This window comes from Serratia sp. GW822-FHT06D09, assembly GCF_058799515.1.
Genome location: NZ_JBXALO010000009.1, coordinates 1 through 57186, shown reverse-complemented (window position 1 = coordinate 57186; position 57186 = coordinate 1). Strand labels below are relative to the sequence as shown.

Sequence of the window (57186 nt, the reverse complement as noted above, 5' to 3'; positions counted from 1 at the left end):
TTTTCAAACGCCTATTCACTATTTAGCTGGCAGCTTCAGGAAAGCCGGTAATTTCGCGGCGCGAGGCGCTGCCCAAGAAAACGGTAAGTCGAATACTATTGATAATTATTTGCGTTTGCAATAGTGTGTGTAGGCTCGTAAACAGGGCAGGTATTCTTCAACAGGGACGGATGCCGAATTTAAGCGCTGAATCCAATGTCGTGGCCGCTGCGTCTTGGCCGATTGGGTTTCTCTTTCCGAAAACAAAAAACTACAACCGCCCTTCTCATAGCCGGAGAGCTACTGCTTCGGTGCCCGGAGAAAGGCAGCAAGGTAGGAACTCTCAGATGAACAGCAAATTATCACGTTATTCCTTAGCCACACTCATCGGGTTAGGGTTAGGCGCGTCCGCTTTTGCACACGCCGCACAGCAAACCGACACCAGCCCAGAAACAGACAAGGTCGCCAAAAGTAAAAAAGAAGCCGCCGAGGACACTATTGTTGTCACTGCCGCCAAGCAAAACCTGCAGGCACCTGGGGTTTCTACCATTACCGCCGACGAAATCAAAAAGCGCCCACCTGCCCGTGATATCAGCGAGCTGATCCGCACCATGCCCGGCGTTAACCTGACCGGTAACTCCACCAGCGGCCAGCGCGGCAACAACCGCCAGATCGATATCCGCGGCATGGGCCCGGAAAATACCCTGATCCTGATTGACGGCAAACCGGCCAGCAGCCGCAACTCGGTGCGTCAGGGCTGGCGCGGTGAGCGTGATACCCGCGGCGATACCGCCTGGGTCCCGCCGGAAATGATTGAACGTATCGAAGTGCTGCGCGGCCCCGCGGCAGCCCGTTACGGTAACGGCGCCGCCGGCGGCGTGGTCAACATCATCACCAAGAAGAACACCAAAGAGCTGCACGGCTCGCTGAACACCTATTTCGACGTGCCGGAGCACAAGCAGGAAGGCTCCACCAAGCGTACCGACTTCAGCCTGTCCGGCCCGCTGACCGACCAGTTGAGCTTCCGCCTGTTCGGGGGTTACAGCAAAACTCAGGCCGATGCCTGGGACATTAACGAATCGCATAAATCCGAGCGAGTGGGTGCCTACGCCAGCAGCATTCCTTCCGGCCGTGAAGGGGTGGTAGATAAAAATATCGACGCCTTGCTGCACTGGGACTTCGCGCACCTGCAGTCGCTGGAGTTTGAATATTCCTATGGCCGTCAGGGCAACCTGTACGCCGGTGACACTCAGAACACCAACACCAATGCGCTGGTACAGAGCAACTACGGCAAAGAAACCAACCGTATCTACCGCGAGACCTTCGGCCTTAACCACCGCGGTGCCTGGGATAATGGCGTCAGCACCAATAACTACGTTCAGTTCGAGCGCACCCGCAATACCCGCCTGAACGAAGGGTTGGCCGGCGGTACCGAAGGTATCTTCGACGCTAAAAACGAAGGCTTCGGCACCACCAAGCTGGACGATTTCCTGGCGCACAGCGAAGTCAGCGTGCCATTTGAACTGGGCGTGACGCAAACCGCCACCCTGGGTACCGAATGGAACCAGCAACGCATGAAGGACGGTTCATCCACCAGCCAAACGATGTTGGGGGGCACCATTCCCGGTCAAGGTAGCGGTACTCGTAGCCCTTACGCATCCGCCCATATCTTCTCGCTGTTTGCCGAAGACAACATGGAGCTGACCGACAGCACCATGCTGACGCCGGGCCTGCGTTACGATCTGCACTCCGAAGCCGGTAACAACTGGAGCCCGTCGCTGAACCTGTCACAGGAACTGGGCGACAACTTCACCCTGAAAATGGGCATCGCCCGCGCCTACAAAGCGCCTAACCTGTACCAGACCAACCAGAACTATTTGCTGTACAGCAAAGGTCAGGGGTGTTCGTCCAGCGATGTCAAAAATGGCTGCTATCTGCTGGGTAACGACGACCTGAAGGCGGAAACCAGCGTCAATAAAGAAGTCGGGGTGGAATTCCACAATGAAGGCTGGCTGGCCGGCGTGACTTATTTCCGCAACGATTACCACAATAAAATCGAAGCGGGCAATAGCCGTATCGGCACCAGCAGCACCGGCACAGCCGTGTACCAATGGGAAAACGTGCCGAAAGCGGTAGTCCAGGGCCTGGAAGGCACGTTGAACGTGCCGGTCAGCGAGACCGTCTCATGGAGCAACAACGCCACCTATATGATCGAGAACAAGAACAAGAGCACCGGCGACTACCTGTCGGTGATCCCCAAGTTCACCATCAACTCGACGCTGAGCTGGCAGGCGACCCAGGATCTGTCGATGCAATCGACCCTGACCTGGTACGGCCGTCAGAAACCGAAGAAGTACAACTACCAGGGTAAACCGGTCAGCGGTACTGAAACCAAGGAAGTCAGCCCTTACGCCGTGGTAGGTGCCAGCGCGACCTATGATGTGACCAAAAACATCAGCCTGACGGCGGGTATCGACAACCTGTTCGACAAACGTCAGTTCCGCGAAGGTAACTCGCAGAACGTGGGTGACCCAACCACCGGTGCCATTAACATTGCCGGTGCAGGTGCCGCCACCTACAACGAACCGGGCCGTACTTACTATATGAGCGTGAATACCCATTTCTAAACGGCCAGCTTAATCAAGACTGCTAACCCCCACTAAGGGGCTAAACCGGTAGGGGTCGAACATGTTCGACCCGATTAAATCCAGTGTTTATGCAACTGGGCGCTGCATGCAGCGCCCCTACCATAAAAAAGCAGAGCCGATTGCCAACGACCTAAGGGGCTGCCATGCAGCCCCTTTTTTATTATTTCTCCAGCGAAACCTGTTTGAAGATGTGTTTGCCGAAGGGATCGATCTCGTAGCCTTTCACCTCTTTGCGCACCGGTTCAAAAATGGTCGAATGGGCAATCATCAACGCCGGCATCTGATCATGCATCATCACCTGTGCCTGTTCATACATTGCCACCCGCTTGGTGTGATCGTTTTCCTCACGCGCTTGCGAAATCAACTTGTCGAACGACGGATAGCACCACTTGGCCGAGTTCGAACCGCCGTTGGCCGACACGCAGGTAAACAACGGGCCAAAGAAGTTATCCGGATCGCCATTGGCCGTAGTCCAGCCCATCAATGCCGTTTGATGCTCGCCATTTTTTATCCGCTGCAGATACTCGCCCCACTCGAAGGTGACAATCTTGGCCTTCACGCCAATCTTCGCCCAGTCGGACTGGATCATCTCCGCCATGCGTTTGGCATTCGGGTTGTAGGGCCGCTGTACCGGCATCGCCCACAGATCTATCGCAAAGCCCTGCTCCAGCCCTGCCTCTTGCAGTAACTTTTTGGCTTTCTCCGGGGAATACGGGTAATCCTCAATCTTGTCATTGCTGCCCCACTGGGTCGGCGGCAACAGGTTCTTCGCCGGCTGGCCCGCGCCGTGGAACACCGCTTCGAGGATCGCTGGTTTGTTCACCGCCAGCGCCAGCGCCTGCCGCACCTTGACGTTATCCAGCGGTTTTTTCTGGGTATTGAACGCCAGGAAACCGATATTCAGACCGGACTTCTCCATGACCTGGATATTGGGATCCTGACGCATGCGTGTCAGATCCGCCGGGTTAGGAAACGGCATGACCTGGCACTCATTTTTTTGCAGCTTGGCATAACGCACCGCCGCATCCGGGGTAATTGAGAACACCAGACGGTCAACCTTGGGTTTGCCTTCCCAATAGTGGTCGAACGCCTTATAGAGGATCTTCGCATCCTTCTGGTACTGCACCAACTGGAAGGGACCGGTGCCGATCGGGTCGTTGTCCACCCGCTGCGGGGTACCGGCCTTTAGCATCGCATCGGCATATTCGGCGGAGAGAATGGTGGCGAAATACATGCCGAGATCGGCCACGAATGGCGCTTCGGCACGTGAAAGTTCAAAGCGCACGGTGTTATCGTCCACTTTGACAATGTTGTTGATCAACGTGCCGAACTCCATCGACTCAAAGTTGGTGTAAGCGCCGTTGGAAACCTTGTGATAAGGGTTATTGGCGTCTTTTTGCCGCATGAAGGAGAAGATGACGTCGTCGGCGTTGAAATCGCGGGTGGGGGTAAAGTATTTATTGCTCTGGAATTTCACCCCCTTGCGCAGGTGAAAAGTGTAATTTTTGCCGTCTTCGCTCACCTGCCAGCTTTCGGCCAGGCTGGGCTGCAGCTCAACGGTGCCGGTTTTGAAGTCCACCAATCGGTTATAGATCGTCGCCGAACTGGCGTCCACCGTCGGGCCCGAGGTAAACAACTGCGGGTTAAACCCTTCCGGTGAGCTTTCAGAACAATAAACCAGCGTACTGGCGCGCGCACCGCCCATCACTGCCAAAGCCAATAATCCCAGCGTCATTGTGAGTGTTTTTGTTTTCATCCTGCCATCCCCGGTATAGAAAATAGACTCGATGGATACCAATAAATCATGAAGTTAGGGATGTAAAGAACAAATTTTAGGCATAAAAAACGGGGAGCGCCGCGTACGGCATTCCCCGTGGTTTTTACGCTTGATGAAATTAAATCATCTGGCTGAAGTTCATCTGCGCCATCAACTTGTAGTTGTCGGCGTAATCGACCGGAATGGCCACCACGACCGGCCCCTGGATTTCCATCGCCTTGCGCAACATGGGCCGCAGGTCATCCACCGACTGCACCGCAAACCCGACCGCCCCGCACGCCTCGGCATAGGCTTTAAAATCGATAGGGCCGAATTCCACCCCGGATTTGCGGCGGTATTTGTTCACCTCCTGCATTTCCACCATGTTGTAGGCGTTATCCACCCAAATCACGTGCACGATGTTATTTTTCAGCCGCACGGCGGTTTCCAGTTCCATGCTCGACTGCATAAAACCGCCGTCGCCGGAAATCGACACCACTTTGTCGCCCGGCCGCACCAGCGCCGCGCCGATAGCCCACGGCAGCGCCACCCCCATGGTCTGCTGGCCGTTGGAAATCAGCAGTTGGCGCGCACGGAAGCTGTAAAGGTAACGCGCAATCCAAATGTGGAAACTGCCCATGTCCACACACAACGTCACGTCGTCGCTGACAATATCCTGCAGCTCTTTGACGATGCGCAGCGGGTGGATTGGCATACCGCCGCGCCGTGCGGCACGTTCCGCCAGTTCGGTACGCTGGCGACCAAGATCGCTGAGGATCGATTCCACTTCGGCCGGCACGCTCACCACGCTGTTAAAGGCTTCGGTCATCATGTCGAGCGTGGCGCTGATATTGCCCACCAGCTCGACGTCCGGACGATAGCAGGTATCGATGTCCGCCGGCAGCACGTCGATATGCACCAGTTTCAATCGCCCCTGGCTGTTCCACATGCAGGGATCGTATTCGATCGGGCCATAGCCGACGCTGACCACCAAATCGGCTTTCTGCAGCAGCTGGTCGGCCGGTTGGTTGTTGAACAAGCCGACGCGGCCGGCAAAGCGTGCAAAGTGATTAACGTCGATCACCCCTGCCGCCTGGTAGGTCCCCACTACCGGCATATGGGTGCGATGCAGCAGTTGGCGCACCGCCTCGCTATTTTCCGGGCGGCTGGCCTGCAGCCCCAGCAACAACACCGGGCACTTCGCCTGTTGGATCAGCTTAACCGCGGCGCGAATATCCTCGGCAGCGGCGGCCCCCATTCGCGGCAACCGACATCCCGCCAGCACCGGGGCGCTGACTGGCTCATTGACGATGTCCATCGGCAGGCTGACAAAAGACGCCCCCGGACGGCCGAATTCGGCGTGGCGGAAAGCGTTGGCAATCACTTCAGAAATCGCCGAACCGGCATGCACTTCGGCACAATACTTGGTCACCGGCCGAAACATACTGACGGTATCCATGCTCTGGTGGGTCTGTTTGAGGTTGTCGGCACGCTTCACCGCCCCGCCGAATGCCACGACCGCATCCCCTTCCGAGGTGGCGGTCGCCAGCCCGGTGATCAAATTGGAACTGCCCGGCCCGGAGGTCACCAACGCCACCCCGGCCTTACCGGTCAAACGCCCCACCGCCGCCGCCATAAACGCCGCGTTGGCCTCGTGGCGCACCACCACCGTTTCTATCGACGGCGCGTCTTCCAGCGAATCGAATACCCGGTCAATCTTGGCGCCCGGAATACCGAATACGTGTTTAACCCCCTGCGCCTCCAGATTTTTCACCACCAAATCTGCGCCACATGCCCAGTTATTGTCTGTTTTTGCCTTGTTCATGGAATACCTCCTGAAAATACACCCAGGACTGTCGCGGAATTAACCCTCGGCAGAACGAATTGCGCTATCCAAATCCTCGGGACAGAGGTCGGCGCGCAGAAAATCCGCATCATGCGGCAATTGAAGATTGAGGCGGGTGATCACGCCAAATTGCAGGCGACCGTGGTCAAGTTGGTAATCCAGCACGTGACCGCCACCGTTGCGATCGTCGGTGACAAAGTGCTCGTGATAACCGGCCACGCCAACGCCCTGCATGTAATCAGGCGAACGGAAGCCAACCAGGGTGCCCTGACGTCGATGGAAGGCAAAGGTCGGCTGCTCTTCTATCGCCTCCAGCATCGGACGATAAGGCCGCTCCTGACGCGGCACGGTGCGGGTTTCCACATGGCTGAATTCACCGTCGACGCGCAGCGCGCAGAACAGGTTCGGCGAAGCCACCTGCTCATCGATACACTGGTGCAACTGCGCCTTGGTGATCGGACTGTCGAAGTATTGGGTGACGCTAGGTTGGAAAAAGGTGACAACGGCAAACGGGGTTTTCTGCTGCAAACTGGCCGGTCGTGCGCTGCCGTCGGCGCGCAACTGGTGAATTTCCTGGTCGAAAGCGATCAGTTCGCCGTCGAGGTGATTGAACGTTCCCAGGCCAAAGTTGCCGTGCTTGAGCAATTCGGCAATGGTGACCTCCCCTTCGTAAACGCCGCTGATCAGTGCGCTCATCAGCGAGATTTGATAGATCTCGCCCTCCCCAACGCTCAGCGACTGCCTGGCAAACCCTTGCGCCAAATGCTGCGCGCAGGAACACCCATGGTCTTCGTTCATAACTACTCCTCCACCAGCGCGGAGTGAAATGCTCCGCGCGTTCAAAAATGCCCACCCGTAGGTGAACAAAGATGTCGCCGGCAACGCGTTCAGTTGGAACGATTCAGCCAACGGCGACAAAAAAACCGGCACGGCAGGCCGGCGATGCCCAATGTCAACAACGGTTTAGATTCACTAATCATTGTTGGTAAACAGGGCATCAATTTGAACGGTTAATCTGGTGTTGAAGTCATCATCAATACCGCAGGCACACGCTGGAACCTGAGGGAAGTTCTGTATTTAAAGTTCTAAAAACCGCGAGTTTTATGCATTTTCTCTCTGTGCGGTGGGGTTCACGGCATGTCATCGCTTTCCGTAAGCCCGAAAAAAGAGTAGCCGCATTGCGACGGACGGAGAACCTGGTATTCATAAGAAACGCTTTTGCATATAATGCAAAGATGAATGACGCCCGCTATGTTGAACATCTGCCGATATTTCTCGAGGTCGCCCTGTTGGGCAGCTTCTCCGCCGCCGCTCGCAAGCTGGGAATGGTGCCTTCTTCGCTGGTACGCCACATTGATGCGCTGGAAAACGCGCTGGACGCCACGCTGTTTATCCGCTCTACGCGGGGTTTGATGCTGACGGATGCGGGCGAAAGGCTGCAGGCGCGAGCAAGCACGCTGCTGACGGATATCACCGACATCCGTGCCGAACTGGCTTCGTGGAACGATATGCCGCAAGGCACGCTGCGTATCAGCTGTCTGCCCACCTTCGGCAAAACCTATATCCTGCCGCTGTTGCCGACGCTGGCCGAACGCTATCCGCAACTGTTTGTCGACCTGGATTTGACCGAACGCCAAACCGATCCGACCCAGGAACTGTTGGATGCCGCCATTCGTATCGGCGAGCAAAAAGACAGCGGGCTGTACGCCAGCCGCATCGCGACCCAGCGCTGGGTGATGTGCGCCAGCCCTGATTATATCGCCCGTTACGGGCAGCCGGCCGACCTCAATGCATTGCCACAGCATCGATTGATTGCCCGTTACCATAAGCAACAACCGGCCTGCTGGGCGCAGATCCTCAGCGTTCCTCTGATGAGCCGCTGCAGCATGGTGCTGCGCTGTGACGACTTTACCGCTCAACGCCAGGCAGCGCTGCTGGGGTTGGGGCTCACCTTTTTGCCCAACTGGGTGGTCGGGCCGGATATTCAGGCCGGCCGCTTGCTGCAGATGTTGGAAGACCCGCGCCAGGAGCAACAGGGCATTTACCTGTTACGGCCGGTGGCGAAGGTATCCGCGCGGCTGAACCTGTTTATTACCCTGCTAAAACAAAGCATCGGTCAGCCACCTAGCTGGGAGTAACGCGGGGAAACCTGTCCCTGCAGCGCCGGGTTGTCGCTTTCATCTTTCAGTTCCACCCCGGTCAGCCGACGCTGGAAAGCCTGCTCCAGCAGCCAGGCCAGTTTGAATGCCGCCTGCGGATAATCCAGCCCTTCCGGACGCACGTTGGAGATGCAGTTGCGCTCCGACTCGCGCCGCCGGGTGTTCGGCCCCCAGGTAAGGTAAATACCGAGGCTGTCCGGCGACGATAAGCCCGGCCGCTCGCCGATCAACATCGCCACCGCTCTGGCCTGCAAACACTCGCCGATATCATCCCCCAGCGCGACCCGCGATTGGTGTGCCAATACCACAGGGGCAACCGAAAGCCCCATCCCATCGAGATAGGGTCGCAGCGCCTGCAACAACGGTAGCGCCTGACGGTGCACCGCCTTGGAGGATAAACCGTCCGCCACCACCAGCAGCAGATCGGCCGGTTTTTCCGGCTGGCCCAGCAGCAGGCTGCGGCTGTCAGGAGCCAAACGCCGCCCGAGATCCGGCCGACGGAGATAGGCGGTGCGATCGGCGGCCTGACTGTGCACCGTCAGGGTTTGCCAACCTTGCTCCTGCAATGTCCCGGCCAGCGTATCGCTATCAAACGGCTGATGTACCGCATCACGCGCCTGCGCGTGCGCCAGACCGAATTTAAGCAACTCCTCCGTAGGCAGGCTGGAGCCGGTACGCCCCAATGCAATGCGCGCATCGGTAAAGGCGCGCAGCGCGTCCCAACGGTTAACGTGCACCGGTTTGCTCATCGTCTCTCTCCCTGCAGGGCCAGTAGCAAAGGGTGATTGGCGGCGGTATCGCGCAGTTGACCCCGTTCATCGGTAATCTGCATTTTAGTCAGCCAGTCGGCAAACTCCGGTGCGTGCTTCAACCCCAGCAGCTCGCGGATATAGAGCGCGTCGTGGAATGAGGTGCTTTGATAATTGAGCATGATGTCGTCGGCACCCGGCACGCCAATCAGGAAAGTCAGCCCGGCGGTGGCCAACAGCGTCAGCAGCGTGTCCATGTCGTCCTGATCCGCCTCCGCGTGATTGGTGTAGCACACGTCGCACCCTAGCGGCAGACCAAGTAGCTTGCCGCAAAAATGATCCTCCAAGCCGGCGCGGATAATTTGTTTACCATCGTACAGATATTCCGGGCCGATAAAGCCGACCACGGTGTTGATCAACAACGGGGAGAAATGACGCGCCACCGCATAGGCCCGCGCTTCGCAGGTTTGCTGATCGACGCCATGATGTGCGTTGGACGACAAACAGCTGCCCTGCCCGGTTTCGAAATACATCACGTTATTGCCCAAGGTGCCGCGGTTAAGGCTCAGTGCCGCCTGCTGCGCTTCCGCCAGCAGCGCCAGATTGATGCCGAACCCCTGATTGGCCGCTTCGGTACCCGCGATCGACTGGAACACCAAATCCACAGGGACGCCACGCTCCATCAACCGCAGCGTATTGGTCACATGGGTCAGCACGCAGGATTGCGTCGGAATGGCGAAGCGCTGGATCACGTCGTCCAGCATGTAGTTGAGCTTTTCCAGCAGCGGCAGGCTGTCGCTGGCCGGGTTGATGCCGACGACCGCATCCCCGCAACCATACAGCAGGCCGTCGAGCATGCTGGCGGCAATGCCCTGCAGACTGTCGGTAGGATGATTCGGTTGCAACCGCACGCTGAGCCGCCCCGGCAGGCCGAGGGTATTGCGAAAACGCGTGATGACCCGGCACTTCTTCGCCACCAGGATCAGATCCTGATTGCGCATCAATTTACTCACTGCAGCCGCCATTTCCGGCGTAATGCCTGCTGCTACCCGTGCCAACATCGCGCTGTCCGCCTGCTCGCTCAAGAGCCAATCGCGGAAGTCCCCCACCGTCAGGTGCGATATCGGCGCAAAGGCCAACGCATCGTGGCTATCGACAATCAGCCGTGTGACCTCGTCATGTTCATAAGGCACCAGCAGTTGCTGAAGAAAGGTTTTTAGCGGCACATCCGCCAACGCGATGCGCGCCGCCATGCGTTCTTCTGCACTGTCCGCCGCCACCTCCGCCAGATAATCGCCGGAACGTGCCGGTGATGCCTTGGCCAGCAACTGGCGTAAATCGTTGAAGCGGTAGCTGCGCCGGCTAAGCGTGGCCTGATACATAGCGCCCCCTGTTCTGCCCTGAATGGTCGGTGGAAGTTGCAAACCCTGTACCAAGTGTAGTCAGTGGGCGTGTGAAATTATTTTTTGCCGGAAATCAGCCTATTGTCCCCATATCTCGGGCTATCCACGCTGCAGTGGCGTGCACTAAAATCATGCACGGCATTCCGCCTGCGGTCGCTTCGGGTTACAGTAGCCGCAACTAAGGAGCGGTAATGAGTCTGCAGCAGAAAATTATCCAATGGTTACAGCAAGATAACGAAAGAATGATGGCATTGCGCACCGCGCGACGACTCGGGCTGAATGACTGGTGCCTGGGGGCCGGCTTTGTGCGCAATCTGGTGTGGGATCAGCGCCACGGTTACGCTACGCCAACGCCGCTCAACGACATCGACGTGATCCATTTCGACCCACAGCGCCCGGAGGCGGAACGTGACCACATGCTGGAAACGCGGCTGCAAGAGTGGCTGCCACAGCCCTGGTCGGTGAAAAACCAGGCGCGTATGCATTTGCGTAGCGGTCGAGCCCCTTATCGCAATAGCGAAGACGCCATCAGCTTTTGGACAGAGGTAGAAACGGCCGTGGGTGCACGCCTGAATGCAGATGACAGCATTACGCTGGTCGCGCCGTTCGGTCTCGAGGGGCTGTTTGCCGACACTATTACCTTCAATGCCAAAAACGGCGACCTCGATGCCTATGAACAGCGGGTTGTCGGCAAGGGCTGGTTACAACGCTGGCCGCGCCTGCGGCAAATTCGCGGGTAAAGTTTTTCCCCAGGCTGCCGATACCCTGAGTAGCCATATCAAGACTCAGGGAGAGCATTATGTCGACCAGCATCACCATGATTGTTCCGGTGAAAAATACCGTACCCGGCGTCAGCAACGTTTTTAGCGCCCCCGGTAATACAGGCCAGGTGCTGATGGCCAAGCCGGTACATCAGCAACCTGAAGGCGACAAGTCTAATGAAACCAAAGCGGCGGGCGGTAGCGACCGGGTTAGCGTTTCCGACAGCAGCGCTTCAGCGCGCATCAAAGTGCTGAACAAACAGATTCAGGCTCTGCAGCAAAAACTGGTAGACCTGAAAGATTCAGACAGCGATCCCAAAGAGATCGAAAAACAGAAACAGCTGATCCAGGCGCAGATCAAGATGCTGCAGGCCGAGATCGCGCGGATTCAAAAAGAAGAGATGGAAAAACAGCAGGCCGAGCAGATGGCCAAGGCCAATGAGAGCATTGTCCCTGCCAAGGGCGATGGCATCAACCGCCCGACGGCGGCCAACGCCGTGGACGTGTATATCTGACTCAGTAGTCCGCCTGTTGTCGGCGTTGCTGCTGCAACAATGCCGCCTGCTGGCCAACCACTTGCCAGATGGCTTCCGCCGCGGGTGTCAGCGAACGGTTTTTACGCCGCACCAGCATCAGTGCGCGGTTGATTTCCGGCATCAGCCGACGCACCTTTAATTGCCCCCCTTCCGGCAGCGGTAACGCCAGCGCAGGAAAAATACTGATACCGATACCTGCCGCCACCATCGGGAACAACGTTGCCGGGTGGCCTATCTCTTGTACCACCTGCGCTTCCACGCCTTGCTGGCGCAACGCGCTGTCAATCAGCGGCCGGCTACCGGACGCATAGTCCTGCAATACCAGACGACTGCCGTTCAGCGCCGACCAGTGCACCTCGGCCAGCCCGGCGAAGGGGTGATCGTTACGGCACAGCAGCAGGAAGGGCTCGTGCAGGATGGGTTCGCAGTCCAGATCCACCGCCTGGACCGGATCCACCACGATGCCAAAATCCACTTCGGCGTTGCGAATGCTGTGCAGGACCTGTTGCTGTGCCTGATCGCGCAGCATAATGCGAATATCCGGATACTGCTTTTCCCCTGCCGCAATGCACTGCGGCATCAGGTGTGCGGAGATGGTTTGGCTGGACGCCACCCGTACCGTACCGCTGCGCTGCACGCCGAAGCTGCGCGCATCCAGCAATGACGACTGCAGCTCATCCAGCAAGCGCTCAACGCGGTTGGCCAACCGCTGCCCGGCGTCGGTCAGCACCACTTCGCGAGTGGTGCGATCGAGCAGGCGAACGCCGACCTCCGCTTCCAGCTCTTTCACGCTGTGGCTGACCGCCGACTGCGTCAGACCAATGGCCTCACCGGCCCGGCTGAAACTGCGGTGGCGGGCAATGGCGACAAACACCTTGAGCTGCTTAATCGAGTAATTCATGTTTTTTATTCATAAATGAATTAAATAAATCAATTTAATTATTATATCCCGCCGCGCGACAATGGGCGCATTGATTTTTCATCCGAGTACGCCGCCATGAGATTCTTACCCGATCGCTTTACCCTGACGTTGATCGCCACCGTGCTGCTGGCTTCGTTCCTGCCTGCGCGCGGCGAGTTCGTCGGCTGGCTGAACGCACTGACCATCGCCGCCATTGCCCTGCTGTTCTTTATGCACGGCGCCAAGCTGTCGCGCGAAGCCATTCTGGCCGGCAGCAACAACTGGCGGCTGCATCTGTGGGTGATGTTCAGCACCTTCATTATTTTCCCGGCGCTGGGCGTGCTGTTTAAATGGTGGTCGCCGGTCAACGTCAGCCCGGAACTGTATTCCGGCTTTATTTATCTGTGCATTCTGCCCGCCACCGTGCAATCGGCCATCGCCTTTACTTCGCTGGCAGGCGGCAACGTGGCGGCGGCGGTATGCAGCGCTTCAGCGTCAAGCCTGCTGGGGATTTTCGTTTCGCCGCTGCTGGTGGGGCTGCTGATGAACGTTCACGGTGAAACCGGCAGCCTGCAGCAGGTGGGTTCCATCGTCCTGCAGCTGTTAGTGCCCTTTGTGGCCGGTCACCTGTCGCGCCCGCTGATTGGTAAATGGATTGAACGCAACCGTAAGCTGATTGGCAAGACCGATCAGACTTCGATCCTGTTGGTGGTTTACGCGGCCTTCAGCGAAGCCGTCACCCACGGTATCTGGCATCAGGTCGGGTTGGGTTCGCTGGTGTTTATCATCGTTGGCAGCCTGGTGCTGCTGACGATCGTGCTGGTGGTGAACACTTACATGGCGCGCTGGCTGGGCTTTAGTAAAGCCGATGAGATCACCATCGTGTTCTGCGGCTCGAAGAAAAGCCTGGCGAACGGTATCCCGATGGCCAATATCCTGTTCCCGGCCGCTACCGTGGGGATTATGGTGCTGCCGCTGATGGTGTTCCACCAGGTACAGCTGATGACCTGCGCCGTGCTGGCGCGGCGCTATCAAAAGAAACAGCAGGAAAAACAGGCGGTGCCAAACGCCGAAACGGCGCGGGGATAATCAAACGGGCGCGACGATTGCCGCGCCGGCTACTCAACTTTTCTTCAGCGGCTTGACCAGGTGGTCGAGCCCTTCGATTTTAATCGCCAGCGTCATTTCCATCAGCATGCCGAGTTTGCCGTTCGGGAACTCCCCCTTGCGAGCAAACCACAGCAGGTACTCCTCGGGCAGGTCAATCAGCACCCGCCCCTGGTATTTGCCGAACGGCATCACGGTGTTGGCGATTTCCAGCAGGTTTTCTTTTTCCATCAGGCACCCAACAGGCGGATCATTTCCGCTTCGTCGATCACCGCAATGCCCAGTTCTTGCGCCTTCACCAGCTTGGAACCGGCGGCTTCCCCGGCAATCACCAAATCGGTTTTCTTCGAGACGCTGCCGCTGACCTTGGCGCCCAATGCCGTCAGGCGATCTTTGGCCTCATCGCGTGAAAGCTGGCTCAATGAGCCTGTCAACACCACGGTTTTACCGGCAAACGGGCTGTCGATTTCGTCCGCCACTATCACCACCGGCGCCGGCCAGTTGATGCCTATTTCGTCGCTGATCAGTTCATTGATAACCTTCTGGTTAAGCTCCTCGTCCAGGAAATGCCGCGTGTGTTTCGCTACCACTTCACCGACGTCAGGCACTTCTTTCAAAGCCTCGATGTCAGCCGCAAACAGCTTCTCCAGCGTGCCAAAATGCGCGGCCAGATTGGCGGCCGTGGCTTCACCGACCTCACGGATGCCCAACGCATACAGGAAACGGGCGAAGGTGGTTTGCTTGGACTTCTCCAGCGCGTTGACCAGATTCTGCGCTGATTTCGGCCCCATGCGATCCAACCCGGTGAGAATGCCGGCGGACAGGCGGAACAGATCGGCCGGGTTCTTGACGTACTCTTTTTCCACCAGCTGTTCGATGATTTTGTCGCCCATGCCGTCGACGTCCAACGCTCTGCGGGAAACGAAATGCTTCAGTGCTTCTTTACGCTGCGCGGCGCAAATCAGCCCGCCGGTGCAGCGTGCCACCGCTTCGCCTTCAACTCTTTCGACATCGGAACCGCATACCGGACAGTGTTGCGGGAATACAACTTCACGCGCGTCTGCAGGGCGGCGATCGGTCATCACCCCAACCACCTGCGGGATCACGTCACCCGCGCGGCGCACGATCACCGTGTCGCCAATGCGCAGGCCCAAACGCTCAATTTCGTCGGCGTTATGCAGCGTGGCGTTGCTGACAATCACCCCGGCAACCAGCACCGGCTCCAGGCGCGCCACGGGGGTAATAGCCCCGGTACGACCAACCTGGAACTCCACCTCGCGCACCAGGGTAATCTGTTCCTGCGCCGGGAATTTGAACGCCGTTGCCCAACGTGGCGCACGCGCCACAAAGCCGAGCGTTTCTTGCAGATCGATATCGTCGATCTTCACCACCACGCCGTCGATATCAAAGCCGAGCTGCGCACGGTCTTGCTCAACCTGACGATAGAATGCCAATACCTCGTCACTGCCGGTACAACATTTGGCGCGATCGCTAACCGGCAAGCCCCACGCTTTGAACTGCATCAGCCGCTGCCAGTGGCTGCGCGGCAACTCGCCCCCTTCCAGCAGGCCAACGCCATAGCAGAAGAAGGTCAGTGGACGCTTGGCGGTGATGCGCGGATCAAGCTGACGGATCGACCCGGCGGCGGCGTTACGCGGATTGGCAAAGATTTTGCCGTCTTTGCGACGCGCCTCTTCGTTCATCTGCTCGAAACCGGCCTGCGGCATAAAGACTTCGCCACGCACTTCCAGCCGACGCGGGATGTTGTCACCGGTCAGACGCAGCGGAATGGCGCGGATGGTACGCACGTTGGAGGTAATGTTTTCACCGGTGGTGCCGTCGCCGCGCGTGGCAGCGCGCACCAGCTCGCCGTCTTCGTACAGCAAACTGACCGCCAGGCCGTCCAGTTTCAGTTCACAGCAGAAGGTCAGCGGCTCGCTGCTCTTCAGGCGATCCTGCACCCGCTTGTAGAACGCCAGGAAGCTCTCTTCGTCAAAAACGTTGTCCAGCGACAGCATCGGCACTTCATGGCGTACCTGATCGAACGCCGCCAAAGGGGCCGCGCCCACGCGCTGGGTGGGCGAGTCGGCGGTGATCAACTCAGGATGTGCGCTTTCCAGCTCGCGCAGTTCACGCATCAGGCGATCGTATTCCGCATCCGGCACTTCCGGTGCGTCGAGCACATGATATTGATATTCGTGATGGCGCAGTGAGGCTCGTAGTTGATTGATTTGTTGGATTATCGATTCCATGGCTCACCATCAAAGATAAAAAACCCCCGGCAGGCGGGGGCTTTGTTGTTACGGATGTTCAGTGCGCGTAGCAGCCGTTTAGTCGTTGTTATCCAACACTTCACGAATGCGCGCTTTGTAGGTTTCCAGCTTCTGCGGGGTCATCATGCGGCGCTCGTCGTCCAGCACCACACCACCCACGTCGTCGGCGATCCGCTGTGCCGACTGCAGCATCAGCTTGAAGTTCTGATTAGCGTCGCCATACGACGGCACCATCATGAACATCGATACGCCCGGCGTCGAGAAATCGGACATCATCTCAGGATCAAAGGACCCTGGTTTAACCATATTCGCCAGGCTAAACAGCACAGGACCGCTGCCCGCAGGGCTGATATGGCGATGGAAGATGCCCATTTCGCCAAACTGGAAGCCCGCCTGCAGCACGCTCTGCAGCAGAACTTCGCCGCCGATCACGCCCCCCTGATGTGCGGTAACGTGCAGCACCAGTACGGTTTCTTTCAGTTTTGCCGGTTTGACGGCAGCAGGTGCAGGCTGAGGCTCGTGCACCACCGCTGGCTTCTCTTCCGGCTGTGGCTGATGAGCAGGTTCGGCGTGGAACGCCGGCTCCGCTGCATGCGCCACTGGCGGCAGATCGTCAACGCGCGGTTCACGGCGCGGCGCAGGCTGCTGCGGCTCGTCGTCTTCATCCTGCGCGTAGTTGTCCAGCAGGATGTCATCATAATCCGGTCGCTGAGACAGCGGTGGCGGAGACTGATGAGCAGCCGGTTGAACGGCACGCGGTGCTGGCTCAGCCGCCGGAGCGGGCTTGGGCGCAACCACGGGTTCTTCGCGAGCGGCATCAAAATGACCAAAGGACGGCTCATCTTGCGGGTGAGCGGAGCGTACACGCACCTCTCCCACGCCTTCATCGAGATCGTCGATCGGGGATTGTTCACGTTCCTTTTTGGAACGTTTGGCTGGGCGATCGCGAAAAAGCGATGAGCGTTCCTTACGACTGGTCCAAAGACCGTGCAATAACAACGCTATTATGGCGATCGCGCCAACAACGATTAATATCAGACGCAAATCCTGCATCATTGCTATCTCTGTTGTTCCAATACATTGCCACCGCGGCAAACATTCACTCTTTAACTCTATTTGCCCAAGCACACAAGTGCAAGTCCGTGCTGAACTTTATGCCAATAAAGATGATTATTCTGCCTTTTTTTGCTGTTTTTTCAGCCAATGTCACCCTAGCCAGTAGAAAATCATCCCGATATGATAGCGATGCCTGTTCAGACAAAGAGATAACTTAAGATATGTCCTATTCGCAGTCACCTTCTCACTCCACCAGCGGCCTTCATTATTTTGCCGAAGGCTGGCGCCTGATTTCGCGCCCGGGGATTAAACGCTATGTCGTCTTGCCGTTACTGGTCAACGTGCTGTTGATGGGATCCGCCTTCTGGTGGCTGTTCAGTCAGCTTGGTGACTGGATCCCCAGCATGATGAGCCATGTGCCGACCTGGCTGCAGTGGCTAAGCTACGTTTTGTGGCCGCTGGCGGTGATCTCCGTCCTGTTGGTGTTCAGCTATCTGTTCAGCACCATTACCAACCTGATTGCCGCCCCGTTCTGTGGCTTGCTGGCCGAACAGTTGGAAGGCAGCCTGACCGGCAAACCGCTGCCGGATACCGGCATTTTTGGCATTGTGAAAGATCTGCCGCGCATTATGGCGCGCGAATGGCGCAAGCTGGCCTACTACCTGCCGCGCGCGCTGGTGCTGTTGATACTCTATTTCATCCCGGGCATCGGCCAAACGGTGGCGCCGGTGCTGTGGTTCCTGTTCAGCGCCTGGATGTTGGCCATCCAGTATTGCGACTACCCGTTCGATAACCATAAGGTAAGCTTTGCCGATATGCGTCGCGCGCTGCGCCAGCATAAAACCGACAACCTGCAGTTTGGCGCCATGGTCAGCCTGTTCACCATGATCCCCATCCTTAACCTGGTGATCCTGCCGGTCGCGGTGTGCGGTGCCACCGCCATGTGGGTCGATCGTTATCGCCCACAATTCGTCCGTTCCTGAGCCGTTTTATTGGCCGCATTACGATTAATTCTTCGACAGGGCGCGCAATTTGCGCCCTTATCCTTGTGCTTAAAACTTATTTCCTAATAACATATAGATATACCAATTCTTTACTTCCCTGCCGGTACTGTTAGCGTATGCTTTCGACGTTCCCCACATTTTTCATAGAGTTAAAGGACGGGCTATGAGCAAGATATATGAAGACAACTCATTAACAATCGGCCATACGCCGCTGGTTCGTCTGAACCGTATCGGCAACGGACGCATTCTGGCCAAGGTTGAATCACGCAACCCCAGCTTTAGCGTTAAATGCCGCATCGGTGCCAATATGATTTGGGACGCAGAAAAACGTGGCATTTTGGTCGCCGGTAAAGAACTGGTGGAGCCGACCAGCGGCAACACCGGCATTGCGCTGGCATTCGTCGCCGCGGCGCGTGGCTACAAGCTGACGCTGACCATGCCGGAAACCATGAGCATCGAACGCCGCAAGCTGCTTAAAGCGCTGGGCGCCAACCTGGTGCTGACCGAAGGCGCAAAAGGCATGAAGGGCGCGATCGCCAAGGCGGAAGAAATCGTCGCCACCGATCCGAACCGCTACATCATCCTGCAGCAGTTCAGCAACCCGGCTAACCCGGCGATCCACGAACAAACTACCGGCCCGGAAATCTGGGACGACACCGATGGCGAAGTTGACGTATTCATCTCCGGCGTCGGTACCGGCGGCACGCTGACCGGTGTCAGCCGCTACATCAAAAACACCAAGGGCAAGGCGATCACAACCGTGGCGGTGGAGCCAACCGATTCACCGGTCATCAGCCAGGCGCTGGCGGGTGAAGAAATCAAACCGGGCCCGCACAAAATTCAGGGCATCGGCGCAGGCTTTATCCCCGGCAACCTGGATCTCGATCTGGTGGACCGCGTGGAACAAATCACCAACGACGAGGCCATCAGCATGGCGCGCCGCCTGATGGACGAAGAAGGCATCCTGGCGGGCATTTCCTCCGGTGCCGCGGTAGCCGCAGCGGTGAAATTGGCCGAAGAACCGGCGTTCGCCGACAAAACTATCGTGGTGATTTTGCCGTCTTCCGGCGAACGTTATTTGAGCACCGCCCTGTTCGCCGATTTGTTCACCGAGCAAGAATTGCAACAGTAGTGCCAGCCGCGCATAAATCGCTAAAAAAGCACCTTTCGGGGTGCTTTTTTGTGGGCTGGATCAAAGTTTATAGCAGTCAAAGATTGATTTTACCCGTCAGCTTTAGTATTTAACGGTGCATTATTTCGATGCGCAAAATTAATCGCCCTTCATTTCTTGTTTAGGCTGAATCGATTTACTCATTTGTCGCTGATGCGTTAAACACGGCATAATGAAGCGCGGATTGAAACGACGGCGGAAGCCAAATTTTTTGATCTGAAGTGCCAAACTCGTCGTTTTCTGTTGCATCAATGCTCGCCCCTGTACCATAGTCAGGCGCTAACCAGACAAGCTAAAGTCATACCCTTGGGCTAAACTTTAGCTCCACGACACACCAATAAGTTGGGGAAACATCAATGTTCCAGCAAGAAGTTACTATTACCGCTCCGAATGGTCTGCACACTCGCCCTGCCGCTCAGTTCGTTAAAGAAGCCAAAGGCTTCACTTCTGACATCACCGTGACCTCTAACGGGAAAAGCGCCAGCGCCAAAAGCCTGTTCAAACTGCAAACTCTGGGGCTGACTCAAGGGACCGTAGTGACCATCTCCGCTGAAGGTGAAGACGAGCAGAAAGCCGTTGAGCACTTGGTAAAACTGATGGCAGAGCTTGAGTAATCGGCCCGTCTTCTTAGTTAACACCAGTCAAGAGTAAGGTAGGGTTATGATTTCAGGCATTTTAGTATCACCGGGTATCGCTTTTGGTAAGGCTCTCCTACTGAAAGAAGATGAAATTGTCATCAACCGGAAGAAAATCTCTGCAGATGATGTAGAGCAGGAAGTCTCACGTTTTCTTGCCGGCCGCGCCAAAGCGTCCGAGCAGTTGGAAGCGATCAAGACCAAAGCTGGCGAAACCTTCGGCGAAGAGAAAGAAGCTATCTTCGAAGGCCACATCATGCTGTTGGAAGACGAAGAGCTTGAGCAGGAAATCATAGCCCTAATCAAAGATGAGTTGGCTTCTGCAGACGCTGCGGCCTACACCATCATCGAAGGCCAGGCGAAAGCACTGGAAGAACTTGACGATGAATACCTGAAAGAGCGTGCGGCCGACGTACGCGACATCGGTAAACGCCTGCTGCAGAACATTCTGGGCCTGGCTATCGTCGATCTGAGCGCCATCCAGGACGAAGTTATCCTGGTCGCTACCGATTTGACCCCGTCTGAGACCGCACAGTTGAACCTGGACAAGGTGCTGGGCTTCATTACCGATCTCGGCGGCCGGACCTCCCACACCTCCATCATGGCTCGCTCCCTGGAATTGCCGGCAATCGTAGGCACCAGCGACGTGACCAAGCAGGTGAAGAACGACGACTATCTGATTCTGGATGCGGTTAACAACAAAATTTACGTTAACCCGACCGCTGACGTTATCGATCAGCTGAAAGCCGAACAGAACCAGTACGTCACCGAGAAAAACGATCTGGCCAAGCTGAAAGATCTGCCGGCGATTACGCTGGACGGTCATCAGGTTGAAGTCTGTGCCAACATCGGTACCGTGCGCGACGTCGCCGGTGCAGAGCGCAACGGCGCAGAAGGTGTTGGCCTGTATCGTACCGAATTCCTGTTCATGGACCGCGATTCACTGCCGACTGAAGACGAGCAGTTCCAGGCTTACAAAGCCGTTGCGGAAGCCATGGGCTCACAGGCCGTGATCGTCCGTACCATGGACATCGGCGGCGACAAAGACCTGCCGTACATGAACCTGCCGAAAGAAGAGAACCCGTTCCTCGGCTGGCGCGCGATTCGTATCGCCATGGACCGCAGAGAAATCCTGCACGCGCAACTGCGCGCCATCCTGCGCGCTTCCGCGTTCGGCAAACTGCGCATCATGTTCCCGATGATCATTTCCGTGGAAGAAGTCCGCGATCTGAAAGGTGAAATCGAGACGCTGAAGGCGCAGCTGCGTGAAGAATCCAAGGCCTTTGACGAGACCATTGAAGTGGGCGTAATGGTGGAAACACCGGCCGCGGCAGTGATTGCTCATCACCTGGCGAAAGAAGTCGACTTCTTTAGTATTGGGACAAACGATCTAACCCAGTATACTCTGGCGGTAGATCGCGGCAATGAGCTGATTTCTCATCTCTATAACCCGATGTCCCCATCAGTGCTTGGCCTGATCAAACAGGTTATTGATGCATCTCATGCAGAAGGCAAGTGGACCGGTATGTGCGGTGAACTGGCTGGCGATGAGCGTGCTACACTGTTGTTATTGGGCATGGGGCTGGATGAGTTCAGCATGAGTGCGATTTCAATCCCGCGCATCAAGAAAATTATTCGTAATACTAATTTCGAAGATGTGAAGGCGTTGGCAGCGCAAGCCTTGGCACAGCCAACGGCGCAAGATCTGATGAATTGCGTGAATAAATTCATCGAAGAAAAGACGCTCTGCTAAACTTCCACGACACTGGAACGCCGCCCAATTTAATGCTTAGGAGAAGATCATGGGTTTGTTCGATAAACTGAAATCTCTGGTTTCTGATGACAAGAAAGACACGGGCACTATCGAGATCGTAGCTCCACTTTCTGGCGAAATCGTTAATATCGAAGATGTGCCTGACGTAGTATTTGCTGAAAAAATCGTTGGCGACGGTATTGCCATCAAACCTACCGGCAACAAAATGGTTGCCCCGGTTGACGGTACTATCGGTAAAATTTTCGAAACCAACCATGCTTTCTCTATCGAATCCGACAGCGGCATCGAGCTGTTTGTCCACTTCGGTATCGACACCGTTGAACTGAAAGGCGAAGGCTTCAAACGCATCGCTGAAGAAGGCCAGCGCGTCAAGAAAGGTGACGTCGTTATCGAGTTCAACCTGGCCCTGCTGGAAGAGAAAGCCAAGTCTATCCTGACGCCGGTGGTTATCTCCAACATGGACGAGATCAAAGAGCTGATCAAACTGACCGGTAACGTAACCGTTGGTGAGACCCCAATCATCCGCATCAAGAAGTAATTGCGAATGAAATAAGAACGGCGCCCTTGGCGCCGTTTTTTTATGTCACCAGGCTGAATCAGTATGTACTGCACGTACACTCCGAGGCATTTTCAAGCTGCCTGCACCGATAACGCCTATTGTACAACTGAGAATACCCAACGAATTTCGAATTGCAGCCAGGCGGCAAGCGGGTGAATCCCCAGGAGCTTACTCAAGTAAGTGACTGGTGTGCGCACGAGCAGCCAACCAACAACGCGGCGGTCCGAAAGGCGAAGGGTGTTATTACTGCCAACGCGGAATGCGCAGAGTAATCACCAACCCTTCCTGTTCGCCGTTGCGCGCCTCAACCTGTCCGCCATGTGCCAGCACCACCTTGCGGGTGATCGCCAGTCCCAGTCCGTAACCCTTGCCCGACATCGACGATTTTACCCTGACGAACGGATCAAAGATGCTGGAAAGCTTCGACTCTTCTACCCCAGGCCCCTGATCGCTGACCTCTATTTGGAACAGTTGGTCGATTCGCGTCAACACCACCGTCACCCGCTGACCATGGCAGGAGAAACGTAACGCGTTGCGCACGATATTATCCACCGCGCGCCGCATCAGCTCGGCATTGCCCTTAACGGTATATTCCACGTCCGAACTGGCCTGTAGCACAATCTCGACGCCAGGGATTTGCGCTTCGTAACGCGCGTCGCTCACTACCGCATCCACCAGCCCGTACAGATCGAAATACTCTTCGTCCGGCAGACTGTTGCTCTCGGCACGTGACAGCGCCAATAGTTCGCCAATCATTTTATCCAGCCGCCCCGCTTCATGCTCAATGCGTTGCAGCGAGTTCTCGACGTTGCCTGCATTTTGCCGCGCCAGGCCAATGGCCAACTGCAACCGGGCCAACGGTGAACGAAGCTCGTGCGAAACGTCATGCAACAACTGTTCGCGGGCGCTAACCAACAGCTCCAGCCGTTCGGCCATGCTGTCAAAATCGCGCGCTACCTCGGACAGTTCATCATGTCGCCGGCGCATCGCCGGGAACAAACGCACCGATAAGTCGCCCTGGGCTACGCGGTCAAAACCATCGCGCAGCTTACGCATCGGCCGGGTCAGGTTCCAGGCCAGCACCGTACTGAACAGCAGCCCCGCCAGCCCCCCCACCCAAAGCATCGGCATAGGGATATTGAACACGTGCGGACGCCGGTTCGGGCTATATTCTTCCCGCAGGGCCCGCATGTCGTAACTCAACAGATAGCCCGTGCCACCCGAATCTTTCACCCACGCAGTCACCTCCTTTAACCTGCGGCGCCCCTCAAATACCGGTTCCTCCGCTGCAGGCGGCTGCGCCATCGGCGTTACGGACAACAAGCGCCGGTCATCATCCGACCAGTCTTTCAGCATGGCATTCAATGCCGGCAGTCCGCCCTCGCGCAATTGGGTGGCGGCCGAAGTCAGTTGCAGCGTAACCGCACGCCGGGCCATCGCGTTTTCCGGCGGCTCATAGCGATCGCCATACAAAGAAAAAGCGACCCACAGCGCCTGGGTCATGATGATAAAGGTCAGCCAGAAGCCGAGCAGGATTTTCCAGAATAGTCTTCCGCGCATGGCCATTACCGAATGCGGTAGCCGATGCTGCGCACCGTTTCAATGCTGAGTGCGTTATCCGTCAACGCCCCCAACTTCTGGCGAATATTGCTGATGTGAACGTCAACGCTGCGGTCATAGGCTTCGCGCGGGCGCCCCAACCCTTTTTCCGATAGTTCGTCTTTTGATACCACGCGTTCAGGCGCACGCAGCAACAGCTCCAGCAAGTTGAATTCGGAAGCGGTCAGATCGAAAGGTTTACCGCGCCATTCGCTGCTGCGGGTCGATGGGTTGAGGGTCAGCTCACCGAAGTTAATGGCAATTTCGTCGTCCACTTCTTCCGGGCGCTCGTCGAAACGACGCAGTACCGCGCGCAGGCGCGCCACCAGTTCGCGGGGATAGCATGGCTTGGGCATGTAGTCGTCGGCCCCCATCTCCAACCCGATGACCCGGTCGATATTGTCGCCTTTGGCCGTCAGCATAATGATTGGCATGCGGCTCTTTTTACGCACGTCGCGCAGCACGTCGATGCCGCTCATGTCCGGCAGCATGATGTCGAGGATCATTGCGGTGTAATCGCCAGACAGCGCGCCTTCCACGCCCGCTTTGCCGGTCAGCACCAGCGTGGCATTGAAACCTTCGCCAGTCAGATATTCACTCAGCATGGTGCCGAGCTCGAGGTCATCATCGACCAATAAAATTTTCATGCCTTGCTCCTTCGCGGATTTTCGTCATTTTCACGCCTATTTGCCTGCTTCGCAGCCGGTTTTACTCAATCCTTACATATTCCTGAATGCCACTTAACCGCAGCCCGGCCGACGGCGCGTTAAATTAGTGCCAACAGATTTTCGCCACGCTTTATGCCAGGGAAGCTTCTCCTCATGCCATCGTTTCAACGCTTAAAACGCTATCTGCCGCCCACTGTATTGTGGCCGCTATCGCCCTATTTCTCTACTTCCGATCCCACGACGCTACAGAAACGCCCCGGTATATCACTGCGGTAGCACAAACCCGTGACCTGGAACAAACGGTGCTGGCCGACGGTACGATAGAAGCGCAAAAACAGGTTAGCGTCGGCGCTCAGGTATCGGGCCAGATTAAGGCCCTGTACGTGGCGCTGGGCGACAAAGTGCATAAAGGCCAGCGAGTGGCTGAGATTGATGACTTAACCCAGCAGAACGCCCTGAGGGACGCGGAAGCGGCATTGAAGAACGTTCAGGCACAGCGCGCGTCCAAAATGGCGGCGCTGCACAACAATCAGCTGGTTTATCAGCGCCAGCAGGCCATAGTGGCGCGTGGTGTCGGGGTCCGCGCAGATTTGGACAGCGCTCAGGCCACGTTGATTGCCACCCGCGCCGATATCAACGCGCTGGATGCGCAGATCATTCAGGCGCAAATCGCGGTCAACACCGCGCAGGTTAACCTCGGTTACACCAAAATCACCTCGCCGATCGACGGCACCATCGTCGCCTTACCGGTAGAAGAAGGCCAAACGGTGAACGCAGTCCAAAGCGCCCCCACCATCGTCAAAGTCGCTCAGTTGGCGACCATGACTGTCGAAGCGCAAATATCCGAAGCCGATGTGGTCAAGGTGAAAACCGGCATGCCGGTCTATTTCACCATCCTCGGCGAACCGGGCAAGCGTTATAGCACCCAGCTGCGGGCCATAGAGCCGGCACCAGACTCGATCAACGACGAAACTACTTCGACCAGCACCAGCACGTCCAGCAGTACTTCCAGCTCCAGCACCGCAATTTACTACAACGGCCTGTTTGATGTGGCAAACCCGGACGGCGCGCTGCGCATTTCAATGACTGCGCAGGTGTATATCGTGTTGGCCAAAGCGGAAAATGCGGTGGTGATCCCCGCAACCGCGCTGGAAGGCGACTGGGTACAGGTGGTGGATAAGCAGGGCAATATCGCCCGCCGTCCGGTCAAGGTCGGTATCAATAACAACGTCGACGCACAGATTATCAGCGGCGTGTTGGCCGGTGAGAAAGTGATCGTCAGCCAGGCCAATGCCACGAGCCAAAGCCCCGCCCGTCGTATGGGCCCGCCACCGATGGGGATGTGATGATGGCCTCACAACCCCTACTGCAACTGCAGGGTATCAGCCGCCGTTTTCAGGCCGGTGACCAAAACGTCACCGTGCTCAAGGAGATCAATCTCAGCATTGCCCAAGGCGAGATGGTGGCCATCGTGGGCGCCTCCGGCTCGGGTAAATCAACCTTGATGAACATTCTCGGCTGCCTCGATCGCCCAAGCGAAGGGGATTATCAGGTGGCCGGCCGCAGTACCGCACGGCTGGATCGCGACAGCCTGGCCGAACTGCGCCGCGAACATTTCGGTTTTATCTTCCAACGCTATCATTTACTGGGGGATCTTAGCGCCCAAGGCAACGTGGAAGTCCCTGCGGTGTATGCCGGCCATGCCCGCAGCGCACGCCAACAACGCGCCGCCGATCTGCTGCAAAGGCTCGGCCTGGCGCAACGGTTGAATTATCGTCCCAGCCAGCTCTCCGGTGGCCAGCAGCAACGCGTCAGTATCGCTCGCGCATTGATGAACGGTGGCGAGGTAATCTTGGCAGACGAACCCACCGGCGCGCTGGACAGCCACAGCGGGCAAGAAGTGATGAGCATCCTGAAAGACTTGCACGCTCGCGGCCATACGGTGGTGATTGTCACTCACGATATGCAAGTTGCCGAACATGCTCAGCGCATCATTGAGCTTAGTGACGGCGAGATTGTCGCCGACCGACGGAAAACAACGGCCCACACCGTGGCACGCCTACCGATAGCGCTGGATAACGCCGTCAGCCGCTGGCAATCGCAACGCGATCGCCTGTACGAAGCATTCAAAATGGCGCTGCTGGCGATGGCCTCCCAACGCCTGCGCACCTTACTGACCATGCTCGGCATTATCATCGGCATTGCCTCGGTAGTATCGGTGGTGGCGCTGGGCAAAGGCTCTCAGCAGCAGGTGCTGGCCAACATCAACGCCATGGGCACCAGCACGCTGGAGGTCTATCCGGGCAAAGATTTCGGCGATATGCGTTCTGCTGCAGTACAGACGCTGCGGGCCACCGACGCCGATGCGCTGGCGCAGCAGGGCTACGTGCACAGCGTCACGCCGACCGTTTCAAGCAGCACCACCTTCCGCTATGGCAATCAGTCGGTCAGCGGCACGGTCAATGGCGTCGGTGAGCAGTATTTTCTGGTGCGCGGTTACAGCATCGACAGCGGCATGGCGTTTAACCGCCATAGCGTCGACCAGTTGATGCAGGAAGCGGTGATTGACGAAAATACCCGCAACAAACTGTTTCCTCACGGCGCCAACCCGCTTGGCGAAGTGATCCTGCTCGGCTCGCTGCCGTGTCGCATTATCGGCGTCGCCGCCAAAAAACAGAGCGGTTTCGGCAGCGACGAGAATCTGAACGTCTGGATCCCCTACACCACCGCCATGAAACGCATGCTGGGCCAGAGCTACCTGAAAAGCATCACCGTGCGGGTGAACGACGATATCGATCTCACCAGCGCCGAAGACGGCGTCACCCGTCTGCTGAGCCAGCGCCATGGCGGCAAGGACTTCTTTGTGATGAATACCGACAGCATTCGCCAAACCATTGAGAAAACCACCGCCACCCTGACGCTGCTGGTGTCGATGATCGCATTGATTTCTCTGGTGGTGGGTGGCATTGGGGTAATGAATATCATGCTAGTGTCGGTGACCGAACGCACCCGAGAAATCGGCGTGCGTATGGCGGTCGGTGCCCGCGCCAGCGACATCATGCAACAATTTTTAATTGAGGCGGTACTGGTGTGCCTGCTGGGCGGCACATTGGGGGTTCTGCTGTCGCTGGGGATTGGCGTGGTGTTCAGTCAATTCAGCGACAATTTCACGATGGTGTATTCCACCGAGTCCATTGTCGCCGCGTTTATCTGTTCGACGCTGATCGGGGTGATTTTTGGCTTCTTCCCGGCAAGACGCGCTGCCGGGATGGATCCGATACATGCGTTGGAAAGGGAGTAACCCTCAACCGAAAACGCCGGTGGAGAGGTAGCGATCGCCGCGATCGCAGATGATCGCCACAATCACGCTGCCCGGGTTCGCCGCTGCGATCCGCAACGCACCGGCTACCGCACCGCCGGAGCTGACGCCGCAGAAAATGCCTTCGCGCTGCGCCAACTGACGCATGGTCTGCTCGGCGTCGGTTTGCTCGATATCCAACACCTGATCCACCAGATCCGGGCGGAAAATACCCGGCAGATAAGCCGGTGCCCAGCGGCGAATACCGGGAATATTGCTGCCTTCCGCCGGCTGCAGGCCAATGATCTGCACCTGCGGATTTTGGCTCTTCAGGTAGCCGCCCACGCCGGTAATGGTGCCGGTGGTGCCCATGCTGGAGACGAAATGGGTGACCCGCTGCTGGCTCTGCTGCCAGATTTCCGGGCCGGTGGTGGTGAAGTGGGCGTAGGGATTGTCCAGATTGTTGAACTGATCCAGCACCTTGCCCTGCCCCTGATTCTGCATGTCCAACGCCAGGTCTCGCGCCCCCTCCATGCCCACTTCCCGGCTGACCAGGATCAGCTCGGCCCCGTAGGCGCGCATCGCCGCCTGGCGTTCCAGACTCATGTTTTCCGGCATCAGCAGCGTCAAAGCGTAGCCTTTCAACGCCGCGATCATCGCCAGCGCAATGCCGGTATTGCCGCTGGTGGCCTCAATCAGCCGGTCACCGGGTTTTATCTCACCGCGCAATTCCGCCTGCTGGATCATCGCCAGCGCGGCGCGGTCCTTCACCGAGCCCGCCGGATTATTGCCTTCCAGCTTGACCCAAACCTCGCTGCCCAGTCCTGCGGCCAGACGTTGTAATTTTACCAGCGGGGTATTGCCGATGCATTGTTCGAGCGTTGTCACGTGCTTTGCCTGTGTGTTGAAGTGCGTAATGTAAAAAGGCAACCCCAGGGTTGCCTTTAAAATGATGTTGGGAGGTAAAAACTATCAGGCGCTTTTAGCTAACGCAACAGGTTGTAGCAGCCGATCGCCAGCGTACAGGCGCGCATTCAGGCTGCCGACGTAATAACGGCCACCGCGAACCGGCGGCTCGTTGCCGTCAGGCAACACCACGCTGATAGGTTCCTGGTGCCAACCGATCGGCTGAACGGTCATCTGCCAGAAGTGGCCACGCGGGCTAACCTCCAGCACCTGCACCGGCAACGGGCAGCGCTCGCTGCTCTCGGTGCCCACTTCCATCTCCCAAGGCCGCAGGAACAGATCCACGCTGCCCTGATGCATCGGCTGGAACGACAGCGGCCACTGGTGCGCGCCGACGAACAGTTGCGAGCCGCGGATTTCGCCACTCAGGCGGTTCACTTCGCCCATGAACTCCAGCACAAAGCGGCTGGCCGGTTCGCGGACAATTTCTTCCGGCGAACCTACCTGCTCAATATTGCCCTGGCTCATCACCACGATGCGGTCGGCCACTTCCATCGCCTCTTCCTGATCGTGGGTGACGAACACGCTGGTAAACTTCAGCTCTTCATGCAACTGACGCAACCAACGGCGCAGCTCTTTACGCACCTGGGCATCCAGCGCACCAAAAGGTTCGTCCAGCAGCAGAATCTGCGGCTCTACCGCCAGTGCACGAGCCAAAGCTACGCGTTGCTTCTGGCCGCCGGAAAGCTGTGAGGGATAGCGGTTGGCCAAATGACCCAGCTGCACCATCTCCAGCAGTTGGGTCACTTTTTGTTTGATTGCCGCGGCATTCGGACGCTCACGACGCGGCAGCACGCTCAGGCCAAAGGCAATGTTGTCGAACACCGTCATATGGCGGAACAGCGCGTAATGCTGGAACACGAAACCCACCCGGCGATCGCGGGCATGCACATGGCTGACGTCGGTGCCGTGGAAGCCCAGCTTGCCGCCGCTCTGGTTTTCCAGCCCGGCAATAATGCGCAGCAGCGTGGTTTTGCCGGAGCCCGACGGCCCCAACAACGCCACCATCTCACCGGAGGCAATATCGAGCGAGATATCGTTCAATACCTTGGTACGACCGAAGAACTTGTTGATACCGTTAATCTCAATGCTCATGATTTTCCTCCCGCTCGAGACGTGCATTCTGACGTTCCAGACGCCATTGCAGGCCACTCTTCAAAAATAGGGTCACTATCGCCATCAGGGTCAGTAACCCGGCGGCGGTAAAGGAGCCAACAGTGTTGTAATCCTGTTGCAATAACTCGACCTGCAGCGGCAGGCTAAAGGTCTCGCCGCGAATAGAACCGGACACCACCGACACCGCGCCGAATTCGCCAATGGCGCGCGCGTTGGTCAGCACCACGCCGTACAGCAGCGCCCAGCGAATGTTCGGCAACGTCACCCGGCGGAACATCTGCCAGCCGGAAGCGCCCAGTAAAATGGCGGCCTCGTCTTCCTGGCTACCCTGGCTCAGCATCATCGGCACCAGCTCACGCACCACGAACGGACAGGTCACGAAAATGGTCACCAACACCATGCCCGGCCAGGAGAACATGATCTGGATATTGTGCGCATCCAGCCAACCGCCCAGCAGGCCATTGCTGCCGTAAAACAGCAGGTAAATCAGCCCCGCTACTACCGGTGACACGGCAAACGGGATGTCGATCAGCGTCAGCAGCAGCTGGCGGCCCGGGAAAGTGAACCGCGTCACCAGCCAGGCCAGCAAGGTGCCGAACACCAGGTTGAACGGCACGGTAATCAGGGCAATCAGCACCGTCAGCCAGATAGCGTGCAACATGTCGCGATCGACCAGGTTGCTCCACATCGCGCCAGCGCCCTTGGAAAAGGCTTCGGCGAAAATCGAAACGATCGGCACCACCAGCAGCAATACCGAAAACAGCACGCCGATACCGATCAGCGTCCACTTGCCCCAATTGACGCGCGGGCGTTCGACGCCGTTGAACTCAGAGATATCCGCCATCAGTGCCCCCCGATGCGTCGGCCAAAGCGGCTTTGCAGAACGTTAATGCTGAACAGCAACAGCAGCGAAGCCGCCAGGATCACTGAGGCAATCGCACTGGCCGCCGGATAATCGAACTCCTGCAGACGAACGAAAATCATCAGCGAGGTCACTTCCGTCTTCCAGGCGATGTTGCCGGCGATGAAAATCACCGCGCCAAACTCGCCCAGGCTGCGGGTAAAGGAAATGGCCGTACCGGCCAGCAGCGCCGGTGCCAGCTCCGGCATCACCACGCGGCGAAAACTCTGCCAGCGGGTTGCGCCCAGGGTCTCTGCGGCCTCTTCATATTCGGGTCCCAGCTCTTCCAGCACCGGTTGAACGGTACGCACCACGAAGGGCAAGCTGGTGAAGGCCATCGCCACCGCGATGCCAAGCCAGGTGAACGTCACCTTGATGTCAAAATGCGCCAACCATTGGCCATACCACCCGGTGGTGGAGAACAACCCCGCCAGCGTCAAACCGGCCACCGCCGTCGGCAGCGCAAACGGCAGGTCGATCAGACCGTCCAGCAGCGTGCGCCCGGGGAAACGATAGCGAGTCAGGATCCAGGCCATCAGCATGCCGAACACCGCGTTGAACAAGCTGGCGACGCCCGCCGCCAGCAACGTGACCTTATAGGCTGCAACCACCTGCGGGTTGGAAACCACTTCCCAATATTGCGCCAGGCTCATCTGCGCCAGCTGCATCACCAGTGCGCTGAGCGGCAGCAGCAGGATCAGGCAAGTGTAAAACAGGCTGCTTCCCAGACTGAGACCAAACCCAGGCAGAACCCGTTTGCTGGACAACAACATTACTTATGCCCTGCCGCTAACAGTTGATCCAACTCGCCACCGGTAGAGAAATGCGTCTTCATCACCTGTGGCCAGCCACCAAACTGATCTTCTACACGGAACAGTTTGGTCTGCGGGAACTGGCCCTTCGCGGCCGCCATCGCCTGTTTGTCATACACGCGATAGTAGAAGCTGGTGATCACCTGCTGCGCAGCCGGGCTGTAGAGGTAATTCAAATAATCTTTGGCGGCCTGTTCAGTGCCGTTTCTTTCCACGTTTTTGTCGACCCAGGCGACCGGGAACTCCGCCAGAATATCGACCGGCGGCACGATCACCTGATACTTGTCTTCGCCATACTGCTTGCGGATATTGTTCACTTCCGACTCAAAACTGATCAGCACGTCACCCAGGCCGCGTTCCACAAAGGTAGTAGTCGCACCGCGACCGCCGGTGTCAAACACCAGCACGTTTTTCAGGAAACGGGTCATAAAGGCACGGGTTTTGGCCTGATCGTTGCCGTCAGCCTGGCTGGCGGCTCCCCAGGCAGCCAGATAGGTATAACGGCCGTTGCCGGAGGTTTTCGGGTTCGGGAACACCAGCTTCACATCGTCGCGCACCAAATCGTTCCAGCTATGGATGCCTTTTGGGTTGTCCTTGCGCACCAGGAAAGCCATGGTGGAATAGAAAGGTGAGCTGTTGTTCGGTAAGCGAGCCTGCCAGTCAGCCGGAATAAGTTGGCCGCGATCGTGCAGGATCTGCACGTCGGTCACCTGGTTGTAGGTCACGACGTCGGCACGTAACCCCTGCAATATGGCCAGCGCCTGCTTGGAAGAGCCAGCGTGAGATTGTTTGATGGTCAGCTTGTCGCCCGGATGCTGCTGGTTCCACTGCTGTTCAAAACCCGGGTTCAGTGCGGTAAACAATTCACGGGAAACGTCATAGGAGCTGTTCAGCAGCTCAGCGGCCGAAACGGTACCGCTGGCTAACAGCGCCGCCGCCAACCATCCTTTCAGCATGAAATTTTTAACCCGTGTTTGTTTCATTGTGCACCTTATAGCTGAATCAATCCGCCGGGCTTTCGCCCTGATGTTGACCAGTGTATTTATAACTAGGTGCGGAGCTGTAACGCTTTTATATACCGTTTAGTGATTTTCAAGCATCAAACGCTATAAGGCAGGGGCAGAGCGGTGTGGCAGAGGAGGAAGTTAATCCGGAGCCGGCATGGCCGACCCCGGAGGAAAGGTTAAAGCGACAGCAGGCGCGTCAGCGAAGGCGCAAAGTAATAGCTGCCGGTCACCGCACGGCTGAAACGCAGCATCGCATCACGTTTGCCGTCCAAATCGCCAAACATGCTCAGCAGCTGTTTTTCGATATTATGCAGGCGGGCGCAATAGGCGATGAAATACAGCCCGTGTTTACCGCTGGCAGTACCGTAAGGCAGGCTCTGACGCAAAATCTTCAGGCCTTTGCCGTCTTCTTTCAGATCGACACGGCTGACATGCGAGGTGTCAGGACGCTGCTCCGGCGGCAATTCTTCGCTGTCGTGCTTGGTGCGGCCGATAATCTGCTCCTGCTGCTCGGTGGTAAAGCGCTGCCACTGACGCAGGTTATGTTCATAACGCTGCACCAGCACGTAGCTGCCACCTGCGTCTTCTTCACCTTCGGCGATAACCGCCACTTCAGGACGTTTATCGCCCTGCGGGTTTTCAGTGCCGTCGATAAAACCGCTCAGATCGCGCTCTTCCACCCAGCGGAATCCGTGGGTTTCTTCTTCAATCTTGATGGCGTTGCCGAACGCTGCCAGCGCCGCCTGCGCCAGCGTAAAGTTAACGTCATGACGCAAGGATTGGATGTGGATCAACAGATCGCGCTGGGTGGCCGGGGCCAACCCTTTGCCCAGCGGGGTGAATGGCTTCAGCTCTTTTGCGCCCTGACCGCTGGAAAGGTCATGCCAGACGTCATAGCCAAAGGCGATCACCGCGCCCAAATGCGCATCGGGAAACTGCTGTTGCAGCTCGGTCAACGTCTGGCAAAACTGCTTGCAGCCCTGGCGCAAATCGGCGAATTCGCCCTGCACGGTGGCTTCCATAAAAATGGCGAAGCGGCAGTGTTCCAGTAAAATACCGCTCTGAACCTGGGTCATTATCGTTATCCTCAAAATCGAAATCGAGTAACAGGCTGCTGTATACCCGTCGTCTTTAAAGTCGCAGCGTTGTTACCTGCTTACAAGACCCCTCCGTAGGTCTTGCCCCTTCGGGGCCGCTACAAGCAGCGTTCAAATCTGTTCCCGACAGATTTGTCGCTCACCCCCGTTACTTACTCAATTAAGCGCCCGGGGTGAGCGAGCTGGCCGCCTGGCTGCAACTTTAAAGCCATAGGGTATATGTCTAGATTTCCTGTTACGAATGCGCAGTATCATACCCGATGAAAACGGGATTGCCTTGCATCAGCGCAAAGAAAATAGGGTTACCCATAACCGGGCAATCTCGCCCAAAGGTAGCGGTGATTTAACGTTCAGCGGGGATGGAAACCAGATAAATCAGGGGCGCCGCGGATCGGGCGCCCAGGGGGAAGCTTTATTGCGGTTTGGCGTGCCAGATGATCTTGCTGACCGTCCAGCTTTTCAGCGTGTCATCCGGTGGGATGATATCTTGCGGGCCGGCCCACTTGCCGTCGAAGATATAGGTGACGTACTTGCTCTGCTGTGCGACGCACTCGACCTTGCCGGCATCGTCGCCGTCGGCCGGTTTACAGGCACCGAACGCCTTGCTGTACAGGTCACTGAACGGCGTGCCCAGCTTGCTGCCCCACTCGGTCGCGACTTTGCTGTCCATCACGTCCACGCGCTGCACGTGACCCTTGGGTTCCCCGGTGATCACCAGCTTCACGTCGTTGCCGTCCATCGCCTGGTAGTAGGAAACTATTTTGCCCTGGCTGGTAGCCATGCCACCGCGCAGGCGGTAATCGCCATTCAGCCCGTCGTTAATGGCGCTTTCCGACATCGGGGTACCGGCGTTGAGGTCACCAACGCCCTTGGCGCTGACTTCGAGGCTGCTGCCAAACCAGTTAAATGGCGACAGGCTGGACCAAGAGAAATTGGACATCGTCGAACAGCCGGTCAGTAACAGCGGAAGCCCTAACAACAGTGGGCGAACATTCATTTTTAGCTCCTTAACATCAATGACGGGGCACAGCCTGCTCTGCCCTGCCGCACTTGGCGTTTTGTTGCGTGTCAGCCTCTCACAACTGTCCACGCATCGCCATCGGTTGCGAGCTTGGAGTGCGGAAAATGAGAAAAGTGCCGCACTGTGCGGCAATTAACCCGCCTCATCCTGTACCACGAAACAGGCCTTAAGACGCGCACTCAGCAGCAAGTAAGCCAGCGCCAACGCATCGAGCAGCGCCAGCACGATGTCCAACGCCGAAGGATTGTCGTCTTGCTGCCACAGGCTAAACAGGGAACCGCCCAGCGCTGCCAGCAGCGAAGCAATCAATACCCAGCGCCAGGCACGCCATAGCCGTGGCCACTGGTGACGACGCGGAGCAATCAAAAATGCCAACGCCGCCGGCAGCCCCAGCACGATGCCATACCAGAACCATTGGGTGTCCGGGTAAAACAGCGATAGCAGGCCTTCCCCCTGCTGGCGCGAAACCCCGGCCATCACAAACAGGATCCAGGTGCGGGCCTGTAAAATCAGTAAGCCCCAAAACCACAGCGGCAAACGCAACGCACCGTGCTGATCGTAATCGTCGGGGGAAAAACGGGGTGGAAGTGGCTTCAACATCGATTCCTTGCCAATATCATGATGATTTTTCAAATGGGTGCCGTGTTTATTGTTTTCAATGCGCGCGCTTAAGAACCCCTTAAGATTTTCATGCTTTACTTAACCCCATCAAACCAGCAGTCCTGATTGGCAGGGCTTTGATTCTAGATTGAGATAAGGAAGCTTAAGATGAAAAAATATACCCTGGCAGCATTAATTGCTCTGTGTAGCGCACCGGTTCTGGCTCAGCAAGGCGGGTTCCTCGATCCTGCGGCACCGCAAACGCACACCCAAAACACGCAGCAAGGCGGATTTTCCGGCCCTAGCGCCGCGTTGACCACCGTCGACAAGGTCAAATCAATGAGTGATGACACCTGGGTGATGCTGCAAGGCAACATTGAGCAACGCGTCGGCGACGAGACCTATACCTTCCGCGACGCCAGCGGCACGCTGACGGTCGAGATCGACAAAAAACGCTGGAACGGTCAGACCATCACCCCGAAAGATAAAGTGCAGTTGGAAGGGAAAGTGGATAAAGACTGGAGCAACGTGGAAGTCGACGTGAAAACCATCAAAAAACTGCCCTAACGCGCAGTTTGGGCGGTGAAGCCTCACCGCCCAAAATATCGCTCAATATTCCTGATCTTCGATCAACCGCTTGCCCAGGCTGGTAATGCTCTGGATCTCGTAACCGAGTTTCTCGTACATCTCGATCACCGTGTCGTTATCTTCCCGCACCATCAGTTGGATCTTCGGGCAACCGCGCGCGATCAATTTTTTCTCTAACCGGCTGATCAACGCATTGGCGATACCGCGTCCGCGATAATCCGGATGCACCCCGAGATAATACGCCGAGCCACGATGACCGTCGTATCCCCCCATCACCGACCCCACGACTTCCCCGCCCACTTCCGCGACCAGAAACAGATCCGGATCGTGATTCAGTTTGCGCTCAATATCCATCTCAGGATCGTTCCACGGCCGCAGCAGATCGCAGCGCTCCCACAGGGTAATGACTTCTTCAAAGTCGTCTTGTCGAAATACGCGAATTTCCATCGATGTTCGCCGCTGTTAATTAAGATGTTTATCTGATTATCGCGGGATTATTCACTTACGCAATATCAAACTGCGATTTCCCCGGGCAATAATGCAGAAATCCCCGGTAACTCGCGTAATAAATGGACATAGTTATCCGGTCGATTAATGATTATCAATACGATATAACGTCGCAAAATAGAATTTGTCGATGGAGCGTAGCGTTATGAAAAAGCAGATTAAACCCTTCCTCAATTTTAAACCGCTCCCCGTTTCCCCCACGCGACGTCAATTACTGCTTTCTGGTCTGGCGCTGGTGCTGCTCGGCAGCAAGAGCCAAACGGCCCAAGCCGAAACCGGCGGCATGCTGCGCAAGCAACACGCTAAAACTGCGCCCAAACCCAGCGGCAGTAAAAGGCTGGTGATGATCGACCCCGGTCACGGCGGCATCGATTCGGGCGCCGTCGGCAGAGAAGGTTCGCAGGAAAAACACGTGGTGCTGGAGATTGCCAACCACGTGCGTCGCATTCTGCACGAACAGGAACACGTTGAAGTGCGCCTGACGCGGGAAGAAGACGAGTTTATCCCCCTGTTTCAGCGGGTGGAGATTGCCCACCAGCATCAGGCCGACCTGTTTATCTCTATCCATGCCGACGGTTTTACCAGCCCGGAAGCCTCCGGCGCCTCGGTGTTTGCCCTATCCAATCGCGGTGCCAGCAGCGCCATGGCGCGTTATCTGTCCAACCGCGAAAATGCCGCCGATGACGTGGCCGGCGGCAAATACAAAAATCAGGACAACTATCTGCAGCAGGTGCTGTTCGACCTGGTGCAAACCGATACCATCAACAACAGTCTGACGCTCGGCCGCCACGTGCTCGGCCAGATCCGTCCGGTACATCATCTGCACAGCAACAGCACCGAACAAGCGGCGTTCGCGGTGCTGAAATCCCCGTCGATTCCGTCGGTACTGGTCGAAACCTCGTTTATCACCAATCCGGCGGAAGAACGCCTGCTTGGCACCACCGCATTCCGCGAGAAAATCGCCCGCGCCATCGCCGACGGTGTGATCAGTTTCTTCAGCTATTACGATTCACACCAACGAAAACCCGGCTGATACTGCCAGCCACGGTGAATAAAGGTATACTCTGCGGCTTGTTCAGTCAGACGCTGTGAATTAATCCGTATGAGTTTATCGACCATCGCAGAAGTAAAATCCTTCCTGCTGGCACTGCAGGACCGCATCTGCACGCAGCTGGCTCAGGCCGACGGCGGCGCCGTTTTCAACGAGGACCGCTGGACGCGGGAAGAAGGCGGCGGTGGCCGCAGCCGGGTATTGACCGACGGCGCGGTGTTCGAACAAGCGGGCGTCAACTTCTCACACGTCTCCGGTGCCACCCTGCCCGCCTCCGCTACCGCGCACCGCCCCGAGTTGGCCGGCCGCAGCTTCCAGGCGATGGGCGTGTCGTTGGTGATCCACCCGCGCAGCCCTTATATCCCGACCAGCCACGCCAACGTGCGGTTTTTCATTGCGGAAAAGCCGGGCGAAGAACCGGTGTGGTGGTTTGGCGGCGGCTTTGATCTGACCCCCTTCTACGGCTTTGAAGAAGATGCCATTCATTGGCACCGCACCGCCGAACAGCTGTGCGCCCCCTTCGGCGAGCAGGTGTATCCCAAATACAAAAAGTGGTGCGATGACTATTTCTTTATCAAGCACCGCAACGAAGCGCGCGGCATCGGCGGCCTGTTCTTTGACGATCTCAACACGCCCGACTTCACTACCTGCTTCGCGTTTACCCAAGCGGTGGGCGAAGGCTTCCTCGATGCCTATTTGCCGATCGTGGAAAAACGCAAGGCGCTGAGTTGGGGCGATAACCAACGTCAGTTCCAGCTGTATCGCCGTGGCCGCTACGTCGAGTTCAATTTAGTCTGGGATCGCGGCACGTTGTTTGGCTTGCAAACCGGCGGACGTACCGAATCCATCCTGATGTCGATGCCGCCGCTGGTACGCTGGGAATACAACTATCAACCGGCGGAAGACAGCCCGGAAGCGGCCCTTTACCGTGATTTCCTGCCGGTGCGCGATTGGTTGAAGGAGCCGGAATAATGCAGATTTGGGTCGATGCGGACGCCTGTCCCAACGTGATCAAAGAAGTGCTGTTTCGCGCGGCGGATCGTACCGCCATGTCGGTAACGCTGGTTGCCAACCAACCGCTGAGAACGCCGCCTTCCAGGCATATCCACACTCTGCAGGTGGCGGCCGGTTTTGACGTGGCGGATAACGAAATCGTGCGCCGCTGCGAGAAAGGCGATCTGGTGATCACCGCCGATATCCCGCTGGCTGCCGAGGTGATCGAAAAAGGCGCGGTGGCGCTGAATCCGCGCGGGGAACGCTATACGCCGGACACCATTCGTGAGCGCCTGAACATGCGCGACTTTATGGACACCCTGCGCTCCAGCGGTATCCAGACCGGCGGCCCGAATACGCTGAACCAGCGCGACCGTCAGCAGTTCGCCAACGAGCTGGACAAGTGGTTGCAGCAGGCAAAACGGGCGCAGTGATTGCGCCCGTACTCCGCTTAGAATCGCACCTCCCCGCCGAAGATATAGGTTCGGCCGCGGGCGGTGTTAGTCGGTGTGAAGTCCTGTCCCTGGGACGGCATCGAGTTCATCTTGTTCAACGCATCGGAATAGTCTCTGTCCATCAGGTTCTGTACGCTGAATTTCAACAGCAGGTTACGGTTGAACTGATAGGTGCTGTACAGATCGATAATCGTCGGGATGTGCGGCGCAGGCTCTTTCAGCAATTGCTCATTTTCGTCCCGATCCGAATTTGGCGACAGGCGAACCGCTTTACCCGTGTATTTGACCAATCCGCCCAGCGTCAGTTTCTCGTCCAGCAAACGAACCCCAGAATCTAAAGTGAAATAAAATTCCGGCAGTTCGCTGATGTCACCGGCACCGAATTCGTTGCTGGCCTGATTGGTCGGTTGGCTGGTGTGCTCTTTGCTCAGGGAAAGTTTGGTGTAGGCGAAACCGGCATCATACATTGCCTCTACTTCCACCCCACGCATTCTGACCGGCTCATAAGCATTGCTGTACATGGTCATCACGACATTCTCATCGGCGTTATCCCACTCTTCCTGCGTCGCCTGAGAGCGGTTGCACTTCTCGCGATTGCTGCACACCATGTAGTTTTGGCTGGAAATGTAATTTTTGATCTTTGATTCAAAATACACCGCCTTCAGCTGGAAGCTGTCCTGCTTGAACAACAGGTCATGAGCATTGGCGTTGAAGCCGGCCTGGTAGGTTTCGGCGGTTTCGCCCTTCAGGAACGGGTTCATCGACTGCCCGCCGCTGTTGGCGAAGAATACCTCCTGAATATTCGGCCCGCGCATCGACTTGCTGTAGCTGACAAACGGCTGCAACCATGGCGTCACCTGCGCCGATAACAGCACCGACGGATTAAAACCGTGCTCTTTCAAATTGATATTGCTGGCCCCCTGCGGGAAGCAGGCCACGCGCTCATCACAGGCAGGTTTATAACCGGAAATATCATAGGAACTGTAGTTCAGATCAAAGTTGCTCTGCCAGATGCCGTAGTTAAGCTGCAGCCCGCTGTAAAGGCTGGCGATATTTTGTTTACCCGCGATCCCCACCGGCGAACTTTCCGCCTGGTTATCGTCGGTTACCAGCCCGGATGCGTGCTTCTTGTATTCGTTACGGATCAGCTTGCCACCATAGCTGAAGGCAAAATCGACTTCCTGCAGGCTGAAACGGCTGGTGTTATTGACGTCCAGCGCGTCCGAGATATTTTTCGCCTTGCTGTCGCTAAACCCTGCCATATTGTCAGACATGAATTTCTGCTCACCGCGGCTGGTGCTGGCTGTCAGATTAAAATCAATCAGCTCGGAGAAAGGCGCATAGTGATATTTAATATAGAAGTCATTACTGTCGATATGACGGCGGGTTATTTTATTCTGGTAGGTCCTGGCCGACAGTTCGATACTATTAAAAGCGTCTGGCTTAATATCGACTTTGAATAACTGGGATTTAGGGTTCTGTCGATAAGTTTTATCAACGTTAAACTCTTCACTGTCAAAACCGGAGCCGTTTTTGTAATTAGACGTGATGGAACTGCCGCTGATGGCTGCCATCGCGCCCAGGCTGCCGCCTTCGCCAAAGGCGCCGGTTTTCCCGCCCACGGCAATCATGCCGCTGCGGCCAATGCCGTTATTGCCCACGGAAAATTTGGTGCGCACGCCAAAGGGATTATCGGAAAACACCACGTCATCCACACCCAGGGTGCGGAAGTTGGCGCTGCCTGCCAACGCATTCACTCCGGCGGAGCCCGTCGCATTGCCGCGCGCTACATCAACGCCGACGATAAAATTGGGGTCGATCAGCGCACCGAACTGGCTGGTGGGTAACCCGCCATGGGCTGCATCGCTCGGCGAACTGCCATAGTAGTTCTGGGTAATACCGTCCACCATGGTATTAACGCGGCCAAAGCCGCTCATGCCGCGGATATTGACGCTAACCGATCCCTGGCCCGGATCGATTTGGGTATAGGTGCCCGGCATGCTGCGCAAAATGCTGTCTACCGATTCGAGATTCTTATTTTCCCCTCGTGAGCTGAAGGCACCCGGTTTTTCTAACGCCTCCTTTTCGCTACGGTCGCTTTCTGTCGCAGCCGAAACGTTCAACGGGCTAAACACCACGTTGCCCTTGCCATTGTCTGCCCCGTCTTGCGCAGCCGTCGCCGTCCCGCTCAGCGCTATTCCCGCACCGATCAGGCTTACCAGTAATTTAATTTTCATAGATCCCCAGAAATGACCAAAAAGATGTTATGGCCGACAATGCCCAGCACAAAGCCCGCCGAAATCGACGGTAAAATTAACGCTTTATCGTTTTAATAAGCCGCCAGGTTATTTCCTGGCGGCCAGAAGGGTTATTTCCGCGTTTTCTGATCCACCGCCAAAATAAAGCTGTATTCCAAGGCGCTATTTTCCAGCCGCGTCAGTCGGCCCGATTTTCCGCCGTGCCCGGCCGTCATATCGGTGGCCAGCAGCAGCAGCGAATCGCCCTGTTTAAAGCGACGCAGTTTGGCCACCCATTTTGCCGGTTCCCAATATTGCACCTGCGAATCATACAGGCCGCTGGTCACCAACAGGTTCGGGTACGTCTGCTTGCGTACGTTGTCGTAGGGGCTATAAGACTTCATCAGCGCATAGGCTTCTGGTTGATTTGGGTTGCCCCACTCTTCATATTCGCCGACGGTCAGTGGAATGCTGTCGTCGAGCATGGTGGTCAAAACATCCACGAAAGGCACCTGCGCCACCACCGCGTTATACAGCTGCGGCGCCTGATTGATCACCGCGCCCATCAGCAAGCCGCCGGCGCTGCCCCCCATGGCATAGATACGCCCCGGCTGGCCGTAACCCTGTTTGATTAACGCCTGGGTTGCATCGATAAAGTCGCTGAAGGTGTTGGGTTTATGGCTCAGTTTGCCCTGCTGATACCAGTTCTGCCCCAATTCACCGCCGCCACGCACGTGGATCAGCGCATAAACAAAACCGCGATCCAGTAAACTGATGCGGTTGGCGCTGAAGGCCGGATCCATACTCATGCCATAGGCGCCATAGCCGTACACCAGCAGCGGGCTGAGCCCCGGTTTGAACATCGCACGGTTGTAGACCAGCGAGACGGGTACCTTCACACCGTCACGCGCGCTGATCCACACCCGTTCGCTGTGGTACTGGCTGGGATCAACCCCTTTCACTTCCTGCTGTTTCAACAGAGTACGAGTGCCTTTATCAAGATCCCATTCGTAGGTGCTGGTCGGCGTGGTCATCGCCGAATAGCCGTAGCGCAGGTGCTGATTGTCCGGATCGGGGTTATAGCCCAGCCAGGCCATGTAGCTGGCGTCATCGAACGGAATGCTGCGCTGGGTTTTGCCGTCCCAACTGATTTGCCGTAGCTGTACCAGGCCATCGCCACGCTCTTTCACCACCAGCCAGTCGCGGAATAAGGTGAAACCTTCGACCTCGCGCTTTTCCTGCGGCGCAATCAGCGTCTGCCACGGTTTATCGAGCGCCGCGGTGTGATAGAGACCAAAATGCGGGCTTTGGTGATTGGAGCGTAAATAGAACTCGCCGCGATAATGGTCGAGGTAATATTCATGGCCGTTCCGACGGGCGGCAAACAGCACCGGCGCTTTCAGCGGTTGGTTGGCATCGATCAGCCGCGCCTCAGAGGTAGTGTTGCCGCTGATGGTAATAATGAGGTAGTCGCGGGAGGAGGAATGAGCCAGGCTCAGATAAAACGCCGCGTCATCTTCCTGATACACCAGTTTATCGTCCGCGACCGGCGTACCGAACTGATGGCGATAAACCTGATACGGCAACAGGGTTTGCGGATGGTTGCGAATATAAAACAGCGTCTTGCCATCGTTGGCCCACACCATGTCGCCAGAGGTGTTTTCAATCACTTCCGCGGCCCATTTCTCGCTGTCGACATTACGCAACGAAATACGGTACTGCCTGCGCCCCTGATAATCTTCGGCGATCGCCATCCGCTGATTGTCCTGGCTGATCTCCAGACCGCCAACACGGTAATAAGCCTGCCCTGTCGCGCGCTGGTTGGCATCCAGCAAGGTTTGCCATGGCGCATCGGCGGTAAGGGCCTGACGCTGGTACAGGGCAAAATCCTTGCCCGCCGCATAGCTTTCCTGATAGCGGTAGCCGTTCAGTTGATAAGGTACCGAGCGATCTTCCGGGCTCATGCGGCCGAGCATTTCCTGGTACAGCGTATCGCGCAGTTTTTTGTACGGCTGCATCATCTGTTCGGTATAACGGTTTTCCGCCGTCAAATAATCCAGCATCTTTTTATTCTGGCGGCTGTCGTCGCGCAACCAATAGTAATCATCTACCCGGGTTTCACCCTGGGCGGTCAACTTTTTCGGGATGATTTCCGCGCTGGGAGCCTGCGGTGCCGCCTGAACGGCCTGGCCCATTAAGCTTAATGAGATCACGACAGAGGTTGCCGCACGCCAACAACGACCCGGCAAAAGTGGATATTTCATAGTCCCTCACGATGGTTTGACATCGGCAACGCCTGCTTTTGTTTCAGCAAACAAAAGGCCGCTGCCGTCGGCATAAACTATTGGACGGCGTGCAACGCCGCCAGATTAAAATCGATGGGCATCGTCACCCGAACCTTGTCCTGCTGAAGCATCTCCACCGGCGGTTGCGGCAAAGGCTGCGCCCGAGTCACCACCGCCAGTGCCTCTCGATCCAGCGAGGCGGTACCTGACGACGCCTGCAATCTCAAATCAGACACCCGGCCCTGCGCATCCACCGTAAAGACCACCTGCGGCATGCCTGTACGGCGGCGGCGCTGTGCATCCGACGGATAGCGTTTGATGCGGTTCAGCAGCCCCTTAACCTGGCTTTCCCACGACAGCTTGGCCTGCAGTTGACTGGCGGAATCACTGTTCAGCGGTGCCGCCGCCTGCCGGGCAACATTCAACGCTTTCGGTGCCGCGGCGCTGGAGGCCGCAGCGTGTTTGGTCTCTTTTGCCTGCTCCTCGGGCTTCGGCTGAGTTTTCTGCGGCGGCCGCTGTTCAGTTCGCTTCTTTTCGGCCACGGCAATCTTGGTTTTTTCAGCCCTTGCCAGCTTTGGTAAGTCGGGTTGTTCTTGCTGTTCAGCCGGTTGTGCAGCAGACGACTGCGCCTGCTGTACGCCTAGCGGTAAGGGTTTGGGACTTTCCGGCGCTTCAATCTGCGCGGCCCAGCTCATCATTACCGCCGGAGGCGGCAATTGCATCGGCGGCAGCGAGCGTGGCGGCCAGTAAAACAACAGTACCAGCGCCACATGTGCCGCGATAGCGCACACAAAACCGCGCGCCCAGCGCGGTTGCGGCATCGCAGGGGCCGAAAAAGAGAAAGACTGACTTAGCATAGGGACATTAGATTACTTAATTGCGAATGATTGCAGATCACATTTGCTAATGATAATCATTTGTAATTATTATTAACAGTCCTTTTCACTGCCTTAACAGATTCATTTTACGGCCGGGGTTATCCACAGGTAATCGGCCACCTGTTTGTCGACCTGCACCCCGGGTTCCGCCAGCATCAGTACCGTTGGCAACGCAGCCGGTTGCAAATCCTGCACGTGCAGTGGCACTCCTACGGATTTGGCGGCATGGTAGCCACCGGCAATCAACAGCGCGGGAGTGGGCGCGGCCAGCAGGCGTTCGGCCATGCGGCGGTCACGCTGCTGTTGGATCGCCAGCATCGCATGCAATTGTTGAGGTTCAATCTTGCCGCCGTGCGAAGTGCGAATAGTTTCCTCCAGCGCTTTCTGCACCACCGGACGCACCGACAGTTGGCCCTGCGGGAAACTTGGCTGCTGATAAAAAGCCATGATTTCATCGCGATCCAGGTTAGCCGACCACAGCGGATAGGGTGCACGCATCGCCGCCATTACCACATCGCCGTACAGCGACCATTTCCACCCCGACTGCCAGCCGATCAACTCCGCTACGCGTCCGTCGCGAACGCTGGGGTCCCCCTGCAGCCACTGTTTCACCTGGTTAACCTTGTCTTGCTGATTCGGGTTAATCATTTCCATCAGCACGCTACCCTGAGGACGCTGCTGCGGCAGGTTTTGCACCAGCCACAGCTCAATCTGATGGTGATAGGGGTTATCGTGTTTTTCGCCGACAATGACCCGCGGTTGAGCGGCCAAACGGGCCAGAAGCTGGTCAGGTGACAGGCTTTCTCCACTGCGCAAATCCGTAATTTTGCCCAAACTATCAAGGGTAGTTTTTGGCGAGGAAACCGGGGTTTGGCTACAGGCGGCGAGCGCCAGCGCGGCCAATAAAATCAAAAGTCTCATGATGCTGCCCTGTCATAAAAAGTGGCGACATTATAGATAATAATTATCATTTGCATATAGACAACCCCCTTTCCTGCGACATCGATAACTATTTTTTTACTTTAGGATCTCTGACCACGCATTGATTTCATGAAGTATTGCGGGTATAACCAATAGCCATTTAGCAGCTTAGACGTCTATACGGGTAAAATACCATGCATTCACCTGTCCCCGCCGAAGGGCAATTCAAACGCACCATGAAGGCTCGGCACCTGGTGATGCTGTCGCTGGGTGGCGTGATCGGTACCGGGCTGTTTTTCAACACCGGCTATATCATTTCCACCACCGGCGCCCTGGGTACCCTGCTGGCCTATCTGATTGGCGCACTGGTGGTCTATCTGGTCATGCTGTGCCTGGGCGAGCTTTCGGTGGCGATGCCGGAAACCGGCGCCTTCCACGTTTACGCCTCCCGCTATCTTGGTCCGGCGACCGGTTATACCGTGGCCTGGCTCTATTGGCTCACCTGGACCGTCGCACTCGGTTCCAGCCTGACCGCCGCCGGTTTCTGCATGCAGTATTGGTTCCCACAGTCGCCGGTTTGGCTGTGGTGTTTAATTTTCTGCGCGGCCATTTTCCTGCTCAACGTAGTCACCACTCGCTTCTTCGCGGAGAGCGAATTCTGGTTCTCGTTGATCAAGGTGATCACTATTTTGGCGTTTATCATCCTCGGCGGAGCAGCCATGTTTGGCCTGCTGCCGATGAAAGACGGCACCCCGGCTCCCTTTCTGCATAACCTGACCGCCTCCGGCTGGCTGCCCAACGGCACCCTGCCGATCCTGATGACGATGGTGGCGGTCAACTTCGCTTTCTCCGGCACGGAGCTTATCGGCATTGCCGCAGGCGAAACCGAAAATCCGGAAAAGGTGGTGCCCTGGGCGATACGCACCACGGTGATCCGCCTGATGCTGTTCTTTGTCGGCACGGTGTTTATTCTGGCTGCGCTGATCCCGATGGATCAGGCCGGGATTGTCAAAAGCCCGTTTGTGTTGGTGTTTGAACGCATCGGCGTGCCCTATGCCGCCGATATCTTTAATTTCGTCATCCTGACCGCCATCCTGTCGGCCGCCAACTCAGGCCTGTACGCTTCGGGCCGCATGCTGTGGTCGCTGGCCAACCAGCGCACCCTGCCGGCCTATTTTTCTCGCGTCAATAAACGCGGCATTCCGATCAATGCGCTGACCTTCAGCATGCTTGGCGGCGTACTGGCGCTGTTAACCAGCGTGATTGCGCCGGACACGGTGTTTGTTGCCCTGTCGGCCATTTCCGGCTTTGCCGTGGTGGCAGTTTGGTTGAGCATCTGCGCCTCACACTACGCTTTCCGCCGCCACTATCTGCGCAGCGGCCAGCCGATCGCCGGCCTGAAGTACCGCGCGCCGGGCTATCCGTTAACGCCGATCGTCGGTTTTTCCCTGTGCCTGCTGGCCTGTATCGGACTGGCGTTCGATCCGGAGCAGCGCATCGCGCTTTACTGCGGGCTGCCGTTCGTCGCACTGTGCTACGCCGCCTATTATCTGACCCGCCGCAGCGGGCAAAAAACATCTTTGGGAGAAAATCATGTCGGTTAACAACCCCGTCGCCACGCTGTTGGCTACCCACAACACGCTGATCCTTGACGGCGCACTGGCGACCGAACTGGAGGCTCGCGGCTGTGACCTCAGTGATCCCCTGTGGTCGGCCAAGGTGCTGATCGAAAACCCCGAGCTGATTTATCAGGTTCATCTCGACTATTTCAACGCGGGGGCGCAGTGCGCCATCACCGCCAGCTATCAGGCCACGCCGCAGGGCTTTTTGCGCCGGGGGCTGGATCACGAGCAGTCACTGGCGCTGATCGCCAAAAGCGTGCACCTGGCGCAACAGGCGCGCAGCGACTTTCTGGCTCAGCACCCGCAGGCAACCCCCTTGCCGATCGCCGGCTCGGTCGGCCCCTATGGCGCTTATCTGGCCGACGGCTCTGAATATCGCGGCGATTACGCATTACCGCAGGAAGAAATGATCGCCTTCCACCGCCCACGCATCCGTGCGTTGGCCGAGGCCGGCGTAGATCTGTTGGCCTGTGAAACCCTGCCCTCGTTCACCGAGCTGCAGGCGTTGCTCACGCTGTTGCAAGAATTCCCGACGCTCGGCGCCTGGTTCGCCTTCACCCTGCGCGACAGCCAACACCTCAGCGACGGCACGCCGCTGACGCAGGTGCTGGCAGCGCTGCACGGCAATCCGCAGGCGTTGGCGATTGGCATCAACTGCATTGCGCTGGAAAATGTAGCTCCGGCGCTGCGCCAATTTGCCGTGCTGACCGATAAACCGCTGTTGGTCTATCCAAACTCCGGCGAACATTACGACGCGGTGAGCAAAACCTGGCACGCCTGCGGCGGCGAGCACGGCAGCCTGATTGATCAGGTAGGAGAATGGCAACGCATCGGCGCACGGCTGATTGGCGGCTGCTGCCGGACTACGCCAAAGGATATTCGCCAGATCGCGGCACTCTGCAAGGCATAAAAAAGCCCCCTGCGCCAAGGCGTCAGGGGGCGGTTTAATGCCGAAGGCTTATAACGGTGCGGTCTGCGCTTCCACAACCGCCAGCGCCACCATGTTGACGATGCGGCGCACCGAGGCGATTGGCGTCAGGATGTGTACCGGTTTCGCTACTCCCATCAGCACCGGCCCCACGGTAACCCCTTCCGAAGACGACACACGCAGCAGGTTGTAGCTGATACGCGCCGCTTCCATGTTCGGCATAATCAGCACGTTGGCCGAGCCTTTCAGCGGGCTGTCCGGCATCAGATCATTACGAATGCTCTCAACCAACGCGGCATCGCCGTGCATCTCGCCGTCGATTTCCAGCTCCGGTGCCATCTGATTCACCAACTCGAGCGTTTTACGCATCTTGCAGGCTGCCGGGTTATCGGAAGAACCAAAGCTGGAATGGGACAGCAACGCGACCTTCGGCTCAATGCCGAAACGACGCACGGTTTCCGCCGCCATCAGGGTGATTTCCGCCAGTTGCTCCGGCGTCGGATCGTCATTGACATAGGTGTCGGCGATAAAGGTGTTGCCGCTTGGCAGCAGCAGCGCATTCATCGCCCCGGCGACATGGGCGCCCTCACGGAAGCCAAATACTTTTTCAACCACGTCGTAATGCTCGTGATAGCTGCCGATGGTGCCGCAGATCATCGCATCCGCCTCGCCACGATGCAGCATGATGGCGGCAATCAGCGTCGGGTTGCCGATCACCGCACGGCGCGCCTGTTCCTGCGAAACGCCGCGGCGTTTCATGATCTGGTAGTACTCGCCCCAGTATTCATTGAAACGCGGATCGGACTCGTTGTTCACCACTTCAAAGTCTTTACCCGGCGTCAGCTGCAGACCGAGTTTTTTCAGCCGCATTTCGATCACGCTCGGGCGCCCCACCAGAATCGGATAGGCCAAGCCTTGCGACACCAGTTCCTGAGTGGCGTGCAGTACCCTTTCTTCTTCGCCTTCCGCCATCACCACCCGCTTCATTTCCTTCTTCGCCTGAGCAAAGATCGGTTTCATGAACAGGTTGGTTTTGTAAACGAATTCAGACAGCTTTTCGACATAGGCATCAAAGTCTTCGATCGGCCGCGTCGCCACGCCAGACTCCATCGCCGCCTTGGCCACTGCCGGAGCGATTTTAACAATCAGGCGCGGATCGAAAGGTTTGGGAATGATGTATTCAGGGCCAAATGACAGATCCTGATCACCATAGGCCGACGCCACCACGTCGCTTTGCTCTGCCAGCGCCAGATCGGCAATCGCATGCACGCAGGCCAGCTTCATCTCTTCGTTAATGGTGGTCGCCCCCACGTCCAGCGCACCGCGGAAGATGAACGGGAAGCACAGCACGTTGTTTACCTGATTCGGGTAGTCGGAGCGGCCGGTACAGATAATGGCGTCCGGGCGCACGGCTTTCGCCAGCGGCGGCAGGATTTCCGGTTCTGGGTTGGCCAGCGCCATGATCAACGGATCCCTGGCCATGGTTTTCACCATATCCTGAGTCAAGACACCCGGGCCGGAACAACCGAGGAAGATGTCGGCGTTAGGGATAGCGTCACCCAGCGTACGCTGGCCGTTATCTTCAATCGCATAAGCCGCCTTGGTCTGCTCCATATTGGCGTCACGGCCTTTGTAGATAACCCCTTTGGAGTCGCAGACGGTAATGTTCTGCTGGCGCAGCCCCAGAGCCACCAGCAGGTTCAGACAGGCGATCGACGCGGCGCCGGCTCCGGAAACCACCAGCCGCACGTCGGAAATATTCTTTTTCACTACACGCAGGCCGTTCAACACTGCGGCGGTCGTGATGATCGCGGTACCGTGCTGATCGTCGTGGAACACCGGGATCTTCATGCGCTCGCGCAGTTTCTGCTCGATGTAGAAACACTCCGGCGCTTTGATGTCTTCCAGGTTAATGCCGCCGAAGGTCGGCTCCAGCGCGGCGATGATGTCGATCAGCTTGTCAGGGTTTAGCTCATCGACTTCGATATCAAACACGTCGATACCGGAAAACTTCTTGAACAGGACGCCCTTCCCTTCCATCACTGGTTTACCGGCCAGCGCACCGATATTGCCCAGGCCCAGCACGGCCGTGCCGTTGGAAATGACCGCCACCAGGTTGCCACGCGCGGTATATTTGTAGGCCGCCAGCGGATCGGCAGCAATTTCCAGACAAGGTGCCGCGACGCCCGGCGAATAGGCCAGCGCCAGATCGCGTTGCGTTGCCAGCGGCTTGGTGGGGGATACCTGGATCTTCCCTGGGACCGGATATTGGTGGAAATCAAGCGCACTCTGTTTGAGCTGTTCGTCCATTGTAGGTTCCTATGCTTTTTGCTTTTATGTTGAGGTAAGGCTATTAAGCTGTGTCCTGCCATTGTTCGTGCCAGCGTCGCAGACCCAAAAGCCCGTAATCAAGGCGGAGGATGCTGGACATAGCGTGCCTATGTTCAAACCCGACAACGCTAAGTACGGTTTTTTGGGGCGCGGCCCGAAGGGCTGGCGCTCACCTACAATGGCAGGACGCAGCCTTGTAGTATAGTGAGAGAAACGTCACAAACTTTGAAGCGGGCCAAAACCTTGATCGAAATAGTTTTATAAAAGTAAAAAAAGAAGTACCACAGGACGAAGAAGAAAAACACTGCCATCAGTGCGCTGGCAGTTGGGCGCGCCAGGCATTCAGCGTGGCCACCCGGCCTGCGCAAATTTGTAACGAGGTTTGTAGTGCCAGGGTATAACTCAGCGCATCACCCCAGGTATTGCCCAGCAGCTGCGGCTGCTCGCACGGAATAAACACCGTTTCAGGGGGCAACAGTACCACCGGCACTGCCGGCTGTGGCGGTTGGGCGCAGGAGCTCAATAACAGCGCCAGGCATAGGCTGCCCAGCGCAGGCGTCATTTTTAATCGCTTCACGGTATTTCCTCTGATAAACATCGCTTTGCTGCCGCAGCTGCTGCTCCTGTTGCTGCTGAGCCGCCATCAGCGCACGATTCTGTGCATCCTGAGTTTGCAGCGTGGCAATCAACCCCGCCTGCTGCGCCAGGGTCTTTTGCTGCTCTAACGCCTGCTGCCGCGCCTGCTCCAGCCGGTGCGACAACAGCGAGCTGTAGCCGCCAAGGCAGATGGCTACCAACAACAACAGCAGCAATCCGCCCTGCGCCAGCCTGCTCAGCCAACCGCTCATGCCGGGTAATCCTTAAAGGAAAGCTGGAAGTGGGGCCCGTCCTTCAGCGTCTTCCATTCCCCGCCCCACTCAACGGCAACCGCACACTCTCGCGCGGCACGACGGACCGCCACCGCGATTTGCGCATAATAGTCCCACTCCCAGGACACCACGCCTGCCGGCATAGCCACCACGTCCACCGCGTGGCCGGTCAAATGGCGGCTTTTCAGCGTCTGGCTTTGCCCACCCCGCACCAGGTCACGCTGACGCGCCATGCTGCGGCGCCCTTCGGTGATGGAAAAAGGCACCAGCGAATAATGCAGCGCCAGCCGCATCACCCGCACCAGATCCGGATGCACGTCCATTAAATTGGTCTCGCTGCGTGCGGTAAAACGAATGTCTTCAATTTCATTTATCATCTTTAAACCCCGTTTTTTTGCCAATAAATCTTTTAATTAATGCGCTGATATAATCAGCCCCAAGAAAACCAATCAGCACGCTGGCAAGGTTCGCCCACTTTAATTCCAGCCCGGTCAGCGCCAAAGCGTCGCGCACCGTCCAGGCCAATAACGCGCACATGCCTGCATTTAATAAACGGCGCCGCATACCGACATTGCGATAAGCCCCGTGCAATAGCGCCATGAGCCCTGCCAAAATGGCATTCATCACCGGCTGAAGATATTCACATGCTCGCTGAATAATTAAGCCAACAGCGTCTGGCTCTAAGCTGGACATAGCTACACTCCTATTTTATTTTAATTAAACGCCAATCACGGCCGGTGGAATATCGGTACCATCAGAATCTAGTTAAGGATGCTATAACAAAGCAAATGAATAAATACAGCCTCTAAAGTCAAATTCATTCATGCTCACCCATGGCACAACACCGCCCTGCCAAATAACTTGGCAAGCCGATAAAAAATTCATCTTTATTGTGATTTATTTCGACTTCTCTTTATCCGATAAATAAACATTAATAGCGGCGGGAGATTCACTCTCAATGACAAAAACCTTAACTCTGGAGAAATACCATGTCAGAACGTAAAGCCGTTATTGGTTATTATTTCATTCCTACTAACCAAATTAATCACTATACCGAGTCCGATACTTCAATCGTACCTTTCCCGGTGTCCAATATTACACCGGCCAAGGCCAGGCAACTGACCCACATTAATTTCTCGTTCCTCGACATTAACAGCAATCTGGAGTGTGCCTGGGATCCGGAAACCAATGACGCCAAGGCGCGTGATGTGGTTAGCCGTTTGACTGCGCTGAAGGCGCATAACCCGAATCTGCGCATCATGTTCTCCATCGGCGGCTGGTATTACTCCAACGATCTGGGGGTGTCCCATGCCAACTATGTCAACGCGGTCAAAACCCCGGCGGCACGCACCAAATTTGCGCAATCCTGCGTCCGCATCATGAAAGACTATGGCTTTGACGGCGTAGACATTGACTGGGAATACCCGCAGAGCAGCGAGGTCGACGGTTTTGTCGCCGCGCTGCAGGAAATCCGCACCCTGCTCAATCAGCAAACCCAGGCCGACGGCCGTCAGGCGCTGCCTTACCAACTGACCATCGCCGGTGCAGGTGGCGCGTTCTTCCTGTCGCGCTACTACAGCAAGCTGCCGCAGATCGTCGCCTCACTCGATTACATCAACCTGATGACCTACGATCTGGCCGGCCCATGGGAAAAAATCACCAACCACCAGGCAGGCTTGTTTGGCGACAGCGCCGGGCCAACCTTCTATAACGCGCTGCGTGAAGCCAATCTCGGCTGGAGCTGGGAAGAGCTGACTCGCGCCTTCCCCAGCCCGTTCAGCCTGACGGTAGACGCCGCCGTACAGCAACATCTGATGCTGGAAGGCGTGCCGAGCAGCAAAATCGTCATGGGCGTGCCGTTCTACGGCCGGGCGTTCAAAGGCGTCAGCGCCACTAACGGCGGCCAGTACAGCAGCCACAGCACGCCGGGGGAAGATCCCTTCCCTGGCACCGATTACTGGTTGGTCGGCTGTGAAGAGTGCGTCCGCGACAAGGATCCGCGCATCGCCTCTTACCGCCAGCTGGAGCAAATGCTGTTGGGCAACTACGGCTATCAGCGCCTGTGGAACGATAAAACCAAAACGCCGTATCTGTACCACGCGGCCAATGGCCTGTTCGTCACCTATGACGATGCCGAAAGCTTCAAGTACAAGGCGAAGTACATCAAACAGCAGCAACTGGGCGGCGTGATGTTCTGGCACCTGGGCCAGGACAACCGCAATGGCGATCTGTTGGCCTCACTCGACCGTTACTTCAACGCACCGGACTATGACGACAGCCAGTTGGATATGGGCACCGGCTTGCGCTATACCGGCGTTGGCCCAGGTAATCTGCCAATCATGAGCGCCCCGGCCTACGTTGCCGGTACCACCTATAACCAGGGAGCATTGGTGTCGTATCAGGGCTATGTCTGGCAGGCCAAGTGGGGCTATATCACTGCCGTGCCGGGTTCCGATACCGCCTGGCTGAAAGTGGGTCGCGTGGCGTAACGGTCAGCGACAACATAAAAAAACCCCGGGGCTGATGGCGACGGGGTTATAGGCTGCGTCCCACCATTGCACATGACGCCGTCGCAGACCCAAAAGCCCGTAATCAAGGCGGAGGGTGCTGGGCATAGCGGGCCTACGTTCAAGCCCGACAACGCAGAGTACGGGCTTTTGGGGCGCGACCCGAAGGGCTGGGGCCATTTGAACGCGCACCTGTGTTACGAGCCGCTTATTTGGCCTGCCAAACCTCACGACTCGCGCCTTGCTGCGCGTCCAAATGACCGCCAGCGGCGCTCACGTGCAATGGTGGGACGCAGCCTGCAAATTAAACGTTTAATTTTCGCATCCCTTCGTGGTCACTCCCTCAGTTGTTACACCAAGGATAACCCCCATCACGTATTACTTCCCGCCCCAGCAGACTGAAGACGTCGCTTTTGCGCGTCAGCCGCTCATGCCACCAGCTAAAACCGGCCCCTTTGCTGGCCGGATGCCAGGCCAGCCAAATCATTTCATCGCCTTTTTGCATATCGACCGGTACCGTCACCAACTCGCCGCTGGCCAGCTCTTTTTCTATCAGCGCCGGCGGCAAGAAGCCGTGCCCAATACCCCGCTTCAACAGCGCCAATTTGCTCTCGACGTCGCATACCATCAGTTGGCGCTGCAACGGCATGGCGCCATGGTTACGCTTGGGCAGCTCGTGGCTGCTGTCGGCAATGCCCACCACGATATCGTTCAGCCGCTGGTTTTTATCCACCGGCTTTTTCTGCGCCGCAAAGGGATGAGAAGGAGAAACGCACAGGACAAAATTCAGCTTGCCGAGCATCAGCGTCTTGGCCTGCACGCTGTCCGGGATCTGGCCGATGGCAATAATCAAATCCGCCCGGTTGTTCTTCAACGCATCCCAGGTGCCATTCAGCGCTTCACGCTGCACGGATATGTTGGCGTTTGGGCTGTGCTGGATATAGTCGCGGATATCCTGGGTGAGCGTTTCCAGCGGAAAGAAATTATCAACCACGATGCGGATATTATTATCGAACTTTGGGATGTTTCTTACCCTACTTTCCAGATCCTGTACCGCATTTAAAATCCAGCCACCTTCCTGCAGCAGGAATTCCCCTTCATCCGTCAGGGTAATCATCGGGCCATTACGATGAAAAAGTTTCACGCAGAGTTTACTTTCTATATTGGAAACCCGGTAAGATATTGCCGAAGGGGTTTTATGCAACGCCTCCGCCGCCATTGAGAAAGAGCCGGTACTTTTGATGGTGCTGATTATTTTAATCGCATCCAGGGATAATCTAGTCATACAAATTCCTCTTTGACATAAAATAAGAAAAAAATGACACTAAATTCCCAAGTGGTTGGCGCGTAAAAGTCGTTCAAGTCACACAAGAGTAAGCAAAACCACAAGCAATATACTCTATATTGCAGCACGTCATCTGAAAGACTATTCATCAACACTTTAAATAAAATTCATCATGACGCCGTTTTTTTAGACAGCAGCGTTTAAATAAATTCAATCAAGAAATAAAAGACAATCATCATAATAATTTTAGTTAATAGCCTATAAAACATTCCACCCTGACAGCTGAGTCTAAGGGTAAAAATAAAACAAGCCGCCAAGAATGATGTTTTTAATTTTTTAATAACCTCTCTTTTTGTCGGTGAAAATAAACCCAACTTACAATACAACTTCAGTCAGGAGTGACTTATGAACAATACTTCCCGTACCCTTATGTCCCTTGGCCTGCTGAGCGCCGCGTTGTTCGGCGTATCACAACAGGCCGCCGCCCACGGTTACGTCGAAACGCCGGCCAGCCGCTCCTATCAGTGCAAACTGCAGCTCAATACCCAATGCGGCAGTGTGCAATATGAACCACAGAGCGTTGAAGGCTTGAAAGGCTTCCCACAGGCGGGTCCGGCTGACGGGCATATCGCCAGCGCCGACAAATCCACCTTCTTCGAACTGGATCAGCAAACGCCAACCCGCTGGAACAAGATCAATCTGCACACCGGCGCCAACTCCTTCACCTGGAGACTGACCGCTCGCCACAGCACCACCAGCTGGCGTTATTTCATTACCAAGCCGAACTGGGATGCGTCGCAGCCACTGACCCGTGCGTCCTTTGACCTGACGCCGTTCTGTCAACAGAACGACGGCGGTGCGATTCCAGCCGCGCAGGTCACCCACCAGTGCAACATACCTGCAGACCGTAGCGGTTCGCACGTCATCCTCGCCGTGTGGGATGTAGCAGATACGACCAATGCCTTCTATCAGGCGATTGACGTTAACTTGACCAAATAATAAGGAAGGGAAATACCACAGGGTTCAGCCGGGTGCTGAACCCTTTTTTATTGCGAGTGCGCTATGCCACATCTTTTTCCCCTCGGTCAGCCCATACTGACACCGCCTTCGCAGGTGCGGTAAGCGGCTGCAAAACCGCGCCCTACCTGGCTCGTTTCGGGATCCATTGTTCTTATCCATCGCAACAATCAGAAAAAGCGCATTTTAATCATCGGGCTTCTGATGCAGTGTGTTCAGCCTACGATGAAAAACGTTCTCATTTCCCTACATTGACGTTTGGTCAAGGAGCTTATTAATGAACCAATTAGACGCACTCAAGCAGCTCACTACGGTGGTAGCCGACAGCGGCGATATCGAATCCATCCGCCAGTTCGAACCGCAGGATGCCACCACTAACCCTTCATTGATTCTGAAAGCCGCTGCGCTGCCTCAATATAAGCCACTGATCATCGAAGCTCTGAACTATGCCCGCCAGCAAGGTGGCAATAAAGAAACCCAACTGATCAACGCCAGCGACAAACTGGCGGTGAACATCGGCGTCGAAATTCTCAAAAGCGTGCCGGGCCGCATTTCCACCGAAGTGGACGCACGCCTGTCCTTCGATCGCGGCATGTGCGTGGCCAAGGCGCGTAAGCTGATCGGCATGTATCAGGAACAGGGTATTGATAAGTCGCGTATTCTGATCAAGCTGGCCTCCACCTGGGAAGGCATCAAAGCCGCCGAAGAACTGGAAAAAGAAGGCATCAACACCAACCTGACGCTGCTGTTCTCTTTTGCCCAGGCCCGTGCCTGTGCCGAAGCCGGCGTGTTCCTGATTTCCCCGTTCGTGGGGCGTATTTATGACTGGTACCAGGCCAAACAGCCTGCTGCAGACTATGACGCCGAGCAGGATCCGGGCGTCAAATCGGTGCGCAACATTTATGAATACTACAAACAGCACCGCTATCAGACCGTGATCATGGGTGCCAGCTTCCGCAAGGTTGAGCAGATCCTGGCTTTGGCCGGTTGCGATCGTCTGACTATTGCGCCGAACCTGCTGGAGCAGCTCAAACAAAGCGAGCAACCGGTAGAACGCAAACTGACGCCATCCACCGAAGCCTTCCACCAACCTGCCCCGCTGGCCGAAGCCGAATTCCGCTGGCTGCATAATCAGGACGCCATGGCCGTTGAAAAACTGGCCGAAGGTATTCGTCTGTTCGCCGTTGACCAGCAAAAGCTGGAAGACATGCTGTCCGCTGAACTGTAATCACTCTGGAGTAAAACATGTCCTCTCGTAAAGAGCTTGCCAACGCCATCCGCGCACTCAGCATGGACGCCGTACAAAAAGC

At 56.6% G+C, this 57186-nt stretch carries 54 protein-coding genes (1 of these 54 only partly in view); 22 read left to right on the top strand and 32 right to left on the bottom strand.

The features are described 5' to 3' along the window. Window positions 1-7: the 5' portion of an enterochelin esterase gene (gene fes, locus AC1RKG_RS19625; protein ID WP_493183615.1), read on the bottom strand. 1364 nt of this gene lie to the left of the window's left edge; only the first 7 of its 1371 coding nucleotides appear in the window; the start codon lies at window positions 5-7; the stop codon falls past the left edge of the window. 319 nt (window positions 8-326) lie between these two features. Here fes and AC1RKG_RS19620 point away from each other — a divergent pair, with 319 nt between their 5' ends. After that, the gene (locus AC1RKG_RS19620; RefSeq protein WP_493183614.1) at window positions 327-2606 is read left to right on the top strand and encodes a TonB-dependent siderophore receptor; all 2280 of its coding nucleotides are present in this window, start codon (window positions 327-329) and stop codon (window positions 2604-2606) included. A 181-nt stretch (window positions 2607-2787) separates the two neighbouring features. Here AC1RKG_RS19620 and AC1RKG_RS19615 read toward each other — a convergent pair whose 3' ends face one another. From AC1RKG_RS19615 to budA, 3 genes are all read right to left on the bottom strand, one after another. After that, complete coding sequence (locus AC1RKG_RS19615; RefSeq protein ID WP_493183613.1) at window positions 2788-4383, bottom strand: ABC transporter substrate-binding protein; 1596 nt, start codon at window positions 4381-4383, stop codon at window positions 2788-2790. Window positions 4384-4522: 139 nt separating this feature from the next. Continuing rightward, window positions 4523-6208, bottom strand: a complete 1686-nt coding sequence (gene alsS, locus AC1RKG_RS19610; protein WP_020827976.1) for an acetolactate synthase AlsS — start codon at window positions 6206-6208, stop codon at window positions 4523-4525. A 39-nt stretch (window positions 6209-6247) separates the two neighbouring features. After that, a complete protein-coding gene (budA, locus tag AC1RKG_RS19605) occupies window positions 6248-7027 on the bottom strand; it encodes an acetolactate decarboxylase (RefSeq protein WP_410528877.1) in 780 nt (259 codons plus the stop codon). 437 nt (window positions 7028-7464) lie between these two features. On the opposite strand from budA, the gene AC1RKG_RS19600 reads away from it, so the two are divergent. Next, complete coding sequence (locus AC1RKG_RS19600) at window positions 7465-8367, top strand: LysR family transcriptional regulator (protein WP_493183612.1); 903 nt, start codon at window positions 7465-7467, stop codon at window positions 8365-8367. Here AC1RKG_RS19600 and eutC read toward each other — a convergent pair. Together eutC and AC1RKG_RS19590 are read right to left on the bottom strand one after the other, a co-directional pair. Next, window positions 8346-9137, bottom strand: coding sequence for an ethanolamine ammonia-lyase subunit EutC (gene eutC, locus AC1RKG_RS19595; RefSeq protein ID WP_046372992.1), 792 nt, complete (start codon window positions 9135-9137; stop codon window positions 8346-8348). The two genes, AC1RKG_RS19600 and eutC, sit on opposite strands and share 22 nt — an antisense overlap. Continuing rightward, complete coding sequence (locus tag AC1RKG_RS19590; RefSeq protein WP_046372991.1) at window positions 9134-10519, bottom strand: ethanolamine ammonia-lyase subunit EutB; 1386 nt, start codon at window positions 10517-10519, stop codon at window positions 9134-9136. Before AC1RKG_RS19590 ends, eutC begins: the two co-directional genes overlap by 4 nt. Before the next feature lie 212 nt (window positions 10520-10731). Here AC1RKG_RS19590 and AC1RKG_RS19585 point away from each other — a divergent pair, with 212 nt between their 5' ends. Next, window positions 10732-11280, top strand: coding sequence for a nucleotidyltransferase family protein (locus AC1RKG_RS19585; protein WP_046372990.1), 549 nt, complete (start codon window positions 10732-10734; stop codon window positions 11278-11280). A gap of 59 nt (window positions 11281-11339) precedes the next feature. Further along, window positions 11340-11816, top strand: a complete 477-nt coding sequence (locus AC1RKG_RS19580; RefSeq protein ID WP_020827982.1) for a FlxA-like family protein — start codon at window positions 11340-11342, stop codon at window positions 11814-11816. Window position 11817: 1 nt separating this feature from the next. Here the strand turns inward: AC1RKG_RS19580 and AC1RKG_RS19575 are convergent, their stop codons facing one another. Then, window positions 11818-12738 (bottom strand): LysR family transcriptional regulator, encoded by a 921-nt coding sequence (locus tag AC1RKG_RS19575; protein WP_122079957.1) that lies wholly within the window; start codon window positions 12736-12738, stop codon window positions 11818-11820. Window positions 12739-12834: 96 nt separating this feature from the next. On the opposite strand from AC1RKG_RS19575, the gene AC1RKG_RS19570 reads away from it, so the two are divergent. Continuing rightward, entirely contained in the window at window positions 12835-13827 is a 993-nt protein-coding gene (locus AC1RKG_RS19570) for a bile acid:sodium symporter family protein (protein WP_048760964.1), read from the top strand. Between the two features lie 33 nt (window positions 13828-13860). On the opposite strand, the gene AC1RKG_RS19565 is transcribed toward AC1RKG_RS19570, so the two are convergent. The 3 genes from AC1RKG_RS19565 to zipA all read right to left on the bottom strand — a co-directional run bounded on the left by AC1RKG_RS19565 (window position 13861) and on the right by zipA (window position 17174). After that, window positions 13861-14076: a DUF3820 family protein gene (locus AC1RKG_RS19565; protein WP_020827985.1), complete on the bottom strand. Its 216-nt coding sequence runs from the start codon at window positions 14074-14076 to the stop codon at window positions 13861-13863. Continuing rightward, a complete protein-coding gene (gene ligA / locus AC1RKG_RS19560; protein ID WP_020827986.1) occupies window positions 14076-16097 on the bottom strand; it encodes an NAD-dependent DNA ligase LigA in 2022 nt (673 codons plus the stop codon). The genes AC1RKG_RS19565 and ligA overlap by 1 nt, the downstream gene beginning before the upstream one ends. A 78-nt stretch (window positions 16098-16175) precedes the next feature. Further along, window positions 16176-17174, bottom strand: coding sequence for a cell division protein ZipA (gene zipA, locus AC1RKG_RS19555; protein ID WP_020827987.1), 999 nt, complete (start codon window positions 17172-17174; stop codon window positions 16176-16178). Window positions 17175-17395: 221 nt separating this feature from the next. Here zipA and cysZ point away from each other — a divergent pair, with 221 nt between their 5' ends. Together cysZ and cysK are read left to right on the top strand one after the other, a co-directional pair. Beyond that, window positions 17396-18157: a sulfate transporter CysZ gene (gene cysZ / locus AC1RKG_RS19550; protein WP_020827988.1), complete on the top strand. Its 762-nt coding sequence runs from the start codon at window positions 17396-17398 to the stop codon at window positions 18155-18157. 184 nt (window positions 18158-18341) lie between these two features. Next, a complete protein-coding gene (cysK, locus tag AC1RKG_RS19545) occupies window positions 18342-19310 on the top strand; it encodes a cysteine synthase A (protein ID WP_128864650.1) in 969 nt (322 codons plus the stop codon). 138 nt (window positions 19311-19448) lie between these two features. Here cysK and AC1RKG_RS19540 read toward each other — a convergent pair whose 3' ends face one another. Beyond that, window positions 19449-19598, bottom strand: a complete 150-nt coding sequence (locus tag AC1RKG_RS19540) for a hypothetical protein (protein ID WP_020827990.1) — start codon at window positions 19596-19598, stop codon at window positions 19449-19451. Window positions 19599-19705: 107 nt separating this feature from the next. Here AC1RKG_RS19540 and ptsH point away from each other — a divergent pair, with 107 nt between their 5' ends. From ptsH to crr, 3 genes are read left to right on the top strand one after another with little or no spacing between them, the layout of a single operon-like run. Further along, a complete protein-coding gene (ptsH, locus tag AC1RKG_RS19535; RefSeq protein WP_004936458.1) occupies window positions 19706-19963 on the top strand; it encodes a phosphocarrier protein Hpr in 258 nt (85 codons plus the stop codon). Window positions 19964-20009: 46 nt separating this feature from the next. Then, complete coding sequence (ptsI, locus tag AC1RKG_RS19530) at window positions 20010-21737, top strand: phosphoenolpyruvate-protein phosphotransferase PtsI (RefSeq protein ID WP_020827991.1); 1728 nt, start codon at window positions 20010-20012, stop codon at window positions 21735-21737. 49 nt (window positions 21738-21786) lie between these two features. After that, window positions 21787-22296 carry a PTS glucose transporter subunit IIA gene (gene crr, locus AC1RKG_RS19525; RefSeq protein ID WP_012146162.1) on the top strand — a complete coding sequence of 170 codons (510 nt, stop codon included), beginning with the start codon at window positions 21787-21789 and terminating at the stop codon, window positions 22294-22296. Window positions 22297-22560: 264 nt separating this feature from the next. Here crr and AC1RKG_RS19520 read toward each other — a convergent pair whose 3' ends face one another. Both AC1RKG_RS19520 and AC1RKG_RS19515 read right to left on the bottom strand, forming a co-directional pair. Continuing rightward, window positions 22561-23877 carry an ATP-binding protein gene (locus AC1RKG_RS19520; RefSeq protein WP_198639920.1) on the bottom strand — a complete coding sequence of 439 codons (1317 nt, stop codon included), beginning with the start codon at window positions 23875-23877 and terminating at the stop codon, window positions 22561-22563. A gap of 5 nt (window positions 23878-23882) precedes the next feature. Further along, window positions 23883-24563: a response regulator transcription factor gene (locus AC1RKG_RS19515; protein ID WP_020827993.1), complete on the bottom strand. Its 681-nt coding sequence runs from the start codon at window positions 24561-24563 to the stop codon at window positions 23883-23885. Between the two features lie 218 nt (window positions 24564-24781). Here AC1RKG_RS19515 and AC1RKG_RS19510 point away from each other — a divergent pair, with 218 nt between their 5' ends. After that, on the top strand, window positions 24782-25930 hold the full coding sequence (locus tag AC1RKG_RS19510) for an efflux RND transporter periplasmic adaptor subunit (protein ID WP_493183644.1): 1149 nt from the start codon (window positions 24782-24784) through the stop codon (window positions 25928-25930). Window positions 25931-25932: 2 nt separating this feature from the next. Further along, window positions 25933-27885, top strand: a complete 1953-nt coding sequence (locus tag AC1RKG_RS19505; protein ID WP_261109278.1) for a MacB family efflux pump subunit — start codon at window positions 25933-25935, stop codon at window positions 27883-27885. Between the two features lie 3 nt (window positions 27886-27888). Here the strand turns inward: AC1RKG_RS19505 and cysM are convergent, their stop codons facing one another. The 8 genes from cysM to AC1RKG_RS19465 all read right to left on the bottom strand — a co-directional run bounded on the left by cysM (window position 27889) and on the right by AC1RKG_RS19465 (window position 35399). Further along, complete coding sequence (gene cysM, locus AC1RKG_RS19500; protein WP_020827996.1) at window positions 27889-28770, bottom strand: cysteine synthase CysM; 882 nt, start codon at window positions 28768-28770, stop codon at window positions 27889-27891. 84 nt (window positions 28771-28854) lie between these two features. Next, window positions 28855-29943 (bottom strand): sulfate/thiosulfate ABC transporter ATP-binding protein CysA, encoded by a 1089-nt coding sequence (cysA, locus tag AC1RKG_RS19495; RefSeq protein WP_020827997.1) that lies wholly within the window; start codon window positions 29941-29943, stop codon window positions 28855-28857. Further along, window positions 29933-30808 carry a sulfate/thiosulfate ABC transporter permease CysW gene (gene cysW, locus AC1RKG_RS19490; protein WP_046372985.1) on the bottom strand — a complete coding sequence of 292 codons (876 nt, stop codon included), beginning with the start codon at window positions 30806-30808 and terminating at the stop codon, window positions 29933-29935. The genes cysA and cysW overlap by 11 nt, the downstream gene beginning before the upstream one ends. Then, entirely contained in the window at window positions 30808-31638 is an 831-nt protein-coding gene (gene cysT, locus AC1RKG_RS19485) for a sulfate/thiosulfate ABC transporter permease CysT (RefSeq protein WP_020827999.1), read from the bottom strand. The genes cysW and cysT overlap by 1 nt, the downstream gene beginning before the upstream one ends. Continuing rightward, window positions 31638-32660 (bottom strand): sulfate ABC transporter substrate-binding protein, encoded by a 1023-nt coding sequence (locus AC1RKG_RS19480; RefSeq protein WP_020828000.1) that lies wholly within the window; start codon window positions 32658-32660, stop codon window positions 31638-31640. Before AC1RKG_RS19480 ends, cysT begins: the two co-directional genes overlap by 1 nt. 200 nt (window positions 32661-32860) lie before the next feature. Further along, window positions 32861-33760: a Dyp-type peroxidase gene (locus tag AC1RKG_RS19475; protein ID WP_115058356.1), complete on the bottom strand. Its 900-nt coding sequence runs from the start codon at window positions 33758-33760 to the stop codon at window positions 32861-32863. A 433-nt stretch (window positions 33761-34193) separates the two neighbouring features. Beyond that, a complete protein-coding gene (locus AC1RKG_RS19470; protein ID WP_046372982.1) occupies window positions 34194-34778 on the bottom strand; it encodes an RpoE-regulated lipoprotein in 585 nt (194 codons plus the stop codon). A gap of 156 nt (window positions 34779-34934) precedes the next feature. Further along, window positions 34935-35399 carry a DUF2919 domain-containing protein gene (locus tag AC1RKG_RS19465; protein ID WP_493183643.1) on the bottom strand — a complete coding sequence of 155 codons (465 nt, stop codon included), beginning with the start codon at window positions 35397-35399 and terminating at the stop codon, window positions 34935-34937. Window positions 35400-35570: 171 nt separating this feature from the next. Between AC1RKG_RS19465 and AC1RKG_RS19460 the strand changes: the two genes are divergently transcribed. Further along, the gene (locus tag AC1RKG_RS19460) at window positions 35571-35969 is read left to right on the top strand and encodes a YgiW/YdeI family stress tolerance OB fold protein (RefSeq protein ID WP_020828004.1); all 399 of its coding nucleotides are present in this window, start codon (window positions 35571-35573) and stop codon (window positions 35967-35969) included. A gap of 42 nt (window positions 35970-36011) precedes the next feature. On the opposite strand, the gene AC1RKG_RS19455 is transcribed toward AC1RKG_RS19460, so the two are convergent. Beyond that, complete coding sequence (locus AC1RKG_RS19455; protein ID WP_020828005.1) at window positions 36012-36437, bottom strand: GNAT family acetyltransferase; 426 nt, start codon at window positions 36435-36437, stop codon at window positions 36012-36014. Window positions 36438-36642: 205 nt separating this feature from the next. Between AC1RKG_RS19455 and amiA the strand changes: the two genes are divergently transcribed. The 3 genes from amiA to AC1RKG_RS19440 all read left to right on the top strand — a co-directional run bounded on the left by amiA (window position 36643) and on the right by AC1RKG_RS19440 (window position 38975). Further along, on the top strand, window positions 36643-37530 hold the full coding sequence (gene amiA, locus AC1RKG_RS19450; RefSeq protein WP_493183611.1) for an N-acetylmuramoyl-L-alanine amidase AmiA: 888 nt from the start codon (window positions 36643-36645) through the stop codon (window positions 37528-37530). A gap of 69 nt (window positions 37531-37599) precedes the next feature. After that, window positions 37600-38520 (top strand): oxygen-dependent coproporphyrinogen oxidase, encoded by a 921-nt coding sequence (hemF, locus tag AC1RKG_RS19445; protein WP_493183610.1) that lies wholly within the window; start codon window positions 37600-37602, stop codon window positions 38518-38520. Beyond that, on the top strand, window positions 38520-38975 hold the full coding sequence (locus AC1RKG_RS19440; RefSeq protein WP_020828008.1) for a YaiI/YqxD family protein: 456 nt from the start codon (window positions 38520-38522) through the stop codon (window positions 38973-38975). Before hemF ends, AC1RKG_RS19440 begins: the two co-directional genes overlap by 1 nt. Window positions 38976-38992: 17 nt before the next feature. Here AC1RKG_RS19440 and AC1RKG_RS19435 read toward each other — a convergent pair whose 3' ends face one another. The 4 genes from AC1RKG_RS19435 to AC1RKG_RS19420 form a co-directional block, all read right to left on the bottom strand. After that, window positions 38993-41233, bottom strand: coding sequence for a TonB-dependent receptor domain-containing protein (locus tag AC1RKG_RS19435; RefSeq protein WP_261135657.1), 2241 nt, complete (start codon window positions 41231-41233; stop codon window positions 38993-38995). A gap of 131 nt (window positions 41234-41364) precedes the next feature. Continuing rightward, complete coding sequence (locus AC1RKG_RS19430) at window positions 41365-43497, bottom strand: S9 family peptidase (protein WP_410528881.1); 2133 nt, start codon at window positions 43495-43497, stop codon at window positions 41365-41367. A gap of 77 nt (window positions 43498-43574) precedes the next feature. Beyond that, window positions 43575-44339, bottom strand: coding sequence for a TonB family protein (locus AC1RKG_RS19425; protein WP_493183609.1), 765 nt, complete (start codon window positions 44337-44339; stop codon window positions 43575-43577). A 138-nt stretch (window positions 44340-44477) separates the two neighbouring features. Further along, a complete protein-coding gene (locus tag AC1RKG_RS19420; RefSeq protein ID WP_048760987.1) occupies window positions 44478-45317 on the bottom strand; it encodes a ChaN family lipoprotein in 840 nt (279 codons plus the stop codon). A gap of 194 nt (window positions 45318-45511) precedes the next feature. Between AC1RKG_RS19420 and mmuP the strand changes: the two genes are divergently transcribed. Beyond that, window positions 45512-46921, top strand: a complete 1410-nt coding sequence (gene mmuP, locus AC1RKG_RS19415; protein ID WP_020828013.1) for an S-methylmethionine permease — start codon at window positions 45512-45514, stop codon at window positions 46919-46921. Then, a complete protein-coding gene (mmuM, locus tag AC1RKG_RS19410; RefSeq protein WP_198639915.1) occupies window positions 46911-47849 on the top strand; it encodes a homocysteine S-methyltransferase in 939 nt (312 codons plus the stop codon). The genes mmuP and mmuM overlap by 11 nt, the downstream gene beginning before the upstream one ends. 48 nt (window positions 47850-47897) lie before the next feature. Here mmuM and maeB read toward each other — a convergent pair whose 3' ends face one another. The 5 genes from maeB to AC1RKG_RS19385 all read right to left on the bottom strand — a co-directional run bounded on the left by maeB (window position 47898) and on the right by AC1RKG_RS19385 (window position 51760). Continuing rightward, on the bottom strand, window positions 47898-50177 hold the full coding sequence (gene maeB / locus AC1RKG_RS19405) for an NADP-dependent oxaloacetate-decarboxylating malate dehydrogenase (protein ID WP_259218122.1): 2280 nt from the start codon (window positions 50175-50177) through the stop codon (window positions 47898-47900). 331 nt (window positions 50178-50508) lie between these two features. Next, window positions 50509-50673 (bottom strand): Rz1-like lysis system protein LysC, encoded by a 165-nt coding sequence (lysC, locus tag AC1RKG_RS19400; protein ID WP_162302858.1) that lies wholly within the window; start codon window positions 50671-50673, stop codon window positions 50509-50511. Then, window positions 50663-51046 carry a DUF2570 family protein gene (locus AC1RKG_RS19395; protein WP_493183608.1) on the bottom strand — a complete coding sequence of 128 codons (384 nt, stop codon included), beginning with the start codon at window positions 51044-51046 and terminating at the stop codon, window positions 50663-50665. The genes lysC and AC1RKG_RS19395 overlap by 11 nt, the downstream gene beginning before the upstream one ends. Further along, window positions 51043-51423 carry an L-Ala D-Glu endopeptidase ChiX gene (gene chiX / locus AC1RKG_RS19390; protein WP_461545427.1) on the bottom strand — a complete coding sequence of 127 codons (381 nt, stop codon included), beginning with the start codon at window positions 51421-51423 and terminating at the stop codon, window positions 51043-51045. Before chiX ends, AC1RKG_RS19395 begins: the two co-directional genes overlap by 4 nt. Window positions 51424-51433: 10 nt before the next feature. Next, entirely contained in the window at window positions 51434-51760 is a 327-nt protein-coding gene (locus tag AC1RKG_RS19385) for a phage holin, lambda family (RefSeq protein ID WP_020828020.1), read from the bottom strand. A gap of 296 nt (window positions 51761-52056) precedes the next feature. On the opposite strand from AC1RKG_RS19385, the gene chiB reads away from it, so the two are divergent. Further along, window positions 52057-53556, top strand: coding sequence for a chitinase ChiB (gene chiB, locus AC1RKG_RS19380; RefSeq protein WP_115058347.1), 1500 nt, complete (start codon window positions 52057-52059; stop codon window positions 53554-53556). 361 nt (window positions 53557-53917) lie between these two features. On the opposite strand, the gene AC1RKG_RS19375 is transcribed toward chiB, so the two are convergent. Then, on the bottom strand, window positions 53918-54859 hold the full coding sequence (locus tag AC1RKG_RS19375) for a LysR family transcriptional regulator (protein ID WP_020828022.1): 942 nt from the start codon (window positions 54857-54859) through the stop codon (window positions 53918-53920). 405 nt (window positions 54860-55264) lie between these two features. Between AC1RKG_RS19375 and cbp21 the strand changes: the two genes are divergently transcribed. From cbp21 to AC1RKG_RS19360, 3 genes are all read left to right on the top strand, one after another. Further along, window positions 55265-55858: a chitin-binding protein/chitosanase CBP21 gene (cbp21, locus tag AC1RKG_RS19370; protein WP_020828023.1), complete on the top strand. Its 594-nt coding sequence runs from the start codon at window positions 55265-55267 to the stop codon at window positions 55856-55858. 295 nt (window positions 55859-56153) lie between these two features. After that, window positions 56154-57104, top strand: a complete 951-nt coding sequence (gene tal / locus AC1RKG_RS19365; protein ID WP_046372969.1) for a transaldolase — start codon at window positions 56154-56156, stop codon at window positions 57102-57104. 17 nt (window positions 57105-57121) lie between these two features. Continuing rightward, window positions 57122-57186 (top strand): hypothetical protein (locus AC1RKG_RS19360; RefSeq protein WP_373417573.1); only part of this gene is annotated, 65 nt, incomplete at its 3' end.

What these genes read in the sequence shown, in the direction of transcription:
- AC1RKG_RS19620 (WP_493183614.1), top strand. Translation starts at nt 327, where the DNA reads ATGAACAGCAAATTATCACGTTATTCCTTAGCCACACTCATCGGGTTA.
- AC1RKG_RS19615 (WP_493183613.1), bottom strand. Translation starts at nt 4,383, where the DNA reads ATGAAAACAAAAACACTCACAATGACGCTGGGATTATTGGCTTTGGCA.
- alsS (WP_020827976.1), bottom strand. Translation starts at nt 6,208, where the DNA reads ATGAACAAGGCAAAAACAGACAATAACTGGGCATGTGGCGCAGATTTG.
- budA (WP_410528877.1), bottom strand. Translation starts at nt 7,027, where the DNA reads ATGAACGAAGACCATGGGTGTTCCTGCGCGCAGCATTTGGCGCAAGGG.
- AC1RKG_RS19600 (WP_493183612.1), top strand. Translation starts at nt 7,465, where the DNA reads ATGAATGACGCCCGCTATGTTGAACATCTGCCGATATTTCTCGAGGTC.
- eutC (WP_046372992.1), bottom strand. Translation starts at nt 9,137, where the DNA reads ATGAGCAAACCGGTGCACGTTAACCGTTGGGACGCGCTGCGCGCCTTT.
- AC1RKG_RS19590 (WP_046372991.1), bottom strand. Translation starts at nt 10,519, where the DNA reads ATGTATCAGGCCACGCTTAGCCGGCGCAGCTACCGCTTCAACGATTTA.
- AC1RKG_RS19585 (WP_046372990.1), top strand. Translation starts at nt 10,732, where the DNA reads ATGAGTCTGCAGCAGAAAATTATCCAATGGTTACAGCAAGATAACGAA.
- AC1RKG_RS19580 (WP_020827982.1), top strand. Translation starts at nt 11,340, where the DNA reads ATGTCGACCAGCATCACCATGATTGTTCCGGTGAAAAATACCGTACCC.
- AC1RKG_RS19575 (WP_122079957.1), bottom strand. Translation starts at nt 12,738, where the DNA reads ATGAATTACTCGATTAAGCAGCTCAAGGTGTTTGTCGCCATTGCCCGC.
- AC1RKG_RS19570 (WP_048760964.1), top strand. Translation starts at nt 12,835, where the DNA reads ATGAGATTCTTACCCGATCGCTTTACCCTGACGTTGATCGCCACCGTG.
- AC1RKG_RS19565 (WP_020827985.1), bottom strand. Translation starts at nt 14,076, where the DNA reads ATGGAAAAAGAAAACCTGCTGGAAATCGCCAACACCGTGATGCCGTTC.
- ligA (WP_020827986.1), bottom strand. Translation starts at nt 16,097, where the DNA reads ATGGAATCGATAATCCAACAAATCAATCAACTACGAGCCTCACTGCGC.
- zipA (WP_020827987.1), bottom strand. Translation starts at nt 17,174, where the DNA reads ATGATGCAGGATTTGCGTCTGATATTAATCGTTGTTGGCGCGATCGCC.
- cysZ (WP_020827988.1), top strand. Translation starts at nt 17,396, where the DNA reads ATGTCCTATTCGCAGTCACCTTCTCACTCCACCAGCGGCCTTCATTAT.
- cysK (WP_128864650.1), top strand. Translation starts at nt 18,342, where the DNA reads ATGAGCAAGATATATGAAGACAACTCATTAACAATCGGCCATACGCCG.
- AC1RKG_RS19540 (WP_020827990.1), bottom strand. Translation starts at nt 19,598, where the DNA reads ATGCAACAGAAAACGACGAGTTTGGCACTTCAGATCAAAAAATTTGGC.
- ptsH (WP_004936458.1), top strand. Translation starts at nt 19,706, where the DNA reads ATGTTCCAGCAAGAAGTTACTATTACCGCTCCGAATGGTCTGCACACT.
- ptsI (WP_020827991.1), top strand. Translation starts at nt 20,010, where the DNA reads ATGATTTCAGGCATTTTAGTATCACCGGGTATCGCTTTTGGTAAGGCT.
- crr (WP_012146162.1), top strand. Translation starts at nt 21,787, where the DNA reads ATGGGTTTGTTCGATAAACTGAAATCTCTGGTTTCTGATGACAAGAAA.
- AC1RKG_RS19520 (WP_198639920.1), bottom strand. Translation starts at nt 23,877, where the DNA reads ATGCGCGGAAGACTATTCTGGAAAATCCTGCTCGGCTTCTGGCTGACC.
- AC1RKG_RS19515 (WP_020827993.1), bottom strand. Translation starts at nt 24,563, where the DNA reads ATGAAAATTTTATTGGTCGATGATGACCTCGAGCTCGGCACCATGCTG.
- AC1RKG_RS19505 (WP_261109278.1), top strand. Translation starts at nt 25,933, where the DNA reads ATGGCCTCACAACCCCTACTGCAACTGCAGGGTATCAGCCGCCGTTTT.
- cysA (WP_020827997.1), bottom strand. Translation starts at nt 29,943, where the DNA reads ATGAGCATTGAGATTAACGGTATCAACAAGTTCTTCGGTCGTACCAAG.
- cysW (WP_046372985.1), bottom strand. Translation starts at nt 30,808, where the DNA reads ATGGCGGATATCTCTGAGTTCAACGGCGTCGAACGCCCGCGCGTCAAT.
- cysT (WP_020827999.1), bottom strand. Translation starts at nt 31,638, where the DNA reads ATGTTGTTGTCCAGCAAACGGGTTCTGCCTGGGTTTGGTCTCAGTCTG.
- AC1RKG_RS19480 (WP_020828000.1), bottom strand. Translation starts at nt 32,660, where the DNA reads ATGAAACAAACACGGGTTAAAAATTTCATGCTGAAAGGATGGTTGGCG.
- AC1RKG_RS19475 (WP_115058356.1), bottom strand. Translation starts at nt 33,760, where the DNA reads ATGACCCAGGTTCAGAGCGGTATTTTACTGGAACACTGCCGCTTCGCC.
- AC1RKG_RS19470 (WP_046372982.1), bottom strand. Translation starts at nt 34,778, where the DNA reads ATGAATGTTCGCCCACTGTTGTTAGGGCTTCCGCTGTTACTGACCGGC.
- AC1RKG_RS19460 (WP_020828004.1), top strand. Translation starts at nt 35,571, where the DNA reads ATGAAAAAATATACCCTGGCAGCATTAATTGCTCTGTGTAGCGCACCG.
- AC1RKG_RS19455 (WP_020828005.1), bottom strand. Translation starts at nt 36,437, where the DNA reads ATGGAAATTCGCGTATTTCGACAAGACGACTTTGAAGAAGTCATTACC.
- amiA (WP_493183611.1), top strand. Translation starts at nt 36,643, where the DNA reads ATGAAAAAGCAGATTAAACCCTTCCTCAATTTTAAACCGCTCCCCGTT.
- hemF (WP_493183610.1), top strand. Translation starts at nt 37,600, where the DNA reads ATGAGTTTATCGACCATCGCAGAAGTAAAATCCTTCCTGCTGGCACTG.
- AC1RKG_RS19440 (WP_020828008.1), top strand. Translation starts at nt 38,520, where the DNA reads ATGCAGATTTGGGTCGATGCGGACGCCTGTCCCAACGTGATCAAAGAA.
- AC1RKG_RS19435 (WP_261135657.1), bottom strand. Translation starts at nt 41,233, where the DNA reads ATGAAAATTAAATTACTGGTAAGCCTGATCGGTGCGGGAATAGCGCTG.
- AC1RKG_RS19430 (WP_410528881.1), bottom strand. Translation starts at nt 43,497, where the DNA reads ATGAAATATCCACTTTTGCCGGGTCGTTGTTGGCGTGCGGCAACCTCT.
- AC1RKG_RS19425 (WP_493183609.1), bottom strand. Translation starts at nt 44,339, where the DNA reads ATGCCGCAACCGCGCTGGGCGCGCGGTTTTGTGTGCGCTATCGCGGCA.
- AC1RKG_RS19420 (WP_048760987.1), bottom strand. Translation starts at nt 45,317, where the DNA reads ATGAGACTTTTGATTTTATTGGCCGCGCTGGCGCTCGCCGCCTGTAGC.
- mmuP (WP_020828013.1), top strand. Translation starts at nt 45,512, where the DNA reads ATGCATTCACCTGTCCCCGCCGAAGGGCAATTCAAACGCACCATGAAG.
- mmuM (WP_198639915.1), top strand. Translation starts at nt 46,911, where the DNA reads ATGTCGGTTAACAACCCCGTCGCCACGCTGTTGGCTACCCACAACACG.
- maeB (WP_259218122.1), bottom strand. Translation starts at nt 50,177, where the DNA reads ATGGACGAACAGCTCAAACAGAGTGCGCTTGATTTCCACCAATATCCG.
- AC1RKG_RS19395 (WP_493183608.1), bottom strand. Translation starts at nt 51,046, where the DNA reads ATGAGCGGTTGGCTGAGCAGGCTGGCGCAGGGCGGATTGCTGCTGTTG.
- AC1RKG_RS19385 (WP_020828020.1), bottom strand. Translation starts at nt 51,760, where the DNA reads ATGTCCAGCTTAGAGCCAGACGCTGTTGGCTTAATTATTCAGCGAGCA.
- chiB (WP_115058347.1), top strand. Translation starts at nt 52,057, where the DNA reads ATGTCAGAACGTAAAGCCGTTATTGGTTATTATTTCATTCCTACTAAC.
- AC1RKG_RS19375 (WP_020828022.1), bottom strand. Translation starts at nt 54,859, where the DNA reads ATGACTAGATTATCCCTGGATGCGATTAAAATAATCAGCACCATCAAA.
- cbp21 (WP_020828023.1), top strand. Translation starts at nt 55,265, where the DNA reads ATGAACAATACTTCCCGTACCCTTATGTCCCTTGGCCTGCTGAGCGCC.
- tal (WP_046372969.1), top strand. Translation starts at nt 56,154, where the DNA reads ATGAACCAATTAGACGCACTCAAGCAGCTCACTACGGTGGTAGCCGAC.